Origin of the sequence: Bacteroides ovatus (assembly GCF_001314995.1) — a bacterium.
GTDB classification, from domain to species: domain Bacteria; phylum Bacteroidota; class Bacteroidia; order Bacteroidales; family Bacteroidaceae; genus Bacteroides; species Bacteroides ovatus.
The window spans coordinates 5,763,571-5,821,241 of record NZ_CP012938.1 but is presented as its reverse complement, the minus strand read 5'-3'; the positions used below and the strand labels follow the sequence as shown (position 1 = coordinate 5,821,241).

Genomic DNA, 57,671 nt, shown 5'->3' with positions numbered 1-57,671 from the left:
AAAAGTTTCACGCCGAGAAACAAAGTGTTTCATGCTTTGAAACGAAGTGTTTCACACCGAGAAACGAATAGTTTCAAGCCTTGAAACTATTTTTGAAACTAATCGCCACAGGTGAAGAGGTGGTGAAGTTGTTACCCTTCACCCGCAAACTCCTTATTCATCGAAGAGACAGAGAAAAGGTGAAAGAAAACATAGAAAGATTGAAAATAAATATCCGATGAGAAAATCCATTCTATTCTGTAATAATTAAAAACCGCACCGATTAATTACTAATCCGTTAATCACTATTTAATACCTTTGTGCACCATTACGAGCTTTCCAACTAAATTTCAAAAGAGCAACTACACCCAAACTTCATATTAAGAAGAGCTATTTTGAAATAGCCTCAATGAAACGAGGGGCATTATTATGTATACTATCCAACAGAGATTTAGTCTTTTCTCTATACTCCTCCTTTTTAATAGTATAGTCCCGCCAAGCCAAAAGGATGTCCCGATCCGCTTTGGGCATTAAATTGAGAATATGCAGGCATTTGGAGAAAACAGGACTCTTTGACGCTCTTCGCCCATTCAAATAGAAAGATAACCAATATCGTACAACATTTGGATACATAGCATATTTCTCTAAGAAAATAAATTTCCCTTCCTCGGCATATGTGTATACCTCACTTAAAGATATACATTTATTATCTTTTAGAGTATCACTTTTTATTGTATCTTCTCGTTTAGTTCTTAAAGAACGCGTCTTACCAATTGTTTCCCCCGTTCAATAATATATTTGTTGTAATCGTCGTTTATAGAAGTACCTGACACATCACCATCACTTGCCCAGTCAACAACGCGCATCTGAATATTGCCAGGTTCTACTATAAAAGTTGTGCTATATTTAAGATATCTGCTTTTACTACAAAGAACTAATGCTAAAAAAGGTTCTTGATTGATCGTTCCTTCATAATGAAACACTTTATCGACCACCAATATACTGTCAATGAATGCTTGCTTTGAACGTTCATATTCACCTTGAAGAGATGAGAAATCATATAGCAATACATATTCATTATCCAAAGAATGATCAGGAAATTCACCTCTGATTGTGTATCTTTTTTGTCCATAAGATAGATGTAGCATAGATACGAAAATAAAAAAGAATAGATGTTTTATCATAATATTAGTCCAAATAAAAGTTTATCATTCACGTTGTAACAAAGAAAACCATTAATAGATTAATATAAAAACATTAACCGTATACAAATGTGTATACATTGGTAAATATACACACTTTGTATACGGTTTTTAAAGAAAGATCATTTTAAACGCAACGATTTAATAAAGTCAATAATCGTTTCATAAATAACATTCATTTTTAATAACAGATAAAGCTTACCACCACACTTGTTTACCATCTTCATAAGTAAAAATTCTCTCCTCTACACCATTGGTTAGATTATGTAAAATATATAATCGACCAGTAGGTACATTTGAAAAATTTAAACTGAAATCGGTAGCAATCTGTTCTCCAAAAAATTTCCAAGAAGAATTGTCCCAATATTCCAAACGATATTGATTTCCCGGAACTATAAAGTTAGAATCTGTTTGAGGAACATATCTTACGCGCGTTATCTCATATGAATTATCCTTTCCTAAATCTAAACAAATATTACCTTTTTCTCCCTTATTCTTCTTAAAATAAGTATCGAAACTCCGATCCAAAGCCATCGTCCAATTTGTTTTAGTTTGCTTTATTGGTTCTCCGCTAAATCCACCTGTCAATAGAACTTCAACATTTGTCCCTCTCTTCTTCCCATAAAATTCTATTTCAGCCAAATTACCTTCTTTCTGTTCATCAAAAACGAATCGCACATACCTGTATGGTCTATTCACTGTTACGGTTGAATCAAAAATATCTTCATTCCCTAATTCATCAATTGTTATCAAGGTCCTGCCTGAAGAGAATTCTCTATCATCTGATACTTCTATTTTAGAGCCCAATAGTCCTTTCCTAAAAGAAGAAATGCGTGTGAATTTCGGGTATTTACGAACCAACCGCATATCTACATGATTTTTTGTGTAACATTGAATCAATTTTACTTCACCACTTTTGGTTAGAACAAACGGCTCTGTAGCCGAAATAAAAGTTCCATTAACATAAAAACCAGCCATATAACATACATCGCCTATCATATTTTGAAAATGAAATACCCCATCAGTCACCTTACCAAAATCAACAGGTACCCATTTCTTATTATCAAACACACAAATAACTCCATAAGGATAGTTCTTATATTGTTTCATATCACTGCCCTTTATCTCCACATCATAGGTATTAAAATAAAGATGTGAGACATCCATGCGATTTGGATTTAGCATATAGTCAGGAACATATTTTCTCGCATTCCCATCAATAACCTGTGTTTCAAAAGTTTGCCGATAAATTTTTGCTGGTTTATAAGCCAATTTCATTTTCTTTCGATCTAATGCGTCAAAAGCAAGAAATGCTCCACTATCCTTTAGAACTGCCACCCATTCATGTCCACCAGCTCTGTTCCCCCAACAATTAACATAATCTATTGTTGCAGGAATGCCACAAGCACGTAAAGCTGCCACATAATACTCACAAAAATGACGACATGATCCTCTACGAGTTTTTTCTAATTGAGATTTAGTTAAAGATATCGCATAATTCCACATTTGCTTACTATTTTGGTATTTACGTACTTTGACAAATTCGTGATATAGATCTTTTATAATCCGACTTTCGTCAAACATAGAATCTCTTAGAGAACGCAATTCCTCGAATTGTTTTCTTCGCTCCGGCTCTATTGGCTCATTGCCAACCCGATAAGGCAATACGTATCTGCAGAATAGATTAAAATCACGCGTGATAAAATTAGGGGCTGTTTGCCATGCTTCAAAAGCCACATCAATATTATCTATTAAAAAAGATGCAGATAAAGTTTTCCTATCATATTCACGTTCAAATAGTGAAGGTTTCATTTTCCCATAAGTCTGAATTAAGGTATGCCAACATTTTTTTGCCAGTTCTGGTTCTGATGAGGTTTCTCCTTTTTTATTTAATTCATCATAAAGTGCAAAAATCGTGTCATAACGTTCAATATCCTCTTTACAATAAGCAAATTTGTCACCTATATTATCCAACAAGAATGTTGCTGCCGCTAATTTCAATGAATCATTTTGATAATGTGCTAAAACTTTCCGTGTGATAATCCTATTTCCAGAGTAGAAATATACTCCCCAGCAAATAACAGTAACACCGAGAAGCAAAAAACTTATTTTCATCAACGCTTTCATATCTTTATTCTATTTCATTCTTCAAATTTTCATTATACCACAGATTAAATAAAAAAGAGTATTGCTCATTGATTATTTTATTTATATCTTGCTCTACGGGAGGCATATAACTTCTGTCTTTAGAAAAAACACCTAATTCCATTATACTCCCTCTTTGTCGGTACAGACTAGCTTGTTCTAATTTTCCCTCTTTCTCCAATATGGAAGCTAAATTAAACCATACCCGGGATAGGTTGGGTAATTGTTTGCTAACTTCATTCAAATAGGACAGTGCTAAATCGTTTTTTCCTAATTGTAAAGCAATACTTCCCCACTTAGCTAATTCTATTACATTTAAAGGCTTTTCCTGTTTTTCTTTTAATAATCCGCCTACTACCAGCTCTGCGAATCCAGGCTCTTGTTCATTAAGTTCTTTCCAAAAAGAAGTCCCAAGAATTCGAGGATTTTGTAAGATACAAGATCTTAATTCAGTTGCAGCGTTCTCTAACTGATGCTGTTGTTTATATTGCTCATATAGTGTCCACCGGAACAATAATTTGTCAGGATAGAGTTCCGTCATTTTTCTAAGTTTATCTTCGTTGTGAACTGCATTTTCTTTTTCTGACCAGCAATATTCATAATAAGCCAGATGAACATCTAAGGGATTTTTTAATTGGGCTTGCTTTATACATGTCAACGCCTTTGGTATATTAACCTTTCGATAAGCCATAGACTGATTAACTAATCTTGCAACATCATGATTAACGTTACAATTAAATCTAAAAATATAAAATACACATATCCATGCCAAACAGGGTATAGCAGCTAAAATCTTTATATTCGATCGTTGCACAATTACTATTTCTTCTTTTTGCAGGAAAGCGATTAATATCAAAGCTGATAATCGGACACTACTGGAATCAAAGAATGTAGAAAATGTTTGTTCCCGAAGAAAAAAGGCGAACAGAAAAAGAAATAATAGCCACAAATTACGCTTCTTCGCCTTCACTAAGTAGTAAACTATGGATAAAAGAAATAATATATAAAATATCAGACCGGCATATCCGCCTTCAATACCTATCTTTAAAAATGAATTCGCAGCGTATGAAGTATAAGAGTCAACCCTTTTTTCTCCATGCAAATAATAGTCCTTTGCCAATGTGTAATTATTGAGTCCCACTCCAAAAGGATATTCTTTCAAGACATCCGTTGTTAATTGGAAGGTATTTATTCGGCTTTTCGTACTACGCTGTTGGGATACAGTCTCATTTCCATGAAGTGTTTTTTTTATTTCTGTTGAATAAAGGCAAGCAACAACTATTACTAACAAACAATAGCCTCCACCAATAATTATCTTTTTCCTTTCGAATAATTTCCTATGTTCCAGCACAATTAACAATATGATGAAAACAATACCGGCAAGATAAATACCTCGTGAGAATGAAACTAAAGCCAAACATAAGATTATTGCACCTGATAGTAAAGCTATACCTTTTATTATTTTATTCTCACTATAAATATAGACAGCCGTTATAATCCCGCCAAACAACCATTGAAGGCTACTCCATTCATTATTGGGTACTCCCAATGGTTTATATAAAAATCTGAAATCATAAAGAGAACTAAAACCCATTTCATGCACTGACACACAGAAAAGATAAAAAGAATAAAAGGCTAATGCGGATAAGACAGCAATACAAACGGTAAATGATGATAGCAATGACTGTTCTCCTTTCTTATCGTATGTGATAATATACCTCAAAAGAAAGTAATACAGGATATTTGATGTGAGTGTAATAAAAGAATACGCACTCCCTGCGAAATTAACAGTAGGTCCCATCCCTATATATGCCCATAAAAGGAGCAAACATAAATCAATGATAGTCAGTTTTATCATTTGCCTGGTTAGACAGACAGTAAGGCAAATAACCAAAAGAAAAGTACAGATAAAGTATGGATCTTGTACGTAGAAAAAACGCATAAGAAACATGAAAACCAATAAACAACAAGCTATTTTATTTATTATTTTTTCCATATTATTTTTCTTAATAACGGACTCAACATTCTATACAGCATATAAAGAAAGAAATACAAAAACACTATTTGTAAAATACATTGTTGCAGATTCCCCCAATTAGGCATTTGATGATGTGACAGATTCATTAATAATAGTTCAATTCTTTCAGGAAAAGTATGATAGAATCTAATAAAAAAAAGTGGTAGTATATACAAGAAATAAAATCCGAAAAAGAAGTTTACCACTATTGTATAGATAACCAATGCTATTTTAGTTCCTTTGGAGAGTGACATTAAGTAAGGAACTTTATTAGTATTTTTATGCCTAAATTTGTTTATCATATACAGCATCCATTCTTTTCCTTTTTGACGTAAATTGGCAACACCTAAAACATCTGTCATAATCCAATATCCATCGAATTTAAAGAATGGATTTAGTGTGAGTAGGAAATTGAAATTCATAATCAATATGATATAGCTCAATAAACTACTTTGAGAATATAAATAAATTACCAAAAATGGAATTAAAAGTAATATCTGGAAATAGACTCCTCCAACATTAACAATACATCTTTTTTTTCTTGGAAGTTTCCAGACGCTTGATACATCTGTATAAAAGACTGGTATATTAATGTACAATCCAAGCCCGATCCCTCCATGAGAAATATCAAAATAGCGACAAGCTGAAGCATGTCCTAACTCGTGAAAAAGAGAAGAAAGAATAAAAAAGAATAGTAATCCGCTTAAAATATAAATATTCAAATTTAGGTGTTCTTTACCTATTGTACTGTATTCTATAAAGTAGAGAACATCCAAAGCTATAAAAAATAATATGACGAACAATATGAACCATTTATTAAATAAAGGAGCTAACAACGAGGAACATTTGTTGATGACATTCGCTGATATGAGTTCTCTATTATACAGAAAAGACTTTCTTTTGTTAGGAAGTTCGCTCTCTTTTTCCAACTTCTTAGCAAAATCATTTAAAAACGTCAAAATCTCCTCTTTCGAAAACTTTCCATTTTGTTTAGAATATTCTTCAATACTTGCTTCTTCACAACCGTTACATTTAAAGTAGGTCAGAAGTTCAGCCACATCTTTACCTATTTCAAAGAAACGTCCCGAAACCTCCATAAGAAAAGTTTCATGAAGGGAAGAAGTTGAAAATGGCCGGATTTCTATCTCTTGTAAATTCATTTGCTTCGTTTTAATCGCTTGATATGGTTGACTGATTCGTATCTTGTATAACCGAGTTATCGAATTTATGTTTTTTCTTTCCAAAAGTGAAACGATAATTTACTGATAAGCTAATTACATGATCGCTAACACGAGGTATTCGGTTTTCATATCTTCTTTCATAACCAATTTGCTGAAGGTGCCCCTTAGAAACTGCCTTGTACGGCGTTTGCATATATAAATCAATATTCCAGTTGCTGATACTGTAACCAGCTCCGAATCCCAGCATTCCAGGAAAATGAGTCATAAGACCGGAAGTGATTTTCATATACTTTGATGGTGCCATATAGTTTACATCAAAGCTCCAACCATTATGCATATAAAAAAGAGAACAGCAAAAGAAAAAACGATCAAAAGAAAAATCTTTCCACAAGGACACATCCATGCGATCATAAATCAGCACTGGCCTTAAACTAAATATCTGGGGAATAATATCATATTGCAAAGCCAATTCATAGTGCTGACTCAAACTTTTGCTTCCATTCAAATTTTGATATACAAACATTTTCCGTTCGTCATCATAACGATATAGTTCATAGTTCTGCGGATTACTTATGTGCAAACTAGCATAAGAAAGCAATGTCCACCTGGAATTCATAGTCCAATCATAATTTAATCCTGCATTATATTGCAAATAGTCTTTTAATTTAGGATTTCCTACAAACATCTCGTATTCATTTTTTTTATATTCGTAACCGGTACGATTTGAAAGACTTATTTCTGTACTACGGACAGTTCCGGTCAACTTCAACGAATGTCCCTTATGAAGATAGGAGAGTTTCAATGAAGGTATGAAGAAAGAACTGAACACATGATTTCCATTCGTCGTAGTATATGATAAATGTTCGGCAATGCTAGCTTGTAGATTAAATTTCTTCTTAATGCGATAATTATATGTAGCATAAAAACTGGTATTACCTTTATTTAAAAAGATCTCTGAATTTTGCCCCTCTTTTGTATTTAAGTTGTTAGTATGCGTAAAATTCTGATTTAGAGTCAAACTGACAGATGATTTATTTTTGAAACTTTTACTATAGTTACAATTAAGTCTTCCATACCAACTACCTTCGGCAGTAGCATTGGCATAAGAAGACGTTATGACTTCATCCGTACGCTGCTCATACCATCGATTGTAATCGTTGTTTCCATAACTTCCATACAACTCCAATCGAAGTATCTGCCTTTTGGGAAGAGTACGATTATAGCGTAATTGTAAAGCCGGATTCAACCTAACAGTATGTTTGTATTCTTGTTTCACGAGAACAGCGGATGTATTATTATACCGTTGCCGATTCCAGTTGTCATTTTCAGACATACTCCTATTCATCCGTAAAGAAGAGTAAAATGTTTGCAACTTATCTTTATATATATAATTTAGATAAGCTTTCAGGTTATTATTATTGTTTAATGAGGGCAATTCATCGTCTGTCCGGATGATGGTTTCGTCAGGAAAATGATAAATTGTTTCGGTATATCCTTCGTCATGATTTCTAAAATGAGTATAATTGTCCGATACTGATACAGCCCATTCAGATTTTCCTTCAAAATACTGGGCAGTTCCTCGTCCAGTGCCTGTTGGTTTGTTCAATTGATGCCTTGCGTTTAAAGCGATTGTTCCTAAGTAATCCCGTTCTTTAAGTATATAATCTAATATAGTAGAAGCTTCCGGGTAATCGGAACGACCTTGAGAATAAAAATCTACACGTTTAATATCTTTTGGGTTTAGATTCTGCACTTCTTCCCGTGTTGCCTCACGTCCGTCAATACACAATAATACGTTTTCTCTATGATAAGTGATAGTTGCACTTCGAGGGTCAGCTTCCAGCCCCGGAATCATTAACGCACGCAAAGCACTGTATCCGTCATAAGAGTGTCGTAACTGCTCGCGAGTAGGGAATGCCATTATTTTGTCTTCGGTATTTATCCGATTGGGAGCTAGCACAGTTACTTCCTGCATCTGTACCACTTTCTTATCCATCGTTATTTCTCCTAAACGAATCAGGGTCTCTTTGGTCGGATTCAATACTAAAGTAGTTTCTTTATAACCTAAATAACTGATTAATAGCTTGTACTTTTGTTCCGTATGTGGAAGTTTGAGTTCAAATTCTCCTTTACTATTCGTAGTTCCCCCTACCACAAAAAGCGTGTCATTCAGATAGCAGCGTATAGTTGCAGCCACTAAGTCTTGTTTCTCTTCATCTATCAGATGCCCCTGAATTTTCAGTTCCTGTCCAAAAACAGATATAGAAAAGAGTAACATACAAACTAAAAATACATTATTTTTCATTCTATATAAAATAAAAATAGAAGTTACATATCAGTATACTCTCTCAAATCAATTGAGAGAATATACTGAAAATAGATTCAATAATTAGCTTTAATTCATTACGGAATTACCTAATCTACCGAACAATGAAATCTTCCACAATGCTCTGAACAATGGTCATCGCAATGAACGTCACAAGTAAATTCATCGCAATCTTTACCACAAGAATATGCTTCAACTCCATCAAAATCTCCAGATAGTAATCCACCGATAGCCAACGGATCGGTTTCTAACCGCTGTTCCAATTCTTCAACATAAAGAGTTGGCAACTCTACATTCAAAGAACGTAGTTCTTTTTTCTCATTTTGTTCCATAAAAATAAATTTTAATTAATATTTTATTTAATGCTTAAATAAGCCTTATTCGCAGCATTATGAACTATATCCTCCATATGCGTACAACGATGTTTCTGTAAGTTTTGTGCCGGACATCCACCGCCACACAGTAATGCGTATTTACAGCTTGCGCATATAGCATTCTCCAAAAGATAGGTCTTTCTCCAACGTTCTTCGACTTGCTCATTCCAAACAATATCATTATTCAAAGAATAATTACCTATACAATGTTCTTTTTGATTCACAGTCTCCCAGCATGTATAAATTCTACCAAATGGATCAAACACAAATCCACCCGTTTGAGCACTACAAAAAGTAGAACGAAAAGATAGAGGTTTACCTTGTTTTATCGCTGCATGAATTCTACGATATACTCCATAATCTTGGCAAGTAGATTCCAAGCCATGTTTTTTATGCCATTCTATAAAATCTTTCTGTGAGAAGTATTGATAGGCTTTTTCTGTACTATCGGAATAATTTCTTAATAATGCAGAGTTTATAGAAAATAAAGGGTTCTCTGTATAGCCCAAATCACAAAAAATCGTTTGTAATCCCTCTAAATCTTCTATATTGTTTCGATCAGCATTCACTCTAACTGAAATAGCAACTCCTTTATTCAAAGCAATTCCAATATTTTCTACAATCGTATCAAATGTAGGGTATCCTTGATAATGAATACGACGTTGATTATGACGTTCTCTAATGCCGTCTATCGTTATCTGAATAAAGCTAATATCTTCCGGCGAGAGAAGATCTTCATAATATTTCAGGTCATAACCATTAGAGATAGCAGAAAACTTAAATCCTAATTCTTTACCCTGTTCAATAATATAAGATATAATATTCTTATTTCTCTTTAATAAAGGCTCACCGCCATACAAGGTTATTGACCTTGAGCGTAGTCTTTCGTCTGGTGCTATCTGTAATATAGCTTGATAGGCTTTATCTACCATCTCTTTGGTGAACGCTGTTCCATCTTTCTGAATATCTTTTTCAAAGCAATAAGGACAACGAAAGTTACAATCATAGGTAATTAGAAAAGTAAAACCTTTACGTAGCATACTTTCTTTTCTAAAAAGTGCTGTTGCTAAACGTTTAAAGTATTCTTTTTCTTCATCTTCTGTTTGTAAAGTGATATATCCTCTTTTTTCAAGAGTATCTTTTGTACTTTCTTCACAAGGTAGCACAGCCCTATCAAAATAAGGATTTTCTATCAGAAACCTTACTATGGACTTATCTATTAAATCTATAGCACCGGTATAGCCATGTATTAATAGGCTATCGTCAGGTTCACTTTCTAATTCTATCGATATTGCATACGATGATAATCTGTATTTTTCCATAATATTAGTATGAATGAAAAATGTTTTTCAATGATAATTTGTTGCAAAAGAATACATTTCTAAGTTAAGAGAAAAATATTAACCATATACAAATGCGTATACATTTACTTATACACACATTTATATATGGTTTTACTATAAAAAAGAGAATTATTCTAAATACAATGATTTGACAAAATCTGTAATAGATTCACAAGCAACATTCATTTTTTTCTTCAATCTACTACGCCGTATTCTAAAAGAACTCTCTAAAACATGAAACAACTCTGAAATTTGAGCATTATTAAAATCAATACGTAATAAAAGAATGATATGTATATCGTCTTCCGAAAGTGCAGGATAATAATGTCTTAACTTATAGATAAAACCATCCTGATGAAGATTTATCCAAAGTTCTAATTTATTCCAATCATGATTACTTATTACAGACAGAGATGTGATATAAATTTGTGCATCATAAGCTGTTTTCCAATCATTCTGTATATTTGAAACAAAACATTGGAGTTCTTCTAAATCTTCTTTTTCATTCATATTCGGATATTCTAAATTACTACAATTATACCCTATTTCACCAATTCACCATTGATATAAAGGTTCTTAAAAGTAACATCTTTTGCCCCTTTAATATCATTTGCTCCTTTGGCTACATTATTAAAATGAGAATCCTCTACACTGATATTATATACATGTTTATCATCCTCCAATCCGATAATAAGCACACCTAATTTACTCTTCTCACAAGTTACATTCTTCAAATGCACATTACGGACAATCGGGTCAAACCCTCTCTTACATTTCTCCCGATTCTCATATTGCAGATTGATGCGAAGTACAGCTTCACGACATTGTCCTACCGTCACATTGCGTACATATACATTTTCTATAAGTCCTCCGCGGCAAGTGCTCGTCTTAATACGAATGACACGATCCAGATTCGGGCTATCCATCCGGCAGTCTTCTACAAACAAATTGCGGTAACCACCCGAAATCTCACTGCCGATCACGACTCCTCCATGTCCATTCTTCATCATACAACCGCGTACAATAATATTCTCACTGGGAATATTCCATTTACGCCCGTCTTCATTACGTCCTGATTTAATGGCAATACAATCATCACCCGTATCAAATGTACAATTCTCAATCAACACATTCTTACAAGATTCAGGATCACATCCGTCTCCGTTAGGTCCACGATTGAAAACAGTCACTCCGCTAACAATCAAGCTCTCGCAGAAAAGAGGATGAATCACCCAAAATGGAGAATTTAACAAAGTAACACCTTCAATCAAGATGGTGTGGCAGGAATGTAAGTTCAATAGCTGCGGACGCATACCATCTTCCGGCCTCATCAGACGTTTGTACACAGGAGTCGATGTTTCACCATACATCAACAGACGTTCACGACCTCCATTGCGTTGAGCCACCATGCCTTCTTTCCAACCATACTTTACGGCTCCACACATCGGCCACCAAGTTTCCATGCTACCTTGTCCATCGATAATACCTTTTCCGGTTATGGCAATATTGCTTTCACCATAAGCATAAATCAAGGGGTGAGCATTATAGCAATCAATTCCTTCCCAACGAGTTAAAACTGCAGGAAAATAAAGGCTTTGATCTGTAGAGAATTTCAAAACAGCTCCCTCTTCGAGATGGAAATTCACATTGCTCTTTAGAGTAATAGGTCCGGTATAGAAAGTACCTTTAGGAACAATTACTGTGCCACCTCCTGACAGACTGCACTGTAGAATAGCCTGATTAATGGCTTCATGGCAAGGATTAGCCTCATCATCCGTTTTTGCTCCAAAATCAGTTATAAGAAATGTTCGTTTCGGAAAAGAGGTCCGTTTAATCTGTTTTTCGATACGGGCGCTTTCTTTAAATGCTTTATCAAAATCAACAGTATTCGCAGATGTTACCTCTGCCACAAAAAGCAACATCAGTAGTAAATTAATAGTTCTTCTCATCATAATTCTTATCCTTTTATTAATATGTTATTTTTATTTTATTGCAATGTAACTCCCATCAGACCGATAACAACATCGTTTGAAAGTGTTTCCAACGTCAGATGACTTAACTCTTTGGAAGGATTCAGAGGCATGTCCAAAAGTACACCTGCTCCTCCCTCGATGGAACGTCCATAAACACCCTTTATGCCTAAGTCCTTTCCCAAATCATTGCTAACCAAACCCGTCTTAAAATGAATGCGATAAGGACGGGGAGAAACAACGGTGAATGCCTGACCATCAACATAGAAATCCTGCTCAATAGGACACCAGTTATCCGGATTCACTAATTCCAATACATCAGAAGTTCCATCTGTATAGTATACACGAACAATACCATTAGCAATGCGACACTGCATGTGGTTGGTACTGCCTGCCATCATTAAATAGGCATGAGAAGCCCGACCGGAAAGCGGAATACTTAAACTGTCGGGATAATTATCCCACAACGAAGTAAAAGCAATATTGCTTCCTTGAGCCAATGTTCGGAACGGCACACCCAGTTTGGTAGTCAGCATCTCATCACGTACCAAGGCACGCAAACCTGCATCATCAATATCAGCAGTTAATTTAGGATGGCACCACTCGCCAATGCCCTGAACAGGAAGTTGTAAAGTGGTATAAGGCGAACGGGGTGTCAGATACTCATTCCGGAAAATATCAGTCACATTCGCATTGAACAAAGAATCCATATTCATCATCCGGCACTCTGACGTATTTACCTGTGAGAAAGGAAGAATGACCGGTGATTTTTCCGATTTTGTAATCTGTACGTTTACAGGCTGCCACCATTCCATCTGTCCTTGTTTCATGCGAACAAAGAATGTATGATGCCCCAAATGATCATTGACCTTACTTTTTATTAATGTATCACTAACATTCGGCTGTATCAGCACTCCCTGCGGATCATATATTTCACCGAATACCGCCCCTAAAATGGATGGAACACGGATCTCCGCTAAAGCCTCCGCCTGTCTTTCAGGCAAAACCGGATTCAGACAGTTTCCTTCCCACACAATTTCGACAATTGCTTTTTTGGCAGAAGAAGCAGGAATAACAACCACCGGATAACCGGAAGCAGCTTCCGCAAAGCTCCAGTCAACTTCTTTCCCATTTACTTTCACAGAATGAATCCTTTCTCTCCCGACATTCACTTGTAATGTCAATGCCAAAGGTGCCTTAAAACGTTGCTCTATCCGGTAAATATCTGTATCTTTCTCCCTGACAAAGTGATAGGTTATGTCAGGCAAAGAAATAGAAGCTTTTGACCATCCTGCGGGAAATCCCGGACGAATCACCATCTTCCCGTTCAATACATCGGGTAAAATGCCATACAATCCTTGTACCAGTAATCGGGAAGCTACCCCTATCGGATCTCCAAAGTCACGATAACACTCTCCACGGGCAGCATCATAAAAGCTGACTTGCCCCAAATTGCCGGGACTGTTACCTAAGTACATGCCATCCAGAAATGAACTTTTCATCAATCGATATGCTTCCTCCGGACGTCCTGCCTGGAAATAGGCCAAAGCTGTATGCATTACCTCTGCGAAAGCCACATTATTGATACTCCAGGAATAAGGTAACCAATTGGTAGTGGCAATCGTTGCATACCCCTCTTCCAGTCCATCGGCATACACGGGGATATGTGGTATTTCCGTATCAACATACCGTGTAGCCTGATAAGCTTGAAAAGGATCAGCAACGTCGCTATCGAGTGCATGGTATATAGTCCATAATCCCGGACTTTCGTGAAGCCGGCGATGTCCCATAAAATCCTGATATTCCGCCCAACAACCTTTGCCCTGCATCCAAAGACGCTTATTCATCGCTTTCAATATTTGCTCGGCTTCGTTCTGATAAGGTGAAGGATCTTCGCCTATCAAAGAAGCAAGAAAAGCTGCCATTTTATTGGCACGGTAGTTATAAGCCGACGAATGGGTGACCGCGCCACTGTTGTAGTAAAGCGCATCACTTGCCCAAATACAAGCGTATGCATCATATAAACCATCATTGTCCGGATCATAATTTAATTTTTCCCAAGCTAGATGGCGGGTAATCACAGGCCACATTTTGCGGACATACGCAGTATCTCCCGTCCAGTTGAAGTGCCATAACAATTCATCCATGTAACAAAGATTCATGTCATAGTGGTGCATCTGGTTGTTACGTTCAGGATTCCGGCAAATATACCCATTGCTATATTGAGGAGTTCCCCAACGTTTTTCCGAACGCGCCAGATTCATTGTAGAATCTTGTGCCGGATGAGGTATTGTATTCGGGACATCAGTCACCTGACTGGCTGCATAAGCATCAAAATGAGTCCGTGCCCGGTCATGCCAACCTAAAGCATCACCAGTATATCCGGCCCTCCACCCACTTAACGGCATACGCCAGCCAATAGCACCGTGCAACCAAGCCTGTCCGTCCCAGATTCCATCGGCAGCTGCGACCAATGCACCACCCAACGTGTTCAAATAAGGGTCCGGTGTTTCTATCTTCAAATGAGAAGCCAACGCCATAGAGGCTGCCTCCGCTTGTTGATAAAGTTTACGGACATTATAGCCTTCGGGAACCTCCCCACGTACCAAGTATACTTCTTTCTGCAAAGAAAGTTCACCTGTGACAAGGTCAGTCGCTTCGGCAGGAAGTTCGAAGCAATCAGCCGGATCTACCCCCATATCTCCATTACGACTCAAACGTTTTCCGGTAGCTCCCCCATGTTGCCAACGAAGTATAGCTCCTTTAGGCATATTCGAAGGAGAAAAACGCCAAATAGCTCCATCCATATCGGCTAATGCCAATACAGAAATACGCAGTTCTCCTTTTCCCCAAGACGGGTCTGTCAAATAATAGGTACGTTTTCCAGCCGAATAACGGGATTCACAATGCCCGGTGCAGTCAAGCGCCAATTCTGTTCCGTCACGAAGAATGACTTTGAAACTTATATTTCCTCCGCGTCCGTTATTATAAAAAGCAAAAACCGGCCGGTCACTTGTTTCTACACGAAAGGGACTGTGACTACCGTACAAAGCACGGGTATACCGATTCTTACCATTGACACAAACAAACTCATCACCATCGGGACGATATTGCAACGTCCTTTTTGTACCTCGCAGATGTTCATTCAAGGAGATGGATTCTTTAAAGTCACCGATCTGCTTTGCCTCTCTTTGAGCATTTAATGGTATCGCCGGCAACATCAAGAGGCAACAAACTGTCAGCTTTCCTTTTAAAATAAGATTCAGATGAAAATAACTCATATTTTTTTGTGTTTGATTATGGTAATGGCTTCAATCCTTCCCAACGGACATTCCAAGTTCCATCTTTCGGAAATCCCGGATTAATCTCCGTACATCCGTCCCAACCGGCACACATCATCGCAATAGCAGTCAGCAAGCCGCCATTACCCGGTAAATAAATACGTAAACGACCGTCCTGATAATTATGACCATTCGGCAAGTATGTGTTTGTGCGTTTATCCATCAGTAAAGCTCCGACGGCCTTTTCCGGTTCACCCAAACGGGCAGCATTCATAGCCGTCATCGGATAATCCCATCCCCAGGTTTTACCCCAATTCCAGTTATCCCAAATCCAGTGCAATGTATTTTTCATATAATCTTCCCGGATAAGTTTATTCATCGGAAGAATACCGACTGCCCCTAATACTGCCATGTGGTCGGAAGTATAACGAATATCTTTATAAGTATCTATGGCTGTTTCAGCAGCCAGATAAAGTCCTTCATTATTAGATGCTAAAGGGGAAAGTTTGTCGATCATTTCATCCCATTCCAGACTACGTTGCTGTCCCATACGTTCACGCCATTGTTGAGCGGTCTGCATGGCAAAATGCCAGTAAGAAAGTTCAAAAGGAGGATTAATTGTTTCTGCAGCACGCAACGTTTCTTGTGCAGGAATGGCACCTTTCAATACGTAACGTCCTTCCAGTTCATCGTATGTAGCAAAAGAGTACATAAATTCTGCAGTCTCCTGTACCAAACGATTATATTTCTCCAATACTTCTTTAGTCGGATCAGCACGATAAAGTAATTCTGCCAAATAAATTAAATGAGGTTGTTGCCAAATCAGAAAACTTCCTACTTTGGAAGGGGCTTCTGTTCCTGAAGGATCGGTCATTTTCATCCAGCGAACACCATCAAACCCTTGTCTTTGGGCTATTTGACGCGCTATCGGTTCAGCCTTTTCATACCAGCCTAATGTACGGTCAAGTAAGTTGCTACGATTCCAAAGAGCAAATTGAGCCTCGTGCCACCAGATCATTTCAAGATGGAATTTGCCAAACCACGAATTATAGGTAAGCCCCGTCTCTTGCGGAGGAGTAGTACCTGCGCTCTGAATAGCAAGCAAATATTGGCTAAGTACCACACGTCGTTCCAGTTCTTTGGCCCGTGGGTCTGTACATGCCGAAAAGTCAACAGCTGCGCCTTCCTTCCAAAACGAGTTCCAATAGTTTTTTGCTTCTTCTTGAGTTTGTGCTACAGTAACAGGCTGCGTTGAAGGAGCTGTACTAGTAAAAGCACATGTAAAAGCTAAATGATCGTCCATCGGAGTCAGGACAAAATAATGTTTTGCTTTCTCATTGAAAGTAGCCTTCCCTTCCCAATACAAAGTTACGAAATACTCTGTGCTATCTAAAGTATGTTTCAAAACTGCGGAAGATTCATTTTGAGTAACAATAGCCGTTGTATGTTTATCAATGGCTTCCCAATTACATGCATCATCACAATGAGCGCCCGTAGGATACGGAAAACGAAAACAAATCCCGGTATGCGCCTTAGAGGTAATATTTGCAGCAATCATATCATTAGAAGGATGGCAGACTGTCTCCACTTGATAATCTTCACCGTTTAATTTAAACCGACTTTCGATTTTTCCATCCCACAAGCAAAGTTTCTGATGAACGTCAGTTACCTGTTCAATATCCGTACCTTCTTCCACGTCAAAACCGACAATTCCTAAATGAAGACGATGCGGATTGACACGAAACCAATTAGCGGCATCCTGCTGTCTGCCTTCTTCTTTGAATTGAGTAGCGTAAAGTTCTTTCTTTCCCCTGCCAAAATCGTATTCTTTCAGGGTTTCTTCCGGAGTAAGCCGGTCCGGATTGGCGAAGCTATGCCAGCCCCACTGGCTTTGCGTTCCCAATGGAACTCCTTTTTTATAATTGTCCGGAAACGTCTGTAATCCGGTTATGTCTACCGTATAAGCAAACTCTCCATTTCCTACAGAAAGTGAAGCTAATGAATCGAATGCCGTCACAACAGGACTATTCCTTTCTACTAATGCCTCGCGGTCAATTATCGGCTGATTTCCATCTCCGCAAGCTGTCCAAATAAAAAGTACTGCAATAGATACTGCGAATGTTTTCATGATTCTTTATTATTGTTATTTACAAAAGTATTTATATTTGAAACAAATGACGCGGATTCTCATTCAAAAACCCGCGTCACCCATATTTTACTTAATCCATGTCAGTGGATTATTCAGGAAATTTTATTTTAAATTCCATTTGATGAAATAGTCTCCATTCATGATCTTTTCACGGATAGCGGCAACATTCCCCTTGCCTTCATATTTCTCGCAAATATATTTTGCCATAATACTGTTGTCATTATAACGTTTCGCCATACGGATCATAGCTGGATAAACCTTTCCTTCACAAGCCATTTCCAGCATCATTTCCTTCAACAGTTCCTCATCATTGCTTTTGATATCATTGGTGAATGACCGAGAGCCCATATTGGTTTTGGCAGTTCCACGCAAGCCGTTATCTCCATAAGCACGGTTAGTAATACTCGTCGTTCCGTTTGCCAGTTTATATACAGTTTTCAAACTGGTCCAGTGGGGAGTAAAGCCGTTCCATGTTCCGGAAAGAACTCCATCCGCATTTCTCTCGAATTCATCCACATAACCTTCAACACCGGTATTTATCAATGCATCAACGGCATTCTTCTTGCCGAGTTGGTTGAACGCTTCCGCCATCATGAGATAAAGTTCTGCACCACGGTACAAATAGACAAACACGTCATCGCGATAAGCGGCACGCACCGGATTATAGGGCGGACGGAATTTGCTGATAACCCACTTGCCATTGTATACCTTGAAAGTATAGGTTTTCCTGAAATCTTCTTCGTTGGCACCTATCGGGTCGAAGTCTTTATCCGAGAAGCGTTCCATCGCTTTTTCAGCAGGAGCAAGCCAGAACTTATTGGGGTAATCGGAATCAAAATGTTTTAACAGACTGTTTGTCTGCTTATTCTGATAGTTGTACATAACAGCAGATACCGACTCATAATCGTAAGGAGTCTCGTAATTAAAGAACTTTCCCCATTGTCCCAGCAATTGGGCGTTACGCAGATAGGCGATAGACTGGTTCTGACTCTGTTGGTATCTTCTATTCATTTCACCTTGTATCAGATCAATACATTTCTGGTATTTACCCATCCACAAGCAGATTTCCGCATATACGGCATAGTAAGGAGGCGTCATCATATCCCAACGACGGTATTCACTGTTTGCAAGTTCTGTATCCGGATCCACCCAGTCTTTCCAAGCAGTCTCGTATGTTCCGTCTACATCATCAAAACCAATGTCCAGCAGATTTTTGCAGGCTGCCATGACATCATCCAATTCCAAAGTCTTGAATTTGGAAAGATCCCTTAATGAATCCATCGGTTTGTCCACCCATACGACTTTACCATAAATCTTGGCAATCGTCATAAAAGTCCATGCTTTTATACGCAACGTACTGCTGACCAAAGCTTTATAGCGGGTCATATCTATTGAATTGCTCTCCTTGTATGTCTGTAACTTCCGAAGATAGTCGTTGCACGCATTGATTATCTCATAATATCCAGCAGGATTCGCATACGAGTTTCCTTCCAGATCATCATCATAATTGTACAAGCTATACAATTCTGTGGGAGCGGTTGAGGTGGGTTCTACCAGTTCCCCCCTTAGTTCATTCAAGTAAATTGCCTTGTCACCGACAGCCTGCATCTTTGCCATGATACCCATATACCCCGAATACATTTCGCTCTCTTCAGAAATATATTCGCTGCCGTCCAACGTGTCATCCGTATCTACTTCAAAGAAGCTGTCACAGCTACCCATTACAGCAGCTGCAAAGACCAATGCGACATTCAGTATTATTTTTTTCATCTTCATAATTAGAATTTCAAGTTTATACCCAGTTTAACGGATTTTGGTTGCATTACTTTCGCATAATCGAATCCTTGTGTTGCGTTGTCGCTAGACGAATAAGCAAATTCAGGATCCAATCCTAAATATTTGGTAGCTGTCAGCAAGTTTTCACCGGTTACGTAGATCGTTCCGGAGCGGAAGAAGTTCCATATCGGTTTATCAAAGTTGTAGCTCAATGTGATATTCTTTATACGCAGATAAGAAGCATCCTCTATCCAACGTGAAGAGAAGTTGTTATTGCCGATAGCGTCTCCGAAGGTTGCACGAGGCATATCAGTCACTTGCCCTTCCACGCTCCAACGATTACTGACGGCAACGCTCTGGTTAGAAAAAGAAGAAGCCGATTCCAAAGTACGTCTTACGGCATTGTATGCTTTGTTTCCTTTAGAGTATGCAAATTCTGCGGACAGTGCGAAATGCCGGTAGCGGAAGTTAGTGTAAAAGCCTCCGAAATAATCGGGAGCGGCGCTTCCCAAAGATATACGGTCTTTTATGTCAATACGTCCGTCGTTATTCTGGTCAATGAAACGCACGTCACCGGCTTGATATGCCTGCATACTGCTGTTGACCAAATTGGCTTTGTCAGCTTCGGCTTGAGTGGCATAGACTCCGTCGGCCTGTAATCCGTAGAATTCGTACGGGCTTCCACCTACACGACTGACCACTGTGGCGCCATCGCTATATTCCAATGTCTTTTGGTCATATCCGCCTAAAGACTTGATCTTATTGTCGGTGAACGCGATATTTCCTCCCACAATCCATTCGAAATCGCGCAGATGGATTAAAGAAGCCTGGAAGGAGAGTTCTACCCCTTTGTTGTCGATTTTTGCACAGTTGGTATAATAGCCGGAAGTACCGTAAACGGCTGAAGTGTTGACATTCATGATTACATCCTTGCTTCTGCCCCGATAATAATCAACTCCCAAACTGATGCGGTTTCTCAAGAAAGCGGCGTCCAAGCTCAAGTTCATCTGTGTGGTCACTTCCGGTTTCAGGTGTGTATTCGGGATTTGTGTCCGCACAATGCCGGATACTGCCATGTACGGCAAACTGCTATAGTAATTTCTGCCATAATTGGAAGAGAAACGGCTGTTGCCGGTAACACTATATTCGGCACGGAGCTCCAGACGGTTAACCCAATCCTTGTCAATCAGGAAAGACATATTCTTTGCCATCCATGTCAATCCGGCAGACGGATATACACGGAAACGATTGGTATATTTTCCATTGGCAGAAGAACCGTCGACAGACATATTTGCAGAAACATTCAAAAGATTGTTATACGTATAGTCGGCATGGGCAAAGATGTTCATCCAGTTCCATTTTGCCAGATAACCGTCGAAATAAGAACCCACCTTATTGGCAGAATTTAATACTTGATAAAAGTCGTTTGTCGTATTACGGGCAAAAGCTCCATCAAGTTCGTTCTGCGTAGTCAGCACTTGGCATCCCGCCATTGCGTTAAGGACGTGTCTGTTACTGAACACTTTGTTGAAACGGGCATTCAGGTTATAGAAGTAGTTCTGCGTTTCCGCCACTCCTTCGCGCACGACGTTCTTCTGTTCACCGTAAGTGTCAATAGCGGGAACAATAACCGGATCGCTTACACCCGGCATGAAGATGTGCTCTTTGTTATAGTTATAATAAATGCCAAATACACCGTCGACAGACAGTCCGGGAATAATCCGATAGTTGAATCCGGCTTTGATATTGACATCATATTGACGGTTGTTAGCGTCCACTTCGTTCACGATGGCGACAGGGTTACTGACTGCAAAAGTCAAATCCTGACAGATACCATAATAATAAGATGAATAAAGAGGAGTAAAGTCACCATTGGACGTTTTCTGGTAAGGAGCAAGCAAAGGTGATTGCGCATAGGCTGCCAAAATCGGGTTGGTATGCCGGGACATTCCCTGTTCTTGGAAATGACCGTTCATATAAGCCAGACCGATAGTGGCATACACTTCAAAGTTCTTGCTTACGAGGAAGTTACCGTTTAATTGCGTGTGATAACGGTCTTGCTTCGTACTTTTCAGTATCCCCTGTTCGTTGGCGTAACCCAATGACAAGTCGTACTTGGCAATATTGTCACCACCTTCTATACGGAACAAATTGTCTGTGACGAATCCATTCCGGTAGAGTTCATCCTGCCAGTTGGTATTGTTGTTGTAAAGGTAACCGTTTTTGCCTTCTGCATCATTCATGAACGGGAAATTATTGAAAAAGTTCTCCATATTTCCATAGTAATTCATACCCATGTCAGACAGGAACGACTTATAATCGATACCAGACAAAAGCGGTATACGTTTATCATTCCAACTCATTCCGAACTGTCCGTAATAACTGATTTCCGTGTTCATATTGTCTGAAGTAGCACCGTCGGTTTCTATCAGAATAACGCCATTGGCACCCATCGAACCATAGATAGCAGCTTCCGCACCCTTTAAAACAGTGATGTTCTGAATATCATTGATATTATAGGCTTGAAAAATATTTCGACTATATCCGTTGATCATCTGCGAATTGTGCACGTCAGGAATATAAGGAATGCCATTGATAATCACTAGCGGAGCGTTGTTACCGACAAATGAACGCACACCGCGCAGATTCATATAGCTTCCTTCCCCCGGCATACCACTGCCGCGAGTGACCTGTAAACCGGCGATCTGACCGGCTAACGCACGGTCAATATTCATGCTGGCAGGCGTGAAATCCTTTTTAGTGATGTTCTCTGCCGAAGTAGTGACTTCATTCGTTTCAACCCGAAAAGGCAAAACCGTTGTCTCATTATATTTATATTTAGATTCGGGAATCAGGATGATGTTGATATCCTTCCGTCCGTCCAATGCCTGACGAACCGTGTAGTAGCCTACCGCCCAGACAGAAATCCACGCTTTCTTCAGATCCTTACATTCAGTTTGGAATACTCCGTTTTCATCTGTGGTCACATCTTCACTTCCTGTAACGGACACTACCGCTCCCTTCACCGGAGTATTGAGAGAAGATAGGATTTTTCCGCTTACCTTGTCCTGTTTCTGCGCACATACATCGGCTGCAAAAAGGCAAAGCAGAAAAGTGAAAAATAAAATTTGTATCTTTTTCATTTTGTCTTTATTTCATAAGATTAATAACAATCCTCTGTAGGTTTCAAACACCAGTGGAAGAAGATAGCCTTTGTCAAGCTATTACCTGAACCTTCAAAACGTATCGTGATAGGTTTGGCTTCTCCCGTAACGACCAACTCATTGGACATGACTCCACCATCGCGATCATAGTTACTATATTTGCTAACTCCGGCAGCTTTGGCAGCATTAGCATCATATCCTTCCGCATATCCACCGCCATTACGGTCGAAATGGAAATTGGTACCTTTATTTGCACTTTCTGAAGCGGTTCCTACCTCCACGTCATTGACAAATATCTTCACCTGTCCAACTTTACCACTTTTGTCCTGTTCAAATCCGAAATAAATCTTATATGTTCCTTCCGGAATCTTATAAGGTGAAACCTCATGCTCTGTAGTTCCCATTTCTTTATACTTGAATGGTGTAAATTCAAGCGTATAAGTTTTGTTTGCAGGATCTGCCAGATCATACACCAAAGTGTAATAATAGATTCTAGGAAATCCCATTGCAGGCCATCCGTCATGATAACTTTTACCATCGCTATGTCCAATTTCCTTATATGCCAGATTTGTCGTTTTGAAATAAGTTTCTTTTTCTAATGCCGTCATCTTTTCATAGTAATAAAAATGATCTTTCAGACGATAAATCAACACATTGGTAGGAATTTTCATCTTCTTCACATAGTATGCAGTTCCGTTACTCATGTTTACCGGATGGTCAAGATCTACTTCCTGAACGGTGGTACGCCACTGCTTGGAAAACACCGATTTGAGGTCTTCGTTCTCCTCAAAATCCAGTTTAGTGTACTTCTTGTTGAAAAACGCAGCTTGGAATACCCAGTTTCTAATGATACTGTCTTCGCGTTCCAGTCCCCATTCTGTCAGTTTCTGACGTGCGGTAGTCAAAGCATCATTGATTACCTCGTTGGAAGGAATCAGCATGGTTGCAGTCACGTTTTCCGACATAATGTCGAAGCCTTTATTCTCAAAATAAGGGGCTTTTACAGTAAATACGGAGTCGTAAACCGTATTTCCCGTGTTGTCCACTCCAATAATTTCACTGGCGTTCTTGTCGAATGTCAGTTGATTGCGCGACAAGATCATCTGACGGAAAATGGAATAATCGTCTCCCAATGATTCAATAATCTCATACATACTTCGCGGAGATACAATCGCCTGATCCAGTATGTAAAGATAACCATTAGTCAGTTTCACTATTTTAGTTACTGTTGCATTATTGAACTGGATGATGTTCCCGGTTTCTTCTTCCGTTTTCTTGATATTCAAAAATTTGCCACTCCACATCAAAAGACGTTGGCCATCTGTAATTTTAGACGGAGAAATAGATGCATCGGAGATATAAGTTTGAGCGGTATATACATCATCGTTGCTTGCAGCTCTTGTTGGTGCCAGATCTGCTTCCGTAGCTAAGATGGTGTACATCTGTTCCTTTTTCTGCATTTCGTCAATCATACCGGTTTCCTTAAACAACTGATACATATTGGTCAACGAAGATTCTTCTGCCAGATACTCGGTCAGCGGTTTATTGACAATCGTAATTTGGTCATTGTTTACTGCACTCTGCTCTTGAGCGTAATGGTTGTCCCATGTGTCGGAACAACTACTGCCTATCAATGTCAGAAAGGATAGAGCATATAGTATGTATTTTTTCGTTTTCATGGTTCTTTTATTCTTCTATTACAGGTTCAAATAAGATATAATCCAGATAAATACGATATTTAGAGTTGGAACTAGCGCTAGCTCCCGGATCTTTCAATACTATTTTTAAAGTATATGATTGAGTATCTGTAAACTCTATTTCATTATTTATGACGCTTTTATAGAGTCCTAATTTAGGAGCTGAACCTTCTAATTCTGTATAAGGCTTATATTCAGTTTGCTCGTTCAACAAAACTTCTTCTGTTCCGCTTATCAGCTTGAAATCCATTTGTCCGCCATTGCTATTACTTTGTTGCTTAATGAATAGTTGCGATGTAGCATATCCAAACTGCAGAGTCACTTTATATTTACCTTTGATAATGGAAGGAGTTTGCATGGAAACCCATCCAGTGTTACCAATATTCAGCATTAGAAGATCACCATTATTTGCTGTTTTCCAATCATTTTTTGAACTTATCTGGAAATAAGTAACATTATAATAACTGTCATACGCTCCTGCCGGATTTACTAATTCATATTGATAACAGTTTAATTCTGTCACCGAACACTTTTTCTCTTCATCTCCTACTGCCTGAAATTTGATACCTTCTTCTCCATGACCAGCTGCAATCCATTCACCGATGAGGGAGTAATTACACAAGTCGAACAAAACAGTTTCCGGTTCAGCTTCGGCGATGGGCAACCATGTGCTGACTTGATGAATGTATCCGTTCTTTGCCTGCAAGTCACTGTAATCTTCGAGGAACGTGGCACGATGTTCCTCATCTGCATAGTTGAGATAGAAAATATCATTCTTGTTGCTTACCTTGACGATATTTCCGGTACTTGAAGTATCCCAAATTTTAGAAGTTACGTCTGCTGTATCAAAACTCCTCATTTTCTTCAGATCATAGCTTCCCGGCAAAATATGATAGGCAACGTACTGATAAAGAGCATTATCCGGATTAGTATAGTCAGAACCTGCTTCCAATTTCCGTACTAAATCTTGCAAACTACTGATACCGTTTTCACTAAAAACTGCATCCGTTACGGCAAGGAAGGTATAGTTTCGCTTTTGCTGAGTAGTACCTCCCGACTGATTTTCTATGGTGTCGTAGATGGTATTGATTTCCTTTCCCCATCCGGTAGCATCCAATGCACCTTTCAGGATGGTGTAGTCTCCATTTTCAGCGATACGTTGATACACACTCTCGGTCAACGGAGTCAACGTGTTTTCAAGCACATAAACGTAGCCGTTTGATACCAAATTGGCAAACTCTATGACATGGGCTTCCTTATTCAGATAGACTGATTGCAAACCACCGCCGCCATTTTCAGCACTGCCGAAAGACACCGAAAGGAAGTCATCGGAAACCGTTTTTTTACTTAACGTGCCTTCTTGCTCGATAAATTTTTCCTGACTGATTGTATCTTGAACAATATGAAAAGAAACTAGGTTACGAGCATATTCCACTCCCAATTCTTCAATAGAAGTAATCCCCTTCTTCGTATAGAATGCTTTCACCGCCTCGTTCGTGGGGACAAAAAGGGTGAAATATTGAGTCGCTTGATTGACGGCATTGTATAGGTCAGCGTATTTCATAATGGAAATCCATTCTGAAAATTCACCGGAACGGCTGGACAAGTAAGTAGCAGCCGGCTGTATATCATAAACAGAGAACGTGTCTCCTTCATACGGATCATTGCAGGCCGTGCATAAGATAATGAGCAGCATCCAATAAATCCTTCCTATCTTTTTCATTTTATTCATGGTTTGATTATTTATCATAATAAGGGTTCTGTTCCAATAATCGGTTGGTGTTCACATCACTTTCGGGAAGAGGCAGATACCAGGCATCGCTGTTATTCAAAGCGGAATTTAGCCATTTAGGCTCTGCGGTGCTGTTGTTCTGCATCACGAGTTCCTTAAATTCAGCCTTATACTTAAAATTTTGCTGCTTTCCCAGACGAAGCAGATCATACCATCGTTTTCCTTCTGCGGCAAACTCCATGTCCCGTTCGTTCAGCAATAGTTGCAACAAATCCAGTTCACTAATTTCTTCCATAGCCACGGTCAAGGGAACTAAGTTGGAACGTTTGCGAATCTGGTTCATTATCTCTACGGCTTCCGTCCAATTCTCGCTACCGCCTTTCCGAATCAATGCTTCGGCTTTCATCAACATGACATCTGCCATCCGGTAAATGATATAATTGGCATCCATCTGATTTCCACCACGGATAGCTATCAGACTATTTGTACCCATCCCTGAGTATTTCCAAATAATGGCATTATCGGGATAATCGTCATAATAGCTGGGTGTATGAAGATTTTCGCGTGGTGCACATGAACCGAAATAAGTACGGACAGCCTCTTTCAGACTCTCCTCATACAAACGCAATGTCATCGCTTCAGAATACATATAAGTTTTATTGGTACTGGAAGTACTGTATGGCATAATACTAGTCGGACAATTGTTTGTCTGGTAATAAGTAGCGCCATCGAACTGCAATTCAAAAATGGACTCATTGCTATTGCCCGGATAAAAAATTTGGAACCATTGGCTGGGGACAGACATGAAAACCGGACGCCTACCGGAGGTAGCATTAATTAGATAGTCAGCGTAAGTGACGCATTCGTCATAATCTTCCGCCCATAAGCAGGTTTCCGCCATCAACGCATACAAAGCCCATTTGGTGGAACGTCCTTTAGTTGCCCATGAATCTTCAAAAAATTCCTTGGCTGCATTGGTATCCAGAGCTGTACGCATATCGCTCTTTATTTGTTCCAAGATTTCCTGTTCAGATGATTTGGCCACATTGGTCGGCATCTCATCATCCACGTAAGGTTCGGTGATCAAAGGTACTTCTCCATAATTACGTACCAGATACAGATACATCAATCCACGAATAAAATAGGCTTCCGTACAGTGTGAATTCATCTGGGATTCATGGTAACTTTCGTCTTTCTCCATCACACCCGGCGCATATTTCAATACAGCATTCGCCATGCCAATGGCTTGGTAGAATGTACCCCATGCCACTCTTGAATTGTTAGGAAGTACTTGAAAATTCTGGACTCTACCATTCTCGGTAGCTCTGGAAGGAACAATTACCGATCCGCCCCGCAACTCTCCCCAGTCAATCATATATGGAATACAATTGCGCATACAACTGTATCCTTGCGCAAGGATGGATTCCACGTCTTCAGCAGATTGCCAGTACATATCCGTGCTCTGCTTGTCTTTAGGCAGTACATCAAGCCAGTCACTGCAACCGCTCGTCAACAAGCCTCCTGTCAGTAATAGTATAACAAATATTTTTTTCATGTTCGTAGCGTTTTTAAAAACTTAGATTAAAACCACAAGTGAGCTGGATGGAGGTCGGCGTTACCGCTTCATCCTTTGCCAATGTTCTTTCCGTCTTCACTTCCGGATCCTGTCCTGTATATTTAGTAAAAGTGAAGAGGTTACGGCCGGTCACATAGAAATCAATATTATTGACTCCCCAAGCTCTGCATACTTTTTTAGGCAGACGGTAACTCAATGATAAAGTTTGCAAACGAAGATAAGAAGCATCTTCCACAAAACGGTCGGAACCTAAAGTGTTGTAACCTTCCCCATAAAGCGCGCGCGGGATTTCGGTCATATCACCTTCGTTGCGCCAACGTCTGAGCACAGCGGTACTTTGGTTGTTGATTCCGTACATAGATTCGTTGTTCAAACGAGTCATGTTAATGACTTTCTGTCCGTAACGGCCATAGAAGTTGGCAACCAGTTTGAATTGCTTGTAAGTAATGTTAAAACCGCATCCTCCGGTAAATCTCGGCTGTGAGTTGCCCAAATAGACAATATCATACTGATTGATGACACCATCATGGTTGATGTCTTCATATATGGCATCACCCGGAGCTACAGTATAATGACCGTTCATCATTACAATAGGATTACCTTTAACGTCTTTCATAATGTTGCCCTCTGCATCACGTGCATGAGTTGCTTCCGCATTCTGGTAAACACCTTTGTAGCGATAACCGTAAAAAGAGCCTAAAGGACGATCGACTTCATAACGAAAAGCATAGTTCCCGTTACCGAATGTGTAGTTTTCTTCCGTATAGTTTACCGGAATTTCTGTAATCTTATTGGTATTTTGGTTGATGTTGAAATTGAATCCCAACTGAAAGTCCTTACGTTTAAGAGCGATTATGTTTGCACGGAACTCCCAACCTTTATTAGTCATCTTTCCTGAGTTATAGTAAGCCATCCTATATCCACTACCGTAACCAATGCTGGTAGGCGTGCTCATTTTTGGTTGCAACATATCTCTTGTATACTTCTGATACACATCCACTGTTAGACTTACTCTGTTCTTGAAAAGAGAAATATCCACTCCTGTATTATATTCGGTAGTCGTTTCCCATTTCAACCTGTTGAGCTGCATGCTACTGGGTTTGATGGAGTTCATATTCATATAGTTGTCACCGGATGCATAAGAACCCAGATAGATGGAAGTACCTTCGGCGCCATTACCTTTTTCACCGACACTGAAACGGAGTTTGAATTCATCCAACCACTCGTCTGTGTTATTCATGAACGGTTCGTCAGCCAAATGCCAAGCAAAACCTGCCGCAGGGAAAATCCCCAAACGTTCGGACTTACCCATTGCCGAGTTACTCTCTACTCCAATGGTTCCGTTGAATACATAACGGTTGAGCAGCGTATAGTTAACAACGCCAATGCCATTGATATTACGCACCTTAGAATCACCGGAACTTACTTTTTGCACCGTGCTTCCGATAGTAGGGTCGGACAGGCTGGAAGATGCATTACCGGAAGTTTGACTGCCATAACTGGAGTTAGTCGTTTCATTCGTACGGAACAACAAGTTGGCAACCAATGAATGTTTGTCTTTCCAACTGTTGCGATACATCAACTGGTTTTCCGTAGCAATGGTCAGCTGGTCGGAAGAGGTATCTGTACTACGGTTGGCAAAACTGTCTGTCCAAGGAAGGCCGGTAGCAACCTGAGGCAAGAACATACGGCCTTTGGTATTACGGATATTCAAGTTCGCATAGGCTTTATAAGTCAACCCTTTCAATATCTGATATTCGATACGGAAAGTCATCTTGCTCTCCCGTTGGATCGTTTTCTTGACGCTCTCGTTTGCCATCGCTACCGGATTGTAATATTTGCTACCATTACCGTCCTCCTTGAATGCCGGATCCAAGTTGCTATATTCACTGTGATTGAAATACTGTGAAGTAAGTTCTCCGGTCGTGTCGTCAACGTAATAAGGCGATTTGTTTGGAGCTTTGCGGAAAGCTTCCGAGCGCACGTTGTAATAGTTTTCATCTCTTTTTGATTGAGAGTAGTTGAACTGTGCCCCGAAATTCAATCTTCTTGAGAACTTATAGTTGATACTCAAAGAAGAATTCAAACGGCTGAATCCGGTTCCGATCGTCGTACCGCCTTCATTGAGGTAGCCTAGAGAAAAACGATAAGTGGCTTTTTCACCACCCCCGCTCATGGAGAAGTTATTATCCCATGTCTGTGTATTCTTGCGTACCGCAGCCAACCAATCGGTATCTTGGTTGTATTCGTCAAAATAAGTCCAGTCCGGTTGATAACCGATCTCCGGAGAGTTATAAAGCATATTCAGATAATTTAGCGAATTACTAAGACCTATATAGTTGGCACTGTTCCACAGAGCTTCGGAAATCATGGCTGAATATTGGTTACCGTCCAGCATCGGAATGCTCTTCGGTTCAAACTTGGCAGAGAATTTGGAAGAGAACGTGAAACGGGTCTTTCCTGTTACTCCTTGCTTGGTTTTGATCATCAATACACCGTTACCGCCTTTAGTACCCCAGATGGCAGTAGCAGCAGCATCTTTCAAAACTTCAATGGATTCGATGTCCTGTGGAGATATGTTAAGTAATGCTCCCAAATCATCATTACTGATCGTAGAGAAGTCGGTATCGTCACTAATATTAGCCGGATAGGGCACACCATCGATTACAATCAACGGGTCGGCATTGGCATTCAGCGTACTTGCACCACGAATCTGAATATTAGCACGTGCACCCGGGTCGCCACCGCCCAACACAACATCCACACCACCCAACTGCCCTTGCAAGGCATCTTCGATGGTCGTAATCGGAGCTATGTCTACCAAGTCGCTCATCTGTACTTTCTGGGTAGCGGAAGTCTGTTCTCTGGCGGTAATACCCAATTCATTGCGTTCGATACGTTTTCCTTCAATGACTACTTGGTCAATAGTTCTCGTATCCTCCTGCAAGGTGACGTTCAACTTTTCTTGTCCCGTATACTTGATTCTCTTCGTTTTCATTCCAATATAAGAGAATACGATTGTCAGGTTTTTCTCCCCGGCAGGAATCTTCAGATTATAGATACCATCTACATTGGAAACGGTTCCACCCAAAGAACGGTTCTGGGAGTTCATGACGTTTATGTTGACTCCCATCAAAGGATCCGCTGTCGATCCGAACATTTCCGATACTTTACCGGACAAGACTTTGACTTGCCCGAAAGCCTCTCCGGTAGTGACAACGAATACTAATGCTACTAGTATGTATTTTAATAATTTCATAACTTATGTTTTTCATTTTAAAAAGACGCCATCAATCAAGTGAAAACAACCGTCTCCAAAAGCAAACGGGAAATTGGAATAAGTTGAAACCACTTGGCACTTGCCGTGTCCCTGCAATTCGAGGTTCAGAGTGCTTCCATTATCCGTATAAATGAGGTTGGGAGCTACGCTACTTTCAGTCTTGTATGTTCCGCTTTTGAAACTGGAACCGGGATAAGGATAGGCCGCGATGGTGTTTTTGGCACCGGTGATAAAATAGGAATTCAAATAATCCTTCAACGTCGCTGTGTCGAACTCTCCGGTCAGCTTGCCGTCTTCATCGAAAGAGGCATTGGTAGCGCCCGGAATCTTTCCTTCTGACAATGCTGTCTGTATGGCTTCATTCGTCGGAATAAATGCGACAAAGCGTCCTTTGCCAAAGATATTCATCATAGTCTCACCGACAGTAATACCCGCCTCCTTGAGCAATTGGGCAAAGTTGTAATAAACATAGCGCTTGTCGGCACAAATAGCGATGGAACGAGACAAGTCACCATTTTCCGCGCTAAAGAGCTGTTCATTGTCAAACCAATAAGAAGTACCGTTAGAGCCTTCACCAACTTTCGTGAACGAAGAGAATACCGTTCCTTGGAATTCTGGATTCAGTTGCATATTGAAACGGGCGTTACTAGTGATTTTCCCGTCTTTGACAAACCAGAAGTTCCAACTTGTCTGGGTAGTAATGACCCTTATCCCATTGTCCGGCAAAGAAGCCGATTGCGTTTCCGGGATATTCGCCGAATGAATATTCACAATACCTTGTTTGGAAGAATTGCTCAATTCCACCCATCCATCTTCCGTGTTCTGTTCCAACGTTGATGTGCTATAAGAGGTTCTAATCTCTGAACCTTCAAATTGCGCTGCTTTCGGAATCAACATAATGTATTTTGCATTGTTTGAAACGAAAGATGGTTGAAGAGAGGTTCCGTTCATTGCATAAAGGAACGAACGTGCTTCTTTATTTTGGAACATGGTGCCAAGTACGGAAGCAAAAGTAGTCGGTGTGCTGATTTTGTTCATACCATATAATACTCCGTTGACACACATAATTTTATCGTTCAGCGTATTCGGATTGACATTGATTTCGGAACCTTCCACAGACACGATTTTATCCTCACTTTTCGTACTACTGATACTCTTTTCTATGTCACCGGGAAATACTGCTAATCCGGCATCAATGAACTGACGCAGGAATGAATTCATAGCCAGTTTATCAACTTCGCCCAAGGAAGTATATCCTCCTTTTGCCCAGAATTCCTCAAAGAAGCTGTCGATTGCAGTATTGGACGGCGCAAAGATGGTATAACCCATAGCTGTCAAAGAGGTGAAAGCGAGTGAGGAGCTAACCGGCCATTCGCAAGCAATGTTAGGCAGACCATTGTGTTGATATTGGTATAAAGTGTCCACACCGTATGCTGCAGCATATGATTTGGTCAGGTTGTCATCGGCAACATATTCTCCAAAAGACTCGTATAGATTGAAAAATGTAGAATATTCGTCCCGTTTTTTCATCTCGGTATAGATAGTTTCCAAAGGTTCAAGCACACGGTCAATGGCATGAATGTAACCGTTGTTGGCTATAATGCCATACTCTTTGACAGATGCATTGGAAACATTGAATCCATTGTCTCCTGTCCAAGTGGAATTGGGGTAGAAAGCTTCGTAATTGCTTTTGGCATCCAGCTTTCTTGACTGAAAAAAGCGGTAAGAAAATACCGGAAGATAACGTTCAAGATGATACACCATAACGGAAGAACCATCGGATCTGTTTTCTAATTCCGGAGTGTCCGAACTTCTGGTGCGGTGCTTGTAGAATAATCCAGCATCAACATTTTTTTCTTCTTCCGTTTCTGTACTTCCCACAGGACGGAAATTAACTAGATTCTCTTTGGTGTAAGAGTAATAAAGTACATGATAACCAATGAGCTTTTTGACTTCGTTAATGGGCACGACTTCAATATTGGCATATCCTTTTTCGTTCAGATAAGCCTGAAAGGCTGTGTCATCAGGAGCCATGATAGTCAGAATACTTTTGCCTTCCAGCATTTGTTTGTAACCGGAAATCTCCAGTCCCCGTAGGAAGATAGAATAGTTACCGTGTTCACCGGAACTTAACACCTCCCATGCGTTGTCTGCCACCCAATCGGGCACTTCATAGTGCTCGTCCATCTTATCCTCACACGAAAGCAAGATCAATGGAAGGCATAGCAGCCACAACATCTTTTGTAAAAATGTAGCGTTTTTCATTGTTTGATAAATTATTAGATAAGTTACTATTCTCCGTATGCTTCTTGCCATGCTTTCTCATATTCATTTGGGAATTCAAGCGAAAGAGCATAGTTTTCAATATTAGTATATCCGTTTGCTGCAGTTCTTACAGCATCATTCGGATCATTTTTATTTAAGCCCCATTTATCTTCAAAATCATCGGGCATACCGTCACTGTCCGTATCTACTCTAGGAGTGCCAATATTGATGCTTTGCCAAGTCTTGGCAAGAGGGTATTGGCGTTCTAGGTTTTGGTTACGGAAAATCGTTCCTTTAATCCCTAATGTGGTTAGTTCATCAATCATGAATTGATCTACCAAATCACGATTGGGTAAAACCGGACCAACATTTTTAACAACCCAGTGATAGGCTTCTGTAGCACTAACTTTTATGGTGATTTCCGGATGCTGGCTGTCTGGTTTACTCAAAAAGACAGGAGTGGCACTGCAATAAGTTTGCCAATTGCCTTGCGTGATTTCAAATCCATTTAATGTGCCATCTTTATTATCATCGTAATAGTTGCCTACACAATAGGTATCGAAATCGCCATCACCGGTACCACCAATGAAAGGTTTAGTCGGATTTACTTGTTGATAAGTATCTGCCAAATAATTGTTATTGTCACTACTTATTCCATTATAATGATATTTCGTTTCATCATCGAACATACTCTTATCTGTAGTTGCTATAGGATATGACGTATTCACCCATGTATAAGCTGGTCCTTTGATAAAATAATTATTTTCAATGACTGTGTTGGAGTGCCCAGAAGATTCGCCACCCATATTATAAGCTGCTCCATTTCCCCAATTGTAGAGAACATTATTAACAAATTGATTCAGTCCTTTTACTTTAAAATTACGAGTCTTATTATCAATAAATAGATTTCGGTAAACAGTAATTCCTTCTTCGTCACTCGTTTGAACTAATCCTCCACAAGAGTGATTCTGACATCCTTGCCCTAGTATTGAATTTTGTAATGTAATGTTATAAAGTCCCTCTGGCTGTTTGTCATTGTTAAGTGAAAAACATTCATCTGTCCCCCATGTAAAAGAACAATGGTCATAAATTTGGTCGTGACCGTAAGCCGCTCCTCCCGCATCTATATTGTCACTGCCACTAACCTGCCGACCGGCACGCATACGCATATAGCGTACAATCAGGTTATCTGCATTGGTAGAAGAAGTCCTACCATTATAAAGTTCAATACCATCACCTGGAGCTGTTTGGAACAGAACCGTTTGGTTGTCCTTAAATACGAGCACTTCTTTGTTTAAATCAATCACACCCGATACGTTAAATACTATAATTCTGTTTGACTGGCTGACGGCATCTCTTAGTGACCCTGTACCGCTATTATTCAGATTGGTTACAACATAAACAGATTTAGTGTTACTTCCACGGGCACCATCAGCGTTTCTTCCATATCCCACTGCACCAGGAAATGCTGGTGCATTATTACTGGTAAAGGAAGGAAATGCCGGACCTGTAATGCCTTCATTATTACCTTCTTCATCATCCTCCACAAAAGTAATAGGGGGATTAATAGCAGGGTCTACATCTTCTTCATCTACCGGTTCTTTATCAACACAAGCCGCTAGCGATGAAAGCGAAAATAAGAAGAAATAGAAAATGCTTGTAAAGCATTTCATGGCAATAGATATGCCTTTCCTCTGAAAAGATACAGTGTTTTTCATTCTTATAAAATTATAATTAAAAATACTTATTTGATTAATAAATAAAATCAAATTTAAAAAGTGTACATCCTTTAAGGAGTGCCCTTAATAATATTCTTAGGAATAGAAATATCCACAAATACCCTTACAAAAGTGTTGCAATATATAGCAAATATTTTCATCCCAGAATCTTGTTATTTATTCAACTCAATACATCCCATAATGAAAGGTCCTGTTGCTTTAGCATCATTATCTCTCATCTTCTCTCCTATATAATACTCGAAACTGCCGTCACGGTAAGGCTTACCACCTAACCCACCCACTTGGCAACATCTTGTCAATGTCAATGTTCCGTCCGGATTTGAGATTAGCAGTTTATTGCACAGACCTTTAAAGGCTTTTTCTGCAATGGCACGATATCTACTATCAATATATCCTTTATTTACAGCTTTCATATAGGCATACATACATTGTGTCGTAACAGAAGCTTCCGGAAAATTACCGGTACGTGAAGGTTGGTCAATTACCTGATACCACAAGCCATTTTTATCTTGGTATTTTGAAAGGGTTTCTGCTAATTCTTTCGTCCATTTAATCATATCAGCATAACCTGAATGATCTTGGGGAATATATTCCAAAGCATCTACCATAGCCATAAACCACCAACCTATACTACGTCCCCAGAAATTAGGAGAATGACCAGTCTCCGGATCAGCCCATCGCTGGCTCCGGTCTTCATTCCATGCATGATAGTAAAGTCCGGTCTTGGCGTCATAAGTATGTTGATGGCATAGAGTGAATTGTTTAACAGCCTCATCAATCCATTCCGGACAATTAAATTCAGCTCCATATCGAGCCATAAAAGGAGAAGCCATATACAATCCATCCAACCACATCTGATTAGGGTATATTTTCTTATGCCAGAAACCTCCATCTGTTGTACGAGGTTGCTTTTTTAGCTGATCTATCAAATTCTCGATAGCCAATTTATATTTCTCCTTTTTGGTTTCCTTGTACAAATCAAACAGAACTTTTCCGGAATTTATATAATCCAGATTATAGGTTTCTTTCTTATATAAATGAATCTCTCCTTTGTCGTCTACCAAAGAATCAGCCCATGCCTCTACATAATCAAAGTACCTACGGTCTCCTGTTTTCTTCCAAACTTGTAACATCGCACAACAACCTACTCCTTGCGCATAACCAAAATACAGGCGTTTTCCATGATCCAGTTGCCACGCTTCCGGGAAACGACGAATTTCCGAATCGGCAAACAGACGATAATAAGTGTCGGGAGCAAAAGTATCCGTACGGAAAGGAACTGCCGGAAGTCCGGCTTTATTAAACAGATTCACTCTAAAGAAAGTCCCATAACCGTAGCGTACAGCTACAGGTGCAGAGACATAAGTTGAAGAAAGTGTTATCGAACTTCCATCAATCACAGCATCAGCCGGATAAAACCGCGCATCATTGCCGGCAATAAAAAATCCTTTTACCGGTTCATTGCCGGGTGTCTGCAGGCCACCTTCCGCAAATTCAAAATCTAATGTAATTTCTCTCCCATTCACTTTCATTGATTTGTAGAGAGGTCCTGAATAAACAATCTTTTTACCATATTGCTTTGCTAATGCCCAAGCTGCCAGCCGTTCGCCCGGTGCAACTTTATTTCGTGGATGTATGTCGGTAGAATCGGCTGCATCCGTCACTACTGCCATACCAATGTTTTCAAGTCCACTTAACCATGTTTTTAATTGTGCTTCACGAATACCTGCCGGTTGTTTGTAATGTGGTGCAATCTGTACAAAATAGAAAGGCATATCCGGCTGATTCCATTCTTTCCGCCAACTATTTATCAAGTTAGTAAATACTTCCTGATATTTCTCATAGCGAACAGAGTTGGATTCTCCCTGATACCAGATATTTCCTTTCACTGTATACCCTACTATAGGAGCAATCATACCATTCCACAAAGTAGCCGGAACCTTACACTTATCTTTTTCCCTACTCACCTTTTCCTTCGAATATTGTTTTAAGACATCAGCATACAGCGGATTGTTTTCCATCACTTTCATACTTGTCCAGGATTCAGCATGTGTTCCTCCCCAAGTAGACTGAATCAATCCAACCGGTGTACTCAATTCTTTATACAATTTACGTCCAAAGACAAATCCTACAGCAGAAAAGTCCTTCAGATTCTCCGGATTACAAACCACCCACTTTCCAACGCAATCTTCTTTTTCACCATCAGGTGCCAGTTGATGCTCTACATGAAACAGGCGGATTTCCGGAAAATCAGCATCTTTCATTTCTTCCGCTTCATTCAACATTCCTGTTTTCCATTTCACTTGCGGATTACGGGCTACGGGAAATTCCATATTTGACTGTCCCGTACAAAGCCAAACTTCACCTATTAATATATTATTGATCCGGATCTTATTATCACCTTTCAACATTACAGATTGTCCGGAAGTAGCAGCCGGTGTTTGTATCATCAGTTCCCAATGACCGTTTGCTAAAGCAGTCACCTTGTATTTCTTATGATCCCATGAAGTCTTTACCAAAATCTTTTCTCCGGGACGTGCTTTTCCCCAAAAACGTACTTTCGCATTTTGCTGAAGTACCATATTATCTGATAATATAGAAGGAAGTTGTATATCTGCATGAATACCTATTGGAAAGAAACAGACCAATAACCACAGACAAAAAATAATTCTACAGAATTTCATTGTATTTTATAGTTTTAGATTCAATATTTTACTGAATAAGCACATGTCAAAGATACCGCATTACATGGTAGAGTTAAAGAAAAGGAATATGGAGAATTCGACTTTCTTATGTAAATTCATGTGCGTACAGCCCATCACACGCCTATTTTGTACGATTTTACAGGCTATGTACGATTTTCCAGTCTTTCTACCATTCTTTTTTAATTCACTTTATTTATCTCAACCTTTCTCATAACCAATGCATCAATAATATTTTCATCTATCTTCACATCTTTTTTAGCCGTAATAGTCAAATTGTCAAAACAGAAATTGGATAATTTATATTGTTTTGATTTCTCTACAGCAAAAAAGGAATCACAATCCAGATGAATATTACGCATTGTAATATAGCTGGAATACGAGACTGGCATATCCTTGCGATCTTTCAAATCATAAAACTGTGTCCAAGGAGCAATAAAGATACAATTGCGGACATTTCCTTTTATGTCTTCAACGAGGATGTACTTATATTGTTGGGGAGTATCCGGACGCATTTTCAACCACAACAGGCGTTTAGCCTGATCCAGATTACAGCGTCGAAGAATTATATTATGATTATATATCGATTCGCTACCGCAAGTCAGCACTCCGTGACAGAATCCGAAAGTACAGTCTTCAATGATAATATCACAATTGCCACCATTATCGGGATCTTGATCAGCCCATGGTCCTTTGCCACCTTTTAATGCAATTGCGTCATCATTAACCGACATATAGCATCCCTTGACAAGTACATTTTTACACGCATCAATATCGATTGCATCCGTACTTGGAGCCTTTATGGGAAAAGAAGGTGAAAAGATATGCAAATTCAAAAGTTTTACGCTATCACATTTATAAATGTGAGTTGTCCAAAACGGAGAATTAACAAGTCGCACATCTGAAACTTGTACATTATTGCTATGAGATATATGAAGTAGACGAGGACGCAATTCATCCATATTAGTACATTTAGGAATAACACGCCGCCGCAACCAAAATGACTTCCAATATCGTTCACCGTTTCCATCAACTTTTCCGTTTCCGGAAAGGGTGAAACCATCTACCTTATCAACATTAATCAAAGCTGAAAAGTACTTTAGGTTCTGTCCCTCCATCCGTGTTTCTATTACAGGAAAGTTGCTAATATCGTCACTACCTTTTAATATAGCTTTCTCTTCCAAATGCAAGTGTGTTCCCGGTTTAAAGAAAAGCGCACCACTAAGATAAGTACCTTCAGGTATAACAATGACTCCGCCTCCATTATCAGACGCCAAATCTATAACAGCCTGAATTTGCTCTGTCTGTAACAGTGTACTATCATTCACTACTCCATAGTCGGTAATCAAGAAATTCTTTCCTAATCCATTTATATCAGTTTTTTCATTTTTGTAAAACCAATCCGGTATAATTTTACCATCGGGAAATTTTTCCTGACTAAACAGTTGCAGACTACAACATGTCGCTACTATTAAAAATGCTGACTTTATCATTTTCTATATCTCGTTACTTTTTTTGCAAAAGTACCGCATGTTTCCATTTGCCCCAAAGCAAAGGATATGGAGATATTGATTTTCTTATGGAGTTCTATGCAAAAGATTCAAATACTACTTATCTATATACAATATTCCATATTCAGACTTATTTTTGTACATATATCGAATTAAAATAAAACGCTCTCTACAGTATCAAAAAAGCGCATCCTCTTTATAAAAGAAGACACGCTACGAATAGAGTTAAGTTTTTCTTATATCATTTATTCCGGGATGAACAATCCGGTAGACTATTATTTTGTAAACACAATCTCTCCTTTACGTCCGCCACCACGAAGAAAGATTTCATAAGTACTATTACCTGATTCTTTTATTTCCAACAGATCCAAATCCGTATTTTTTGTTTGTTCCCCGCGTATAACCGTTTTTAATACCCCTCCTGTTTTCCGCCCAGTTGAAAGTCCTCCTTTCCAAGTGAGTATATATTGTTTTCCTTCTGTTAGATTGGTTATTGCTACTTTTTCTGTAGCCAAAGTCATGCACCAGTTATTGGGCTGTTCAAGTTCGATCGCAATATCCCAGGTGAAATGAGGAGTTCCGGTTATACCAGTTTCTTCCGTAATAGTATCTTCCTTGCTACATGATGCGATAAGAACACAAAGTAGCAGGAAAAGCATTGCTTTCCTAAATATATCCAATGGTCTGTTTATTATCGTTTCTCTATTCATATTCTCTTTATTTTATGAATCGGTTTCATAATTCTATATTTCTGCGTCACCTGATCTGTTTCAATTTAGTTACGCCACCATTATCTGTCGTCGCTTTCAAATCAATTTCTCCCTTATAGGCCGATAAATCCACTTGTCTATCAGAGAAAGAAACTGCCTTACCATTAATATAGAAGTACACAAATGCTTCTGCGCCATGACCTACTATCTTTGCCACATCTCCCTCAACAAGTATTGCCGCATCTTCCAGCCAATCATAGCTAGTATCTTCACTGCCCCCGGCAAGAAAACAACCCATTCCGGCATTATATAATTTACTATTCGTCTTCAGCCGCAAAAATTCTACATAAGGAAGACTTCCGTCTGACTTACGAGGTAAGGCAAGCTGGGAAGCATCCAAACTAACAAAATCATCATCCGTCACAGCCATATCTACCGGAAGAAAAGAGTTGTTTGCTATTTCACATTCCGCTTGATTAACGTCTATGATATGTTTTCCCGAAGACTTTGGTGTATGCGACAAGTTATTCTTTATAATATGACCATATCCCGGCACGTCAACCGCTTCCGATGCAGTCTTCCTGTTCAACATACAGAAATTGGACGGGTTCTGATAACCCGTATTATTATACCACGCTATCCCTCCTAAATGATGATTGGCATAAAACCCCTTATTCTTATTCATATAAGCAAGGCAGTACTGAACAATGTGCATAGGAATCACACTTGGTGCTTTAGGATTATCACTCATCCCATATCCTCCGGACTTAAATCCGGTGCCATCACCAGCTTTACCACCGTCTTTCGTATATCCATTCAAGAAAGACCAACAGTTATCAATGGTAAAAACCGCCTGGCAGTTAATCAAATCAAAACCATCATCACTGTTATACCACGCACGACACCCCCGGAATACATTGCCTGTATATTGGGGAGAAGTGAGATGTCCACCGAATCCGTCGACGTTTCCACCTTTACCGCCATCGGATACAGGATCATAATTATTATAGGCATCGCAATTCAGCACCAGATTGTTCTTACCCGTCACTATATAGAAACCGATCGCCATACCGTCATGCATCGACAGATGTTCGTAGATATTATCACTTCCCCCTTCATTGCGGAAACATTCGGACTGGGTATGTCCCACAATAGTTACTTGTGTTCCCACCACCTCTATATTTCTGAAATGCAAATAAGAGCCACTTACATAAAACACAATAACACGTTCATTTTCCGGCTTTACCGCCGAAAGGTCAAAAACCGGACGCTCATTTTTATAACCGGAGTAACAAATTCGTTTGTCCGGTCCAGTTCCACTCTTTGACATTTTAAATACCCGGCTCCAAGTAGTACTTCCCGCAGTATAATGTTCCATTATCTCTGCTTCCGTCACTCGATATGTACCTTGCCGGATATATACAGTATCTCCTGCCATCACTTTTGATTGTGCTTTGTCCAACGTGGCAAAAGGCTTATCAATCGTCCCACTGTTTGAATCGCTTCCATTAGTAGCCACAAAATAATTCGTAGCCGAAAGAGAAAAGAGGAAACATCCTATAAAAAAAAGAAGAAGGCTAATGCGTTTCATGGTATATCAAGTATTATGTAGCAGCAAAGCTACTGTTTTTTATACCATAGGAGCTGTAATATCGTACGCAAAGAATAGAGTTTTGTGACAACGACGTCTATATCATTTACTTTTCATAACATATCCAAGATAAAGCATAATTTATCTTGAACCAAAAAGAAAAAAGATGACTCTTCTTTCATAATCTTCGTCAACGTTCTTAATAAACTATTGAAGAGTTTATTATAAACGGTATCCAAGTTTATTATAAACGATGAATCTCCGAATTAAGGATATAACCGTGATTTTTCGCAACAAAAAAGGCTGCAAATCCCATAAAGATTCACAGCCTTTGGCTCATACAGAAACTCTCACAGCTTAACTACTGTAAGGACTCCCTGATATATTGTCATCATATTGTACTAGTTTCTTTTTCATTCTTTTTAATCAAACCTTTTATCCATTGATATTCACACCTACAAATATACAACATAAAAAAGGCTTTGTCAAGAGCTTCCTGCCTGTAAGGAGAATTATTTGTAATTAATCTCAATCTTACTATCTATATTATCCGTTTGCCGCAATCGGCTTTTATCTTTTACCGTCAAATGAATATCCTGTAACTGGAAATTCTTTCCATAAGTTATCTTTCCGACAGATTCCACCTCCGCATTAATGTTAGACAGATAAAAATTCTCGATGCGATGACTTGCGCTCCATCCCGAAGCGGAAATAAAACGTTTTGCTCCATCTGCTTTTACGTGAGAGAAATACACATTACGAAAATGAGGATACCCCTTTTCCTTCGGCTCTACCGGAGTCAACATAGTAGTCCAGTGTTCAGGAACATCTTTTCCTTCATATTCTTTCGGCAAGGCAGAATAACTATATTTCGGATTCCAGTTCAAATCGACAGACAGAATATGAGTCACACTATCAGCCTCAACACGCGTCATATAGATATTCTCGACCGTTCCGCCACGGTTCATGGATGATTTCAGACGCAATGTCGTTCCTGTGCCATACGCTATCAGATCATGAGCCAGTACATTGCGGATAGAACCGGAAGTCTCACTTCCGCAAGTCAGCAAGCCCGCACCTTTACGGGCAATACAGTTACGAACCACCACATTCTCCGTCGGACGATTCACACGCAGTCCATCCGCGTCACGCCCTGCCTTAATACAAATATTATCATCGTTGCAATCCACATCACAGTTTTCTACCAGAATATTGGTGGATGAATCAATATCAATGCCATCCGTACTTGGTCCGTGACCTCCTACATTATTATTAATAGTAAGTCCGCTCACCGAACAATGATCCGAATACAAAATCTGACAAGCCCAGAATCCCGTACGCACCAACGTAAAGTCTTTCAACGTGATATGCTTGCTGTTGGAAACCAGTACTCCCCTCACCCGCTTGCAATCATAATCCACAATCCAGCGCAGATTCTTCTTCTCATATTCCTCCCGCATCGCCCAATATTTATCCCAGAATACTTTTCCGCGGCAATCGATAAAGCCTTCCCCCGTAAGAGCGGCATTTTCCGCATCCATTATATTGATAACAGCCGAAGGCCATGTCATTTCGATACCGGCAATGCGGGAAGGAAATTCCGGATAGTCCTGAATATTATCACTCGCAAGCAAGGTAGTACCTTTACTAAGATGCAGGTTCACACCACTCTTGATAAACAAAGCACCTATTTTATAATACCCCGGGGCAACAACTACCGTGCCTCCTCCCTGTTGGTGACAAGCATCAATAGCGGCCTGGATAGCAGGAGTACTAAATACGGAAGTGTCATTCCGCAACCCGAACTTTCCGGCATCCCATTCTGTGTTTTTCGGAGTCCTCTGCGCCCCCACCTGATCGGCCCACGATAAATCCGGCTTTGCAGACACACTTCCCCAATCATAAGCGGGAGTTGTCTTTTTCGGAGTTGTAACACCAATCAAGGCCAATAGTACAATAGATAAAAGATACTTCATAATTACTTCTTTTAGTTCATGTTGCAAAATTATCGCATATCATCAAAGAGGTAATGGACGGATGTACGCAAAAGATAGAATATTATATCATACGGACAATTAATTTGAAAGGGTGCACAATTGTATATAGTCTTTGTACATTTCTCCATTTCATACATTCAAAAAAGGAGTAATTTTGCGAGTGAATAAATATAATAAGGTCCAAACCGATGAAACAAATATGAGAAGAATTGCAATTTATCTATTGTGCATATTCATGTTGCTGCCTGTTGCAACAATGACAGCACAACCTGGTTATAACTACTCAAAGTTACAACGGGAGAAACTAAACCGCGGCGTAGTTGCCATTCGCGAAAACCCTTCAGAAGTAATCGTTTCGTGGAGGTATCTTTCTTCCGATCCGATACAGACCGGTTTCAATGTGTACAGAGACGGGAAGAAACTGACAGACACTCCCATCACAGTCAGCACCTTGTTCCGTGATAAGAATAACAGTCAGAAAACGGCTGTTTACGAAGTACGTCCTGTTCTAAAAGGCAAGGAGACGCATCACATTGACGGTACATACACACTCCCGGAAAACGCGCCTCTCGGCTATCTGGAAATTCCCCTGCAAAAACCGGCGGACGGAATAACTCCGGCAGGTGATACCTACACGTACAGTCCCAATGATGCTTCCATCGGTGACGTAGACGGTGACGGCGAATACGAAATTATCCTCAAATGGGACCCCAGCAATTCACACGACAATGCACATGAAGGCTATACAGGCGAAGTATACATCGATTGTTACCGAATGAACGGAGAACAACTATGGCGTATCAACTTGGGTAAAAACATACGTGCAGGAGCTCATTATACTCAATTCATGGTGTACGATCTGGATGGTGACGGCAAAGCGGAAGTAGTGATGCGGACTGCCGACGGAACAATAGACAGCAAAGGGAAAGTGATAGGAGATGCAAATGCAGACTATCGCGAAGAGGGAACTTTCGATCCCAGCAGAAATCAGATAATGAAACAAGGACGTATTCTGAAAGGCAAAGAATACCTGACTGTTTTTTCTGGAGACACCGGTGAAGCCTTACATACCATCGACTATATCCCTGCCCGCGGCAACGTTGCCGACTGGGGAGACGCAAAAGGTAACCGAAGCGACCGCTTCCTGGCTTGTGTAGCCTATCTTGACGGAGTACACCCAAGTGTTGTCATGTGCCGAGGCTACTACACGCGTACTGTTCTGGCTGCCTTCGACTGGAACGGAAAAGAACTGAAGAACCGTTGGGTATTCGACAGCAACCATCCCGGATGTGAGCAGTACGCCGGACAAGGAAACCACAATCTGCGTGTAGGCGATGTGGATGGTGATGGATGCGACGAAATCATTTACGGTTCCTGTGCTATCGACCACAACGGCAAAGGACTTTATTCTACCCGAATGGGACATGGAGACGCCATCCACCTGACACATTTTGACCCTTCACGAAAAGGTCTGCAAGTGTGGGACTGCCATGAAAACAAACGTGACGGCTCCACTTATAGAGATGCTGCAACGGGAGAAGTGTTGTTGCAGCTAAAAAGCAATACCGATGTAGGACGTTGTATGGCCGCCGACATTGACCCGACTCATCCGGGTGTGGAAATGTGGTCAGGAGATTCACAAGGTATTCGAAACGTAAAAGGAGAAATCATAGCCCCCAAAATGAGAAATATGCCGACCAATATGGCTGTCTGGTGGGATGGAGACCTATTGCGCGAACTACTGGATAGAAGCATGATTATTAAATACGACTGGGAAAATAAAAAGTTTGTTCCGCTTGTCAAATTCACAGGAACTCTTTTCAACAATGGAACGAAATCGAATCCTTGTCTGCAAGGTGACATTATAGGCGACTGGCGGGAAGAAGTACTCGTACGCTCCGAGGACAACGCTTCTCTCCGGCTCTACGTATCGACTATCCCGACCGAATACAGATTCCACACCTTCCTTGAAGAACCGATATACAGAATCAGTATCGCTACCCAAAATGTAGGCTATAACCAGCCAACACAACCGGGATTCTATTTCGGACCGGACCTTATAAAGATGAAAGGTACTTTCAGAGGATATCAAATCAAGTAAGTGTTATACTAAAAGTATCAGCGCCAACCACAAATACACATCTCTTGCCCTTGGTATTTTACTATACGAAGGGCAGATTTGTTTAAAATCCAAAGAAATAACTATCTTTGCCTGCATATAACACATATAAATCCACTATGAAGAAGAATACATTCCTTATATTATCGCTTTTATTGCTTTATCTCTATCCACTGTCGGCCTCCGTGGAAATTCGCTCCAATAAGCTGACTACCGGAGATGGATTAGCAAATAATTCGACCCGCTATATGATGCAGGACAGTAAAGGATTTATCTGGCTGGGAACTCTCAACGGATTAAGTTATTATGACGGCAATTCTTTCGTCAATATCTATCCGGATATAAATAACCCGCTCTCATTAGCCGATTCCCGCATCCGAAGCATGGAAGAAGACCCGAACGGCTTCATGTGGATTTCAACAATTTCTTCTTTTATCAGTTGCTATGATTTGCGTCATGGCTGTTTTGTAGATTTCACCGGAAATGGGGAATACAAGGAAAACTATTCCAAATTCATTATCCTTTCCGACAACTCTATTTGGTTATGGCATAATCAAAACGGTTGCCGCAGAGTCGTTTATCAGGACGGCAAATTTTCATCGCAAGCGTATAAAGAGAAATCAGGCAACCTGCCTTCCGATAAAGTACAATTCGTTCTGGAAAGTGCAAAAGGAGAAGTCTGGATTGGTACGGACAAAGGGTTATTGAAGTATCAGAATGGTAAAACGAACAACCTCGACCCGCAACAACAGAACTGGGAACACATCATTTCTTATGATAAATACACTTGTATCATTACCGATAAAAATGAAATCTACCGTCATACCTATTCCACGGACAAGCTGGAAAAGGTTGCGTCGTTAGCCGAGGGCTTTGATGATATAGGCCACGTCACAGGCAACTTCCTCTTGCAGGATAAATGGGTATTGTTTACCGTCAACGGCAGCTATATACTGGATATTCCGACCGGTAAACTAAGTCGTTACTCGGAACTGAATATCAAAAATGGCGCTGTCACCAGGGACAATAAGAAAAATGTATGGGTACATAACTATACGGGCAATTTATGGTACGTCGATATAACCACCGGCAAAATCAAACCTTTCCAGTTCCTTTCCTCCAAACATATCGGTTACATCGATGTGGAACGTTACAGCATCGTACACGACTCACGGGACATTCTCTGGATATCGACTTACGGCAACGGGCTTTACGCTTATGAATTATCGACGGGTAACCTGCAACACTTCACATTCGAAGTCAATCAATCCAGCCACATCAACTCCAACTATCTTCAATTTGTAATGGAAGACCGTTCCGGAGGTATCTGGGTAAGCTCCGAATTCTCGGGTTTATCTCATTTGGAAATTCTGAACAAAGGAACACAGCGTATTCATCCCAGCGGTGAAAACAGTTCCGACCGCTCGAATACCATCCGCATGCTCTTTCAGACTCAAAACGGCAATATCTACATGGCCAACCGCATGGGTAGCCTTTACGAATACAACTCTGCCCTGACCAAAGTGATCCGGCAAGAGGACTTCACCCATAACGTTTACAGCATGAACGAAGATCAGGAAGGCAACTTATGGCTGGGAATGAGAGGGATCGGCCTTCGCATCGGCGCAAACAAATGGTATAAGAATGACCCCAGAAACGCTAACTCTCTATCCAACGACCAGGTTTACTCCATTTATCGCGATAGAAAAGGACGTATGTGGCTAGGCACTTTCGGTGGAGGATTAAATTTAGCAATTAAAACTACCGACGGCTACCAGTTCAAACACTTCTTACAAGACAACTACGGTGAAAAACGCATCCGTGTCATCGAAGAGGACAAGAACGGACGCATGTGGGTAGGCACGAACAACGGTATTTATATCTTCCATCCGGATTCACTGATTGCATCACCCAAGAATTACGTGATTTACAATCATGCCAACGGCACATTCCCCAGCAACGAGATCCGTTGTTTGATGAACGATGATAAAGGTAATATGTGGATTGGTACTTCCGGGGCCGGATTCGCAGTCTGCCACCCGGGAGACAGCTATCAACACCTGACTTTCGATTGCTATGATATAAAAGACGGATTATCCAATGCAGTCGTACAATCCATTGTCCAGAATAAGGACCATAAAATGTGGATTGCAACCGAATATGGCATCTCCCGTTTCACCCCGGCTACCAAACAGATAGAAAATTACTTTTTCTCTTCCTACACTTTAGGAAATGTATATAGTGAAAACACCGCTTGCGTCAGCAATGACGGCAAATTATTGTTCGGAACAAACTATGGCTTGGTAGTACTGGATGCCAACAAGATAGAGACGTTGGACAAGCCTGCCTCCGTTATCTTCACCGGACTTCAAATCAACGGTGCGCACATGCTTCCGGGAGTGGAGGATTCGCCTTTACAAGAAGCAATGCCTTACATCAACGAACTGAACCTGAAATATTATCAGAGTTCACTCACGATCTCTTTCTCTACCTTCAACTATCTGGACGGGGTATCCAAATACTCTTACAGTCTTCCTCCATACGATACGGAATGGAGTTCGCCCTCCAGCCTGAACTTTGCCACTTACCGGAATCTGCCTCCGGGCAAATATGAACTACATGTGAAAGCCTGCAACGCCGCCGGTATCTGGGGAGAAGAAAATGTGATGGAAATCGTAATAGCTCCTCCTTTCTGGAAAACCGGATGGGCTTACCTGATCTATGCCATTCTAATAGCCATAGCGGGTTACTTCAGTTTCCGTATTATCAGAAATTTCAATGCGCTGCGTAACCGTATCGCTGTAGAAAACCAGTTGACGGAGTATAAACTGGAATTCTTTACCAACATCTCTCATGAATTCCGCACTCCGTTGACACTGATTCAAGGTGCTTTGGAAAGAATTGTCAACATGGGAAACCACTCCAAGGATATGCAACACTCCCTGAAGATCATGGACAAGAGCACGAAACGAATGTTGAGGCTTATCAACCAACTACTGGAATTCCGGAAAATGCAGAAAAACAAACTCGCCCTCTCCCTGGAGGAAACGGATGTTGTCGCTTTCTGCTATGAGATATTCCTTAGTTTCAAGGACGTCAGCGAATCCAAAAACATGGATTTCCGTTTCGAGCCCTCACAGAACTCTTACAAGATGCCTGTGGATAAGGGGAATCTTGATAAAGTGATCTATAACCTGCTCTCCAACGCTTTTAAATATACTCCTTCCAACGGAAAGATTATATTCAAAGTAGACGTACAGGAACAGAAGAAACAGCTCTGCATACAAGTGATCGACACAGGACTGGGCATCCCGAAAGAGAAGCGTGCCGAACTGTTCAAACGCTTTATGCAAAGCAGCTTCTCACACAGCAGTGTAGGCGTCGGACTTCATCTGACATACGGTCTGATCAATATACATAAAGGAACGATTTCTTATAATGAGAATGAAGGCGGCGGTTCCATCTTCACCGTCGAACTACCAACGGACGCCAGTGTTTATGAAGAAAAAGATTTCCTGGTTCCTAACCAGTTATTGATTGAAGAAGAGAAACAACGCCATAAAGAGTTTGTCACAGACGAAAATACGGACGAACAGGCAGCACCTCCCGTACCGTTGAACAAGCGGAAAGTATTAATCATTGAAGATGATAATGATGTCCGCGAATTCCTGAAAGAAGAAATCAGTCATTACTTCGAAGTAGTGGCAGAAGCGGATGGTATCAGTGGCTTCGAACGTGCACAAACTTATGATGCAGATCTGATTATCTGCGACGTATTAATGCCGGGTATGACGGGATTCGAAGTGACCAAGAAATTAAAGAATGAATTTGCCACCAGCCACATTCCCATCATTCTGCTAACCGCCCTCAATATGGAAGAAAAATATCTGGAAGGTATCGAATCCGGCGCGGATGCTTATATCACCAAACCATTCAGCATCTCCTTATTACTGGCCAGAATCTCCAAACTGATCGAACAGCGGGACAAACTGCGTGAAAAATTCTCCAACGAACCGGGAATGGTTCATGCGGCTATCTGTACGAACAACAAGGACAGCAAATTCCTGGCAAAACTGAATGAAATGCTGAACGAGCACATGGTGGAAACGGAATTTTCCGTAGATGACTATGCCAACCTGATGGGATTGGGACGTACCGTATTCTACAAGAAAGTACGTGGTGTCACCGGATACTCTCCCAATGAATACCTGCGTGTCATTCGTTTGAAGAAAGCTGCGGAATTATTGTTAACCGAAGACCTGACTGTTTCCGAGATTTCCTACAAAGTAGGTATCAACGATCCCTATTATTTCAGCAAATGCTTCAAGAATCAATTCGGAATAGCCCCTTCTGTTTATCAGAAGAACGGTGGTAAAGCTCCGGCTTCCAATGATACGGCAGAGAACACAGAACAAGCTTCCGAAGAAAAAGAAGAAGAGAATGAAACGGATGTTTAAAAAGAACATGTGCTAACCGCAGATAATAGTATCTCATTCTCCTATCAACGGGGAATGTGTACTATTATCTGAAATTGTGTACAAATACCAGTCGCTTTTTTTCATCATGAGATAAAAATTACATCCTTTCCGTACGGTAGTATATGTATGTTTTCTCTCAATGTACTTCCTTTGCAGCAGAACATTTTAATAGACTATCATGAAACACAAATTATTTCTTTTCGTATTTCTGCTGACTGCACTGTCTGTCATCAACGGACAGGCATCCGAACGCAAAAAATACAATTTCAACAGCGAATGGAAGCTGCGGATAGGAGACTTTCCTAAAGCCAAAGACGCAAAATTCGACGACAGTAAATGGAAACAAGTGACTTTGCCTCATGCCTTCAATGAAGACGAAGCATTCAAACTTTCCATCGAACAATTGACAGATACAGTGGTATGGTATCGCAAGAATTTCCGGATTCCGGAACTGAAAAGTAATCAGAAAGTATTCGTCGAATTTGAAGGAGTACGCCAACGCGGAGACTTCTATCTCAACGGACATTATCTGGGCAGACACGAAAATGGTGTTATGGCGGTAGGGTTCGACCTGACTCCACATATCAAAGAGGGTGAGAACGTGATTGCCGTTCGCACCGACAACGACTGGATGTACAGAGAAGAAGGAACTAACTCTAAGTTCCAGTGGAACGACCGCAATTTCAATGCCAACTATGGCGGTATTCCTAAAAACGTCTTCTTGTACGTTACTGATAATGTATATCAGACTCTTCCCCTATATAGCAACCTGAAAACGACAGGCGTATACGTCTATGCCCAAGACTTCGACATCCAAGGACGCAAAGCTACGATTCATGCCGAATCGGAAGTCAGAAATGACAGTAAAGCTCCCCGGCAATTCAGCTATCAAGTGAGTGTACTTGATGCAGACGGCAAACTAATGAAAACTTTCCAAGGTGATAAAGTGACTTTGAAAGCCGGAGAGACTAAAACGGTAAAAGCATCCGCCACCCTCCATAATCTTCACTTCTGGAGTTGGGGATATGGTTACTTGTATACGGTAAAAACCGCTCTGAAAGATGACAACAATCAGGTATTCGATGAAGTAAGTACCCGCACCGGCTTCCGCAAGACACGTTTTGCAGAAGGAAAGATATGGCTGAACGACCGTATTATCCAAATGAAAGGATATGCACAGCGTACCAGCAACGAATGGCCGGCAGTAGGCCTGTCCGTACCTGCCTGGTTGAGCGATTTCTCTAATGACCTGATGGTGAAAGGAAACGCGAATCTGGTTCGCTGGATGCACGTTACTCCGTGGAAACAGGATGTAGAATCCTGCGACCGTGTAGGTCTGATACAGGCAATGCCTGCCGGAGATGCTGAAAAAGACCGTGAAGGACGTCAATGGGAACAACGGGTAGAGTTGATGCGAGACGCGATTATCTACAACCGTAATAATCCGAGTATCCTGTTCTACGAATGTGGCAACAAAGCCATCAGCCGCGAACACATGATAGAAATGAAAGCTGTCCGCGACAAATACGACCCGTTCGGCGGACGTGCCATCGGATCACGTGAAATGTTGGATATCCGCGAAGCAGAATACGGCGGCGAAATGCTGTACATTAACAGAAGCGAACATCATCCGATGTGGGCGACCGAATATTGCCGCGACGAAGGTTTAAGAAAGTACTGGGATGAATACAGCTATCCTTTCCATAAAGAAGGTGACGGACCACTTTATAAAGGACAACCGGCCACTGACTATAACCGCAACCAAGATGAGCTTGCCATCACCATGATAGCCCGCTGGTATGATTATTGGCGTGAGCGTCCCGGAACGGGTAACAGAGTCAGCTCCGGCGGTACTAAAATTATCTTCTCCGACACTAACACTCATTACCGGGGTGCGGAAAACTACCGAAGAAGTGGAGTGACGGACGCGATGCGTATCGAAAAAGATGCTTTCTACGCACATCAGGTAATGTGGGACGGATGGGTAGATACGGAAAAAGACCAGACCTACATCATCGGCCATTGGAACTATCCGGAAAATACGGTAAAACCTGTGCAGGTAGTATCTACTGGAGAAGAGGTGGAACTTTTCCTGAATGGTAACTCCCTGGGTAAAGGCAAACGCCAATACAATTTTCTCTTTACTTTCGACAACGTAGCCTTCAAACCGGGCAAGCTGGAAGCTGTCAGCTACAATAAAGCAGGGAAAGAAATCAGCCGCTATGCTCTAAATACAGCCGGTGAACCTGCCAGTCTGAAACTTACCGCTATCCAAAACCCCGAAGGATTTCATGCAGACGGTGCGGATATGGCATTGATACAGGTAGAAGTGGTAGATAAAGACGGAAAACGCTGTCCGTTGGACAACCGCACCGTTCAGTTCACACTCAACGGTCATGCGGAATGGCGCGGAGGTATTGCTCAAGGTGAAAACAATCATATTCTTGATACAAACCTTCCGGTAGAATGTGGTATCAACCGCGCACTGATCCGCAGTACGACGACTGCCGGAAAAGTAACTCTGACAGCACAGGCTAAAGGACTTCCAAGTGCCTCTCTCACATTGGAAACGGTGCCTGTAAAAGTGACTGGAGGTTTGAGTTCCTATCTTCCGCAGTCTACCTTGAAAGGCAGACTGGACAGAGGCGAAACACCTTCTACCCCTTCTTACAAAGACAGCAAAAAGGGCGTACGAATCGTTTCGGCAAAAGCCGGTTCCAACAATAATGATGCTGAAAAAAGCTACGATGATATCGAACTGACCGAATGGAAGAATGACGGCAAACTAAGCACTGCATGGATTACCTATACATTGGAAAGAGATGCCGAAATAGACGATATATGCATCAAACTGCAAGGATGGCGTTCACGAAGTTACCCGCTGGAAGTATATGCCGGCAACACCTTGATTTGGAGCGGAAACACGGATAAAAGCCTGGGATATATTCATCTCAATATAGAAAAGCCCGTACGTGCCAATACGATAACCATCCGCTTGAAAGGAAACACTAGTGACAAAGATGCTTTCGGACAGATTATCGAAGTAGAGGCTAAGGCCGCCAATAAAATGGAACTGGAAAAAAGCAGCAGCAAAAACCAGTTAAGAATCATCGAAGTAGAGTTTCTCGAAACAATCAAATAAATAGTTCTCAACAGGTATTAGATTTCTCACACGATTGTTAGTTTGATAAGAAGTCCTCCCGAGCGATAATAAACGTGAGGAGGACTTTTTATTACCTCCATAGTTTATAAAATCATAAAGCATATTTCTATCATGAAGAATTTACTGATCCTTTTCATACTTGCATTCAGCTGCAACTGTATGGCGGGCAACAACGAACCTGCCCATGTGATTATCACCGCCGGACAATCGAATACCGACGGACGTGTACCCAACGACCGTTTGCCGGATTACATCAAAACAATGGCAACAGATACGGCTTTTACGACAGGAGCCTACAAGTATTGCAGAATTGCCCAGAACCGTACAGACGGGAAATTCCGTCCCTTCTGGCCTAAGAGTAAAAGAAGAGCCAAACCCAATACCTGGGGGTACGATGCTATTACCTACTATTGGCTGGAACAATGGTGGCAAGAGCCTTTCTATGTTATCAAATGGGCAATCGGCGGAACTTCTATCGAGCCTTCCAATGCTTCGGACAAATCAATTCATTGGTCGGCAAATCCCGAATGGCTGGCAAATAATACGGCAACCAGTGAGAAAGGACGTTCTTTACTTCTGTCCTTCATCAATGACATAGACGGCTGCATCGACAATACATTATCCAAGTTGAAAAACGGTTATCAGATTGATGCATTCCTATGGCATCAGGGAGAAAGTGACCATGCACATGGAGATAAATATTATGAAAACCTGAAAGCAGTAGTCACTTATGTACGCAACCATCTAAGCGAAAAAACAGGAAAAGATTACTCCAACCTACCTTTTATTTTCGGTACGGTAGCCAAGAAGAACAAACAGTATGGCAGCGAAGTGGAAGCCGCCATGAAACGTTTTGCTAAAGAAGATAAGAACGCATATTTGATAGACATGTCGGATGCGGAATTGATGGGCGACCGTTTGCATTTCAACCAAAATTCTGCCGAATATTTGGGCAAACAGATGTATGAACAGATAAAGGCAATCCGTTGAAAAGGCTATATTTGTACGTTCATAGGGGGTGGCGTACAAATGCCAAATGTGTTTTTTAGCAATTAGTATGAAATTACATCTTTTCCGTACGAATACTTGAGCGTAATTTCTCCTAATACACTTCCTTTGCAGAGGAAGTCAGACAAATGGAAAAACAAACCATGTCTGCATCTTCCGTTATTTACTAATTTAATCACTTAGAGATATTAACATGAAAAACATTTTGCATGGAAATGGCAGTCTGGGAAGGAAGATTCAATATCTCCTTTTAATGACTCTGTTCGTAGTACAATCTACCCTGTCGTTCGCACAAAACCGGACGGTGACAGGTGTAGTCGTAGATGAGAAAGATGAACCGATTATCGGTGCAAACGTCACTGTGAAAGGAACCGCCAAAGGAACGATTACTGATTTAGACGGTAAATTCGTACTCTCCGCTCCCAAAAGTGCCAAACTGCTGGAAGTGTCTTTTATCGGATATAACACTCAAACAGTAACCATTACCGATAAAACGCTGCAAATCAAACTGTCGGAATCCGCTATCGCACTGGATGAAGTCGTAGCAATCGGCTACGGTAGTGCCAAGAAAGGAAATGTGACCGGAGCTATCGCCAAAGTAAATGCCGAAAAGCTGGAAGACCGGGCATCAACCAATATCGCTTCTTCCCTGCAAGGACAACTGGCAGGTGTGGAAGTTCGTAGCACCACCGGTGAACCGGGTTCCGAATTACAGATTCGTGTACGTGGAGCTGCTTCTATCAACGCAGATGCTACTCCTTTATATGTAGTAGACGGTATTCCTGTCGATGACCTCGGTAGCCTCAACCCCGGAGACATACAGTCTATTGAAGTATTAAAAGATGCTTCCTCATCGGCTATCTATGGTTCCCGCGGTGCCAATGGGGTTGTCTTGATTACCACCAAACAAGCCGGTACTGATGAAAAAGTGAGAGTACAGTTCCAGGCCTCTTTCGGTATTCAGTCATTGGAAAGAAAAGTAGATGTACTGTCGCCCGAAGAATGGATTGAATTCCGTACCGCATATAATAATAACAGATATATTTCTCAATACGGGAGTAAAGGGGCAACGATTGAAGATGATTACGCTACCCGTCTGGCAATGATCGGTGGAAAGGAAAGTTATTATTTCCTGAATGACCCCCGCTGGACAGAACCCGGTTACGGCAATCTGAAATTGATTGACTGGCAGGATGAATTCTTCCGTCTGGCTCCGATACAGAATTATCAACTCTCTCTTTCAAGTGGTCGCGGTAACACTAAATATCGTGTATCAATGGGATACACAGATCAGGAGGGTATCGCTATCGAAAGTAATTATAAGCGCTTGAATTTCCGTGCCAATGTAGAATCGAAAGTATTCAACCGGATTACTGTCGGAGTTAATCTGGCACCATCTGCCAGTTGGAATGAAGGAGGACGTGTAGATGGTAAAGACCGTCAGGCAACGAACGTACTTACCATGGCTCCGGTTGCAGAACCTGAAGATGGCATCTATACCGGTGCAGGGGCTTACGGCTACTATCGTTGGACCAGTTCCAGCAAAATCAGTCCTGTTGCCTATATGGAACATGTACAAAACAAAGGAGAAAAGGTGCAATTCAGTTCATCTGCCTATATTAAAGCGGATATATGGAATGGCATTAAAGCAGAAGTGACCGGTTCGTATAATTTTAATAGTGCCCAAAGCCGTTCTTTCGTACCGAGCACCATCACCAAATACCGGACGGATGTGGAAGGCTACAGAACGACAGCAAGTCGTACCGAATCACGTGGTAATAAATTCCTTCTCCAAGGGGTGTTGCATTACAACAAGACATTTGGCCGGCACACTGTTGGAGCAATGGCCGGTTATTCTATGGAAAGTTCCGGTGGTTCTTCCATGAGATTATCAGCCACTCAATTTCCGGACAACTCTCTGGAAGTGATCGATATGGCCGACGTCGTACTCACTGCTGCTACAGCGTCCTTATCAACTCCATCCCGCCTGATGTCTTACTTCGGACGTTTACAATACGAATATGACGATCGCTACCTGCTGACGGCAAGTATCCGCCGTGATGGCTCTTCCCGTTTCGGAAAAGCGAACCGTTGGGGTATCTTCCCGGCTGTTTCCGGTGCTTATCGTATCTCAAACGAAAAATTCTGGCCGAAAAATTTCGTCATGAATTCATTAAAACTGCGTGCCAGCTGGGGAACAAATGGTAACAACTCCATTCCTACAAATACAGCGCTTGCCAAACTAAGCAGTGCCAATTATTCATCCGGAAGTATTATCAACGGTTTTGCACCGACATCGCTCGCCAATCCTGATCTTGGCTGGGAAAAGACTGAAAGCTGGAATGTTGCTTTCGATATGGGATTGTTCAACAACCGTATCTTCCTTTCTGCCGACTATTATGTGAAAACAACCAAAGACTTGTTATACCAGGTGACTGTTCCCGCATTGCTCGGCTTTACCAAAGCATGGGGAAACATCGGTTCTATCCGTAACAAAGGTTTCGAACTGGAAGTAACTACGCAGAATCTGACAGGCAGACTGAAATGGAGCACTTCTCTGAACGTTTCTTACAATCAGAACAAAGTACTTAGCCTGGGAGATGATAACAGCACTGTATTTACAGGATATGACAGCACCACACAGGTGTTTATGGTGGACCAGCCATTGAGATCTTTTTATATGTACGATGCTGTCGGAGTCTATCAGACACAAGCTGACTTACAAAAATATCCTGTAATGCAGAACAGCAAAGTGGGCGACGTACGCTACCGGGACGCAAATGGCGACGGAGTTATCAATGACAGCGACCGCACCTTGATGGGCAAACCCGATCCGGATTATACTTTCGGTATAACAAACACCTTCAAGTATAAAAACTTCGACTTATCTTTCCTGATTACCGCACAGACAGGAGGCCAGATTTACAGCGTCCTGGGACGTGCCATGGACCGTCCGGGTATGGGAGCCAACGGTAATGTATTGTCTCATTGGAAAAATATGTGGAAATCGGAAGCAGAACCGGGCGACGGAAAAACTCCGGGTATCGACAACGCCAATACGGGACAGTTCTATGACAGCCGATGGTTATACAGTACAGATTTCATAAAACTCAAAAACGTAACATTGGGATACCGTATTCCATTCAAAAAGAAGTTCATACAGAATGCCCGTGTTTATCTGACAGGGGAAAATCTT

29 protein-coding genes (1 of these 29 running past the window's edge) are annotated in these 57,671 nt (G+C 40.7%); 5 read left to right on the top strand and 24 right to left on the bottom strand.

Annotated elements, in window-relative coordinates; genetic code table 11:
* Positions 1 to 731: 731 nt before the first annotated feature.
* The 24 genes from Bovatus_RS25745 to Bovatus_RS21720 all read right to left on the bottom strand — a co-directional run bounded on the left by Bovatus_RS25745 (position 732) and on the right by Bovatus_RS21720 (position 43,686).
* Positions 732 to 1,163, bottom strand: coding sequence for a DUF4369 domain-containing protein (locus Bovatus_RS25745; RefSeq protein WP_004301660.1), 432 nt, complete (start codon positions 1,161 to 1,163; stop codon positions 732 to 734).
* Positions 1,164 to 1,379: 216 nt separating this feature from the next.
* A complete protein-coding gene (locus Bovatus_RS21840) occupies positions 1,380 to 3,308 on the bottom strand; it encodes a transglutaminase domain-containing protein (RefSeq protein ID WP_004301658.1) in 1,929 nt (642 codons plus the stop codon).
* A gap of 4 nt (positions 3,309 to 3,312) precedes the next feature.
* Entirely contained in the window at positions 3,313 to 5,322 is a 2,010-nt protein-coding gene (locus tag Bovatus_RS21835) for an O-antigen ligase family protein (RefSeq protein ID WP_004320926.1), read from the bottom strand.
* Positions 5,310 to 6,503: a zinc metalloprotease gene (locus Bovatus_RS21830; protein ID WP_004308524.1), complete on the bottom strand. Its 1,194-nt coding sequence runs from the start codon at positions 6,501 to 6,503 to the stop codon at positions 5,310 to 5,312. The genes Bovatus_RS21835 and Bovatus_RS21830 overlap by 13 nt, the downstream gene beginning before the upstream one ends.
* A 10-nt stretch (positions 6,504 to 6,513) precedes the next feature.
* On the bottom strand, positions 6,514 to 8,829 hold the full coding sequence (locus tag Bovatus_RS21820; RefSeq protein WP_004320927.1) for a carboxypeptidase-like regulatory domain-containing protein: 2,316 nt from the start codon (positions 8,827 to 8,829) through the stop codon (positions 6,514 to 6,516).
* Positions 8,830 to 8,939: 110 nt separating this feature from the next.
* Positions 8,940 to 9,182, bottom strand: a complete 243-nt coding sequence (locus tag Bovatus_RS21815) for a hypothetical protein (protein WP_004301649.1) — start codon at positions 9,180 to 9,182, stop codon at positions 8,940 to 8,942.
* 23 nt (positions 9,183 to 9,205) lie between these two features.
* Complete coding sequence (locus Bovatus_RS21810) at positions 9,206 to 10,546, bottom strand: radical SAM/SPASM domain-containing protein (protein WP_004301647.1); 1,341 nt, start codon at positions 10,544 to 10,546, stop codon at positions 9,206 to 9,208.
* Positions 10,547 to 10,696: 150 nt separating this feature from the next.
* Positions 10,697 to 11,077 carry a hypothetical protein gene (locus tag Bovatus_RS21805; RefSeq protein WP_004301645.1) on the bottom strand — a complete coding sequence of 127 codons (381 nt, stop codon included), beginning with the start codon at positions 11,075 to 11,077 and terminating at the stop codon, positions 10,697 to 10,699.
* A 32-nt stretch (positions 11,078 to 11,109) separates the two neighbouring features.
* Complete coding sequence (locus Bovatus_RS21800) at positions 11,110 to 12,519, bottom strand: glycoside hydrolase family 28 protein (protein ID WP_004301643.1); 1,410 nt, start codon at positions 12,517 to 12,519, stop codon at positions 11,110 to 11,112.
* 35 nt (positions 12,520 to 12,554) lie between these two features.
* Positions 12,555 to 15,818: a DUF4450 domain-containing protein gene (locus Bovatus_RS21795; protein WP_004301641.1), complete on the bottom strand. Its 3,264-nt coding sequence runs from the start codon at positions 15,816 to 15,818 to the stop codon at positions 12,555 to 12,557.
* Between the two features lie 16 nt (positions 15,819 to 15,834).
* Entirely contained in the window at positions 15,835 to 17,946 is a 2,112-nt protein-coding gene (locus Bovatus_RS21790) for a hypothetical protein (RefSeq protein WP_004301639.1), read from the bottom strand.
* A 123-nt stretch (positions 17,947 to 18,069) separates the two neighbouring features.
* Positions 18,070 to 19,743 carry a RagB/SusD family nutrient uptake outer membrane protein gene (locus Bovatus_RS21785; RefSeq protein ID WP_004301633.1) on the bottom strand — a complete coding sequence of 558 codons (1,674 nt, stop codon included), beginning with the start codon at positions 19,741 to 19,743 and terminating at the stop codon, positions 18,070 to 18,072.
* Positions 19,744 to 19,745: 2 nt separating this feature from the next.
* Positions 19,746 to 22,886: a SusC/RagA family TonB-linked outer membrane protein gene (locus Bovatus_RS21780; RefSeq protein WP_004301631.1), complete on the bottom strand. Its 3,141-nt coding sequence runs from the start codon at positions 22,884 to 22,886 to the stop codon at positions 19,746 to 19,748.
* Positions 22,887 to 22,906: 20 nt separating this feature from the next.
* Complete coding sequence (locus Bovatus_RS21775; RefSeq protein WP_004301626.1) at positions 22,907 to 24,586, bottom strand: hypothetical protein; 1,680 nt, start codon at positions 24,584 to 24,586, stop codon at positions 22,907 to 22,909.
* Positions 24,587 to 24,593: 7 nt separating this feature from the next.
* Positions 24,594 to 26,327: a DUF5108 domain-containing protein gene (locus Bovatus_RS21770; protein WP_032846044.1), complete on the bottom strand. Its 1,734-nt coding sequence runs from the start codon at positions 26,325 to 26,327 to the stop codon at positions 24,594 to 24,596.
* A gap of 16 nt (positions 26,328 to 26,343) precedes the next feature.
* On the bottom strand, positions 26,344 to 27,891 hold the full coding sequence (locus Bovatus_RS21765) for a RagB/SusD family nutrient uptake outer membrane protein (protein ID WP_004301622.1): 1,548 nt from the start codon (positions 27,889 to 27,891) through the stop codon (positions 26,344 to 26,346).
* 13 nt (positions 27,892 to 27,904) lie between these two features.
* Positions 27,905 to 31,171 (bottom strand): SusC/RagA family TonB-linked outer membrane protein, encoded by a 3,267-nt coding sequence (locus Bovatus_RS21760; protein WP_004301619.1) that lies wholly within the window; start codon positions 31,169 to 31,171, stop codon positions 27,905 to 27,907.
* A 12-nt stretch (positions 31,172 to 31,183) separates the two neighbouring features.
* Positions 31,184 to 33,457 carry a fasciclin domain-containing protein gene (locus tag Bovatus_RS21755; protein WP_004301617.1) on the bottom strand — a complete coding sequence of 758 codons (2,274 nt, stop codon included), beginning with the start codon at positions 33,455 to 33,457 and terminating at the stop codon, positions 31,184 to 31,186.
* 26 nt (positions 33,458 to 33,483) lie between these two features.
* Complete coding sequence (locus Bovatus_RS21750) at positions 33,484 to 35,175, bottom strand: pectate lyase family protein (RefSeq protein WP_004301615.1); 1,692 nt, start codon at positions 35,173 to 35,175, stop codon at positions 33,484 to 33,486.
* A 173-nt stretch (positions 35,176 to 35,348) separates the two neighbouring features.
* Complete coding sequence (locus Bovatus_RS21745) at positions 35,349 to 37,778, bottom strand: glycoside hydrolase family 88 protein (RefSeq protein ID WP_004301613.1); 2,430 nt, start codon at positions 37,776 to 37,778, stop codon at positions 35,349 to 35,351.
* A gap of 302 nt (positions 37,779 to 38,080) precedes the next feature.
* Positions 38,081 to 39,391: a rhamnogalacturonidase gene (locus Bovatus_RS21740; RefSeq protein ID WP_004301612.1), complete on the bottom strand. Its 1,311-nt coding sequence runs from the start codon at positions 39,389 to 39,391 to the stop codon at positions 38,081 to 38,083.
* Positions 39,392 to 39,684: 293 nt separating this feature from the next.
* Entirely contained in the window at positions 39,685 to 40,119 is a 435-nt protein-coding gene (locus tag Bovatus_RS21730) for a hypothetical protein (RefSeq protein WP_004301610.1), read from the bottom strand.
* A 46-nt stretch (positions 40,120 to 40,165) separates the two neighbouring features.
* Positions 40,166 to 41,710 (bottom strand): right-handed parallel beta-helix repeat-containing protein, encoded by a 1,545-nt coding sequence (locus Bovatus_RS21725; RefSeq protein WP_004301607.1) that lies wholly within the window; start codon positions 41,708 to 41,710, stop codon positions 40,166 to 40,168.
* Between the two features lie 512 nt (positions 41,711 to 42,222).
* Entirely contained in the window at positions 42,223 to 43,686 is a 1,464-nt protein-coding gene (locus tag Bovatus_RS21720) for a glycoside hydrolase family 28 protein (RefSeq protein ID WP_004301602.1), read from the bottom strand.
* A 220-nt stretch (positions 43,687 to 43,906) separates the two neighbouring features.
* Between Bovatus_RS21720 and Bovatus_RS21715 the strand changes: the two genes are divergently transcribed.
* From Bovatus_RS21715 to Bovatus_RS21695, 5 genes are all read left to right on the top strand, one after another.
* Complete coding sequence (locus Bovatus_RS21715; protein WP_004320943.1) at positions 43,907 to 45,808, top strand: rhamnogalacturonan lyase; 1,902 nt, start codon at positions 43,907 to 43,909, stop codon at positions 45,806 to 45,808.
* Positions 45,809 to 45,945: 137 nt separating this feature from the next.
* Positions 45,946 to 50,283: a hybrid sensor histidine kinase/response regulator transcription factor gene (locus Bovatus_RS21710; protein ID WP_004301597.1), complete on the top strand. Its 4,338-nt coding sequence runs from the start codon at positions 45,946 to 45,948 to the stop codon at positions 50,281 to 50,283.
* A 199-nt stretch (positions 50,284 to 50,482) separates the two neighbouring features.
* A complete protein-coding gene (locus tag Bovatus_RS21705; RefSeq protein WP_004301596.1) occupies positions 50,483 to 53,446 on the top strand; it encodes a glycoside hydrolase family 2 protein in 2,964 nt (987 codons plus the stop codon).
* 132 nt (positions 53,447 to 53,578) lie between these two features.
* Positions 53,579 to 54,457, top strand: a complete 879-nt coding sequence (locus tag Bovatus_RS21700) for a sialate O-acetylesterase (protein WP_004320945.1) — start codon at positions 53,579 to 53,581, stop codon at positions 54,455 to 54,457.
* Positions 54,458 to 54,668: 211 nt separating this feature from the next.
* Positions 54,669 to 57,671 carry the 5' portion of a SusC/RagA family TonB-linked outer membrane protein gene (locus Bovatus_RS21695; protein WP_004301593.1) on the top strand. Its footprint extends 129 nt past the window's final position, so 3,003 of the gene's 3,132 nt are visible here — the first part of the coding sequence; the start codon lies at positions 54,669 to 54,671; its stop codon lies off the right edge, out of view.

Coding starts and splice junctions, on each gene's coding strand:
- Bovatus_RS25745 (WP_004301660.1), bottom strand. CDS start 1,163: ATGATAAAACATCTATTCTTTTTTATTTTCGTATCTATGCTACATCTA.
- Bovatus_RS21840 (WP_004301658.1), bottom strand. CDS start 3,308: ATGAAAGCGTTGATGAAAATAAGTTTTTTGCTTCTCGGTGTTACTGTT.
- Bovatus_RS21835 (WP_004320926.1), bottom strand. CDS start 5,322: ATGGAAAAAATAATAAATAAAATAGCTTGTTGTTTATTGGTTTTCATG.
- Bovatus_RS21830 (WP_004308524.1), bottom strand. CDS start 6,503: ATGAATTTACAAGAGATAGAAATCCGGCCATTTTCAACTTCTTCCCTT.
- Bovatus_RS21820 (WP_004320927.1), bottom strand. CDS start 8,829: ATGAAAAATAATGTATTTTTAGTTTGTATGTTACTCTTTTCTATATCT.
- Bovatus_RS21815 (WP_004301649.1), bottom strand. CDS start 9,182: ATGGAACAAAATGAGAAAAAAGAACTACGTTCTTTGAATGTAGAGTTG.
- Bovatus_RS21810 (WP_004301647.1), bottom strand. CDS start 10,546: ATGGAAAAATACAGATTATCATCGTATGCAATATCGATAGAATTAGAA.
- Bovatus_RS21805 (WP_004301645.1), bottom strand. CDS start 11,077: ATGAATGAAAAAGAAGATTTAGAAGAACTCCAATGTTTTGTTTCAAAT.
- Bovatus_RS21800 (WP_004301643.1), bottom strand. CDS start 12,519: ATGATGAGAAGAACTATTAATTTACTACTGATGTTGCTTTTTGTGGCA.
- Bovatus_RS21795 (WP_004301641.1), bottom strand. CDS start 15,818: ATGAGTTATTTTCATCTGAATCTTATTTTAAAAGGAAAGCTGACAGTT.
- Bovatus_RS21790 (WP_004301639.1), bottom strand. CDS start 17,946: ATGAAAACATTCGCAGTATCTATTGCAGTACTTTTTATTTGGACAGCT.
- Bovatus_RS21785 (WP_004301633.1), bottom strand. CDS start 19,743: ATGAAGATGAAAAAAATAATACTGAATGTCGCATTGGTCTTTGCAGCT.
- Bovatus_RS21780 (WP_004301631.1), bottom strand. CDS start 22,886: ATGAAAAAGATACAAATTTTATTTTTCACTTTTCTGCTTTGCCTTTTT.
- Bovatus_RS21775 (WP_004301626.1), bottom strand. CDS start 24,586: ATGAAAACGAAAAAATACATACTATATGCTCTATCCTTTCTGACATTG.
- Bovatus_RS21770 (WP_032846044.1), bottom strand. CDS start 26,327: ATGAAAAAGATAGGAAGGATTTATTGGATGCTGCTCATTATCTTATGC.
- Bovatus_RS21765 (WP_004301622.1), bottom strand. CDS start 27,891: ATGAAAAAAATATTTGTTATACTATTACTGACAGGAGGCTTGTTGACG.
- Bovatus_RS21760 (WP_004301619.1), bottom strand. CDS start 31,171: ATGAAATTATTAAAATACATACTAGTAGCATTAGTATTCGTTGTCACT.
- Bovatus_RS21755 (WP_004301617.1), bottom strand. CDS start 33,457: ATGAAAAACGCTACATTTTTACAAAAGATGTTGTGGCTGCTATGCCTT.
- Bovatus_RS21750 (WP_004301615.1), bottom strand. CDS start 35,175: ATGAAAAACACTGTATCTTTTCAGAGGAAAGGCATATCTATTGCCATG.
- Bovatus_RS21745 (WP_004301613.1), bottom strand. CDS start 37,778: ATGGTACTTCAGCAAAATGCGAAAGTACGTTTTTGGGGAAAAGCACGT.
- Bovatus_RS21740 (WP_004301612.1), bottom strand. CDS start 39,391: ATGATAAAGTCAGCATTTTTAATAGTAGCGACATGTTGTAGTCTGCAA.
- Bovatus_RS21730 (WP_004301610.1), bottom strand. CDS start 40,119: ATGAATAGAGAAACGATAATAAACAGACCATTGGATATATTTAGGAAA.
- Bovatus_RS21725 (WP_004301607.1), bottom strand. CDS start 41,710: ATGAAACGCATTAGCCTTCTTCTTTTTTTTATAGGATGTTTCCTCTTT.
- Bovatus_RS21720 (WP_004301602.1), bottom strand. CDS start 43,686: ATGAAGTATCTTTTATCTATTGTACTATTGGCCTTGATTGGTGTTACA.
- Bovatus_RS21715 (WP_004320943.1), top strand. CDS start 43,907: ATGAGAAGAATTGCAATTTATCTATTGTGCATATTCATGTTGCTGCCT.
- Bovatus_RS21710 (WP_004301597.1), top strand. CDS start 45,946: ATGAAGAAGAATACATTCCTTATATTATCGCTTTTATTGCTTTATCTC.
- Bovatus_RS21705 (WP_004301596.1), top strand. CDS start 50,483: ATGAAACACAAATTATTTCTTTTCGTATTTCTGCTGACTGCACTGTCT.
- Bovatus_RS21700 (WP_004320945.1), top strand. CDS start 53,579: ATGAAGAATTTACTGATCCTTTTCATACTTGCATTCAGCTGCAACTGT.